Below are 57,671 nucleotides of genomic sequence, written 5' to 3' on the forward strand. Positions count from 1 at the left end.
CTCTATATTGAAAGACATTAAATCTACTTTAGGCTTCCCTGTTGTTATAAAACCTGCAAGCTTAGGTTCAAGTATAGGCGTAGGCATAGCTAAAGATGAAGCGGAGTTTAGAGAGCTAATTTCTAAAACTTTTCGAAAAGATAAAGTGGTTATTGTTGAACCGAAGGTAGAAAACCTGGTTGAATACAATATTTCTGTCGCTTGCAGGGATGAAGATGTTGTATTTTCTGCCATTGAAAGGCCTAAAACTAACCTTGAGTTGCTTGATTTTAAAGAAAAATACTTAACTGGTGGTGGAGGTACAAAAGGGGAATTCAAACCTTCAGAAGGAATGTTGTCTTTGACACGAGAAATTAATCCCAATATTCCGTCTAAAATAGCTGAGCCCTTGTATGAGTTTGCTAGAAATTCATTTCGTGCTTTAGGTATGCGAGGAGCTCCCAGAATAGACTTTCTTTGTGATGAAAAGAGGCAAGAAATTTGGTTTAATGAAATAAACACTATACCAGGTTCATATGGATATTTTTTATGGGAAGCTTCGCCTAAATCTCCGATGCTGTTTCCTGAATTAATCGAACACTTAATTGAAGAAGCTATTTATAGCAATTTTAAATCATTTGATGATCCCGTGCCTCAAGAAGCTCATTTACTTCCAAGATAGTTTGAGTGTTTTTTTATTATCAATCGTTACGATGAATATTTTTTAAGGTTTATTTTATGCATTATATTTCTATTGGGTGTAAGAGCGCGCCAACTGTAATATTTGCACATGGTTGGGGGCGAAGCTTAGAGGACTTTATTCCTATCGCTGAGACGTTAGGAGCTTCAGCCAATTGTATCTTGATTGATTTACCTGGATTTGGTCGCTCAGATAGGCCAAAAGATACTTGGAGCACTACTGATTATGCAATGCATATTGCTGAATTTATAAAAAAACAGAAATTAAAAGACGTTATTTTTGTTGGCCATTCCTTTGGTGGCAGAGTTGCGCTACGGCTTGGTGCAAAGTACGGGCATTTATTTTCAGGTATTGTTTTGGTCGCTAGTTCAGGAGTACCAAGGCCAAGAACATTTATCGAAACGTTTAAGTTTTATCTCAATAAGCGTTATTTCAAAATATTAAAGTTTTTCGCCAAGAATGAGCTACAACTATCTCTACTTGAAGAAAGGTTTGGAAGTATAGATTATATCGAAAGCAAAAAGCTTGGGCTTAGAGATATTTTTGTTAAAACAATATCTGAAAACCAAGAGTCTGAACTGCATAAAATCGTCACCCCAGTAAAATTATTATACGGAAAGAATGATTTTGAAACACCAATTGAACTTGGAAAGATTATAGCCAACCATATAGAAAATAGTGAGCTTATAGAATGTGATAACTTCGATCATTTGAGTATTTTAAGTCGAGGAAAGCACCAAGTGGCATTGGCTATTAAAGAATTGATTTTAGAAGGTGAAAATGATTGATTTTATAGCGTTAGCAATTATTTATGTCAGTCTTGCATATTTTATAAATTGCCGGATTAATACACTTTTAGCTTACTTTCAACAAGAGGAATACAATAATGCTAGGTTCATCAGTGCCTTTTTTAGAGTAAGGCTGTTTGATGTCAAGGCGACTTTATTGTTCTTAACAATTTACATATCTATAAGTATTACAAGTTTAAATAGTTTATCTGTTTTTCTTTTATCCTTACCGTTCATCATCTTTACTATTTTTGAAAATAAATATGTTTTCAAAAAGCCGCTGGTAAAAACTGAGCGAGTAAAACGGCTTCGAAATTTATCTTTATTCATCCTTTTATTAGCATCTCAATTAATTTTTCTAGATTACCTCTATGCTATTTTAATTTTGCACATCGCGCCAGTAGTTTTGATTATCTCGAATATCTTCTTGAGCCCTTTACAAGAAAAGATAAATAGCAAATTTATAATGGCAGCAACTAATAAATTAAATAGTAGTGATGTTATTAAGGTAGGAATTACAGGGTCGTTTGGTAAAACTACGGTTAAGCACATGCTTGGTGAATTAATGGAGGTTGACGCACCTACTTTTTATTCGAAAGGAAGCATAAATACAATTTTAGGTTTAACACGCCATATTAGAAAGAGGTTACAACCAATACATAAATACTTTTTAGCTGAAATGGGTGCATACAAGATTGGTTCAATCGAGAGCCTATGTAAGTTTATACAACCATCTTACGGTATAGTCACTGCTGTAGGACATGCTCACACTGAAAGGTTTGGGAGTATAGAATCAATAGCATCTGCTAAAAGTGAATTGGCACGATGGATATGTTATCACGGCAAAACTATTCTAATAACTGAAGCTGTTTTAGCGCATAAACCTTTTAAGGAGTTACGTAATCAGTTTAAAGAAAAGTTTTGCATAGTAGGTAGTACTGACGAGTGTGACATAAAAATTCTTCACTCTTATGTTGAAGGTACTGTACGTAAAATTAAGTTGTCCATAGATAAAGAAAATAGGCAAATTAAGGAATTTGAAATACCACTATTGGGAGAGCATAACGTTATCAATATCGCTCTTACTATTGGTTTAGTTTATTCAATAGAGCCAAGTTTGATAGATAAAATGGCTATTGCTACAAAAGAGCTTTCACAAGTTCCGCATCGATTGCAAAAGAAGTTAACCCTAGGGCAGCCTTTAATATTAGATGATGCATATAACTCAAATGAGCAAGGGTTTAGGAACGCCGTTCAAGTTATGAACCAAATAGCGTCGCAACAATCGGGTAAAGCTATTTTAGTTACACCTGGGATTGCTGAGCTAGGAGAATTGCATGAGCCTGTGCATTCATCTTTAGCCAATTATTGTAACGAGCTGTGCGATGTAATTTATGTTGTGAACTCAGATCGAATTGAGTCTTTTACTCAAAACTTAGATAACAGAAGGTTAACGGTAATAGAAGTAAAAAGTTTTAAAGACGCATATTCACATATCAGTAAAGCTGGTTATAGTGAAAATGACGTGATTTTATATGAAAACGATTTGCCAGACTTGTTAGAAGAAAGGCGGTTGCTTTAAAGGTATAGTTATGAATAATGAAAATGGAGTTTTTATAGATAAAATAAAAAGCCTTATAAAGAGTGAATTTGGGGCTTTTATAAATGAGGAAAGGCCTGAAATTTTCAAAGAATTTTTAAAAGATTATGAGTATGAAACAAAGTTTCAAATTCATAATGTTGAATCGGCTTTAAAAGTGTTTAACATCCTTCAAGGGTTTAATATTCAGTGCCTTGAAATTCGAAGTGAAGAGCATCACCTGTATTCGGATATGGCAGATCAAAGCGTATGCAAAATATTTTTGAAACCTGATGATTACCCTAAATGGATTAAACTAAAGTCCTCAAGATCTACATTGTTCACAGATAATTTAAAAATTCCTTTAATAAAGAGAAGGGGTGTTAAGACAACACTATCTAGACTTAAAGATACCGACCTGCTAAGTAAATTAACTAATCTTACTTTCATATCTACCTTTAAAAAGGAGACAATTAATCTCTTTTTCACATACAAAGACGCTGTTTTTTCGCTTTCTTTTTCGTTAGCTCATAATGATAGGGGCTTTACTCATAACCAAGCTGAGCTTGAATATGAAGGTGAATGTTCTAGTCGAAATGCTAGGAATGAGGAGGGTATTCTGTCACTTTATGATGATTTGATAACTAATAATTTTTATTCATTTGAGTTTAATGCAGAAGCAAAAGCCGATGTTCTAAATAAATATGATGCGTTTAGAGAAATACCAAGGTAGGTGAATGAGGAAATATATTGTTTTTTATAACCCTGATGGTGAAGAGAGCGAAGCGACCATTAAGTCTGCTTTTGATGTGTCTGAAGTTTTAGGGGCTGATAAAATAATTTTAAACTCAACGAAATGGAAACGGCAAATACTAGACTACCTTGAAAGTGGTAGGATATTAAAAGAATACACTTGCTTTTTAGCAACACATGGTGGCTTTGGTGAAAGTGGAGAGTTGACTAGATTTATCACATCTTTGAACATGAAATGTACTCATTCACCTGCTGAAGCATCAGCAACTATGTCGAATAAACACCAGATGAAAAAAGCTTATCAGTTATTAGGTATTAATACACCGAACTGGTTTTATAAAAAAAAATTCTTCCCAACAAACGAAAGGCCTATAGCTAAACGATGGCTATGTAAGCCCATAGCGGGTGGTAGCAAAAATGGTATTAGTTTTGTTAATGATATAGGCGGCAGCGGTGACTTAATCTATGAAGAGTACATAGAAGGGGTTAGAGAAATATCTGTCTGGACTTTAGGAAAAGAGAAAGTAATAGCATTGCCGCCATTGATGAGGAGGCGAAATCCAAACGAACTAGGTGTATTAAGAAACAATAATAAGAATCCTCCGAAAGAACTGTCAGAGTATTGCAAAGAGAAAGCGAAATATATCCATTACTTTTTGTCTGCAAAAGGAGTTGTTAAGACTGATTTTTTAATTGATCCTTCAAAAAACATATACGCCATAGAAACGGATGCACAACCAGCATTAGATTTGGAGTCAGGAGTTGTTAGACAAGCTGCTTTATTAAATATTTCGTATAAGAGGCTAATAAACATTATTGGAGAGCAAGTATGAAAGGGAATAGTAAATTAGCACTATTTGGGGGGAAGCCCATTGTAAGAGATCACAGTACCTTAAAGGTTAACTGGCCTATTATCGATGAAAGTGATAGGGACTCTGTCATTAGGGCTTTCGATTGTAGAGAATTTTCTGGCAGAGGGTCTGTTTTAATATCGCAACTCGAAACTGACTTTGCTAAGCACTTCGGGGTTAAGCATGCGACAGCATTGAATAGCGGTACTGCTGCGCTCCATGCAGCTTTATTTTCTCTTGATATAGCTCCAGGAGATGAAGTTATTGTTCCAAACCTAACATTCATTGCACCAGCAATGGCTGCTGTACATAACAGGTGTAGACCTAGGTTTGCGGATGTAGATAAAAGGACTTATAACATAACTGCGGACTCAATAGAAAAAGAAATCACGCCACGAACTAAAGCAGTAATAGTAGTTCATATGCATGGTACTCCCGTAGATCTTGACCCTGTATTGGAGCTACAAAAAAAGCACAATTTTAAATTAATAGAGGATGTTGCGCAGGCACCAGGTGCAAGGTACAAAGGTCGGCTAGTTGGAAGTTTTGGAGATGCAGCTATTTTTAGTTTGATGTCGCAGAAAAATCTTGCCACATGTGGAGAATGCGGAGTTTTATTAAATCACTCTTTAGAAGCTAAAAATAAAGCTGAAATGCTTAGAATATATGGGGAGGTATTAGACAATACAGGCGACAGGAAATACAATTCTTATACTCTAGGGTGGAATTATACCTTGAACCCAATTCAAGCTTCAATGGCTATAAATCAACTAACTAAATTTGACAGTTTGACGAAGGAATTGCAAAGAGCTGGAGAAAATTGGATAAAGAAACTAACTCAGTTTCACTGGATTGAAACACCTCTATATGATTCAGACTTTGAAGGGGTATTTCATTTCTTTAGAATTAGGATACGCAGTGACTATTTCAATCAACCTAATAATGGAAGACTTAGACTTGCTATTCAGAATGCACTTGCAGCGGAAGGGCTGAACACTAGGTTGTATCAAAATTGCCCTTTGTCAATGCAACCTTTCTTTCTCAATATGAATAACTCGACTAATCAGATAAAGCAGCAATTGGAAAGTTTTCCAAATACTATTGATATACTTAGAAATACATTGATTCTTGGTGCAAATGGCTCAAGTCCAGCCTATTTATTATCACCTGGAACAATAGATGCGTATGTAAAAGGATTAGTTAAAATCGAAAATCATATTGATGAGATTATAGATTACTCTAATAGTTTACATTACGAGGAGCCTTGGGAGGAAGCTCCGAAAATTACAGATAGTTTTGGAGTGACTTATACAGATAACTCACCTTCTTTACAGTATGAAGCGGCGTTGTTTCCTAAATCATTGAACTAATTTAGCGTTGTGTGATCAGACCTCAAAAGCAAACACTACCAGGATAACAGTATCACGTGTGGTGTTGATATCTAGTAAGTTTGTGGATAAGTAAATTGGATTAAACAACACAATATATCCATCGCATTGATTATCAAAGTAAATATCTTTGGTTCCTAGAAATCGGCGCAATGAACCAAAAAGGAGGTTCTAATGAGCAAAGATTGTCAGAAGTGTTTTTCCAAATGTGCTAACGAGGCATACATTTGTCATTCTTGTGGCTTCCAGTTTTCAAAGTCCAGGAGAGTTTGGAGCAAAGTTGTGAATATTGCTTCTGTTATATCTCTATTCTTTGGTTTACTGGTTATCATAATTAACCAAAGCACCCAGATTGCAGACAGGTTTAAGTCTACGGAGTTTACAGCTCTGGGAATGCAAACAGCGCAAGGTTCTAATCATCTACTTAGTGATAACTATGCATTAGCAATAGACAGTGGAACGGGAGTTATATTAGATAAATTAACGTTTTCAGGTAATGGTAATATTACAAGTAAGCTTGGTGTCTCATTTCTTCATGGAAGAGCATATAAATCCTCTGATATTGCAATTGTCCGTATGGATCCCACGGCCATACACCTCTCTTACAGGCCTGTTCCTATTGAAGCTGTAAACGCGGTTTTGGAAAGTGGGATTTCTGAGTCACAAATAGCTGATCTCTTTAAGGTGCGCCCGACTCATATAAAGAATAGATTATATAAAAGATACTCATGGGCTGTTATCCCAGGGAGGCTAGAGATTGAATACTTTGAACCACAGCGAAATTCTTCTGAGCGACTGACTCAAACAAAAGCAACAGAGTTATTGTTATGGGGCAGAAAAGAAGGCAACATGAGACAACGTTTACAACACAAACGATATGCTAATATAGATATCGATATTGTAGTTCAAAAATATATTGAGGCTTTGGAGTCACATGGAAATGACTCATCGCATACGCGTCAAGAAGAACCGTGACGCTCGCCAGTTACGGTGTCAAAGTCTGTTTCTTTGGTATTTGGTTTATTATTTAACCTTAATAGAAATGGATGTCATACAATACGTGGTGGATCCTCAATAGGTGCTTGATGAGCGAATACAAAAAGCTTGGCTGTACTCGCTCCTCGTAAATTTCAGCCAAGCATTTTGTGATGTATAAAAAACTGTTAGCTGCAAATATGGAAACGTTATTATCAATTATTGCTTTAATTGCTATCCCAACATTTTTAGCCATACGGCACCTTAAAGAATATGGCGCCTTTAATGAGCCAGAAACTTGGGGTGTTAGTGAGAAAGCTGCATTTGTATTATTTTTGCTGTATGTGGGTATGGTTTTGGTTTTAGGTAAAGATGGTGTTTACACGCTCCATAAGCCAGTGTCTCAGATACGCGAGGATAGTTTTATATTTTACTTTATATTACCAGGCTTAGGGCTCGGAATCGCTATGTTTCCTCGTGTAGCGGCCGAATTCAGCGAAAGCTATTTGTCAATGATGAAATTTGGCATGCTCAGATATTTTGGTATTTATGGCTGGACAATTGTTTTTGCCCTGGTATTCATAGTTATGCTTTAATGGCTATTAATTTAATCGGCCGTTCACCAACAAAAAATACGGGAATTCCACATTTAAACCGCCTTGTCAGGGCATAAAATTAAGGTGTATTTTTCGAGGAAGGTGATGACCCCAGAGCAAAATTAGAGTGGGTGTTCCAAGTTGATAAAAGTCGTAGTATTAAGGAAAAGCTTTTTGGAAAGAACAAAATGACGAAATCAGATCCTTGTTTTGTCTTTTTCAAAGATTTTTTTGAAAGTCACGCTAACATTCGCGAAGTAAACATTGCGTGAATTAATGAAAATCGGTTAAACACTGCAATTTTACTAAGTCGCGACTCGGAAAAGCCATCACGTCGACAAACTTCGGCTTTATGGTTGAGTCGCTTAGCAATGCAAACTTAACTAAAATTGCATACTCACCGATAGCATAAAACTGCGCTTTGGCTGAGGGATGAGTGAGTTGGCCCAGCCCTGTGAGCGCTGCTCAAAATCATCACCACTGGCTGCGGCTTCAGCGCCCGAGTGGTAATAGATTTCATCAAAGATATTTTTTACTTTCAATGCGACTTCGAACGATTCGAACCGGTAAATGATATTGGCGTCTACCGTTAAATAGGCGTCATTTTCTCTGTCTTTAGCACGCAAAGTGTTTCTCAAATACAAAGGTTTACTTGAGACCCAGTTGGCCCTGAGGTTAACATTAAGCGCCTCACTGACAGGCACATTGAACCCGGCGCTGATTTTGTGTGGCGCGATATCTCCAAGCTCGGCATTCATATCCTGACAGGGGTTGTAGGTGAGTGTGTTATTGTTTGCGATATCTCGGCAATTTTCGATCCCTTCACCGACCCACAGGCCCAGAGCGTGGTCGTAGCTGACGCTGCTTTTGGTTTTCGTGTGGGTGTAATACAAGTAACCGGAGATATTGGCTGCACCCGTTATAAAATTACTGAATTCAAACTTACCGCGATATTCCAGTCCATAGGTGCTGCGCTTTCCTGCATTTTCCGCTTCTTCTTTTACTACATCGTCGTATCTGGCCGTAAACAAAGACAAGTCATGCAGCCAGTTGTCTTGCTGATACATATAAATGAGTTCAACGTTTTCCGCCTTTTCAGGTTTTAGATCCGGATTGGCAGAGCGACCGCTCCAACCGCCCCAGAGTTGTATGGGAGCAGGTTCCTGAAAAGCCGTACCATAGAGCATCTTAATGGTTGTTTTATCTGAGAGAAAATAAATAGCGGAGGCCCTGGGGTTGGTGGTACTGCCATATAAGCTGTTTTTGTCGTACCTTATGCCAGCATTGATTCGCCAGTCATTGATATTCCAGATGGCCTGAATGTAGGCGCCCCGATCAGTCAGGCTAGCCAGGTTTTCGTCTGGCATCCGGCTGAGAGTGTCTGGCTGGATATTAATGGTTTCGTCTGTATTAAGTGCAACGCCATCTCCCGCGGTTTCGGGTGTATCTGAGGAGCAAAAAGTTTCGGCAAAGTAACCGCAGGCATCGTACGCCTTAGTCAACTCTTTGTCCTCAAATTTAATGCCACCGCTGATCTTTAGCTGCTCAGAGTAATCGAATTCATAATCTTGTTTAAACAGCCAGCTTTTATTGCTGGTTCGCCAGTGTGAAATGGTTAAGGTTGAGACCACATCCGGACCCGTCAGGGTAGTGGAGCCTGGGAAGGATTCAACCCAATAACCCCCATTGCCACTTTTTCTGCTCAGCAGCAGGGTATTTACCTGTACTTTATCTTTTAAAGTGCCTGCATGGCGCAGGTAATATTGCTCGGAGTTGCGATACCACTGCGCTGCAGGCTGCGCTCTGTCGTGAGGGTATTGCGGCCCCCAACCATGGCGCATGTCCCATTCAATAACCCCTAATGTCAGGTTTTTGAACCCGATATCGGCCAAAATACCCCATTCTCGTTGTGGGTCGTGGTAGGCACCAAAATCATTGTATTTTGAGCTATGAGGACAGCCATCGGCTTCACAATTGGCAGACAACGCGGTGTCATAAATAACAGGTCCCCAGATATCCCGGTTGCTCAATAATTCGTTGCTGACAAAGCCCCAGGGAGCCAGGTCGTCTATATCGGCTTCATCACTTGAGTAGTATTTAGCTGATAGGTTATAGGTCAGCTCGTTGTGGCTGCCACCCGCGGCGATATCAATGCTCTGCGTATCATAGCTGCCCGACTGAACATTCACTTTAAAAAAGTCATCACGCTGATGAGACTCTTTGGCGTCGGACGTAACCAGGTTAATGATCCCTAAGAATGCATTGGGGCCATATACCGCGCCAACGGGGCCATATAATACTTCGATCCGCGCTATATTCGACAGCGGGTAATTTTTTGACAAAGTAGCCTCATGATACCACAGGTGATTGTCGACTATGCCATTGACCAACATCAGTGTACGTTGGGTGAGGGGAGTACGATAGCCGCGCTGATAGGTGATTACACCACCATTGCCATTGGTGACTGTGCTATCAAACCCAGGCAGATCCAGGATCACTTCATCAATACTTGTATATCCGCGCTGCCTGATATCGGCTGCGGTAATGATCACCATAGCAGCAGGGGCGTCACGTAATGTTTCTTCGATGCCGGAGGCCGATGATACAGTCAGGTCGAGCAAGTCTTCCAGACTAAGTTCCATCAAGGTGTCGAGTTCATCTCCTAGTGCAACCCCAGATGAACCGAATAGAAGCACGGAAGAAAACAAGAGGACCGCTGAAGTGTGGCCAGGTTGTTTCTTAGTCATAAGTTTGCCCTAGCCCTACAAGCTGTAGCGCACCAACGACCTGTTACCCGAGCAAAACGCTGAATTACCATAGCCAATGTAAAACTTATTCTAATCTTTGGAGGTTAGAATAAACTCCTTGTTTGTCAAGGCGGCTGGATCTGATGTGGGAACATTATGTGCTTCTGGATCAGTTAGCGCTATCTAAGCTGGTGCAGTTAAGTAAGCGCTTTCAAGATACCCGGGTTGTCGATGATATTCTGAGCTTGATGATGACAATGCCCGGCTAAGCGACTCCGGGCAGAGACTCAAGCTTTAAAAATAAGCTGAATAGGATAGGGATAGAAAGTCCAGGCCGGGGTTAGGGCTCTTAAATCCGGCGTTTGAGTAATGCATGTAGCGAATCGCGATATTGGCGTTGTCCATCTGATAAACCAACCCGATACGATCTTCAAACTGATAGTGTGTACTGACATTTTTCCCCGCAAATTGAGTGTCATCAAGCAAAGCGAGCCCGATTCCAAACTCCACAGCAACCGGATGACCCTGGTAGGTGGTGAATGGGTATCGGATCACAGGCGATACTGCTAGCACAAAATTACCGTCGTGATGATTCTCTTCTCCATAACGCCAAAAGTTGATACTGCTTTCAAAGTGTACATCAAAGTGACGCCAGGCTCGGGGCAAGTCTAGCTCGGGGTGATATTGATAGGCCAGTTTAATGCCGTCGACACTGCCTTCGCCGTGAATGTAGTGGATAGCGTAGCCATGTTGTTGTGCTTGTGCTGCCAGGGAAATAAGACACCCCAGTACGAATAGGGTTGCTCTGATCATAATGAAAACCAATCCAGTATAAGTGAATACTGGTATTGTCGGGATATGTGTTGCCGATAAAAAGCCATCAAATGACACAGCATTGATGTTGAAATGGCACCAAAAGGTTAGGCCTTTGATTTTTATTAAAAAAACTATTGGTGCTATTGTGGCACTAATATGGTGCTAATTTGTGTATTTTTCATCTGCAAAGTTAGCGCTAAACTTGCCTCATTAACATATACCGGAGCAGATCATGAAAAGACTAATGCAACTTATGCTGGTGGTACTACTGGCGTTTAGCAGTTTACACAGCTTTGCTGCAACTGATACACAAAATAACCCTTATGGCTTGATCAAATCTGTGGGCGATCAGTTGTTTGTGGATATCAGTAAGCTGAATACGCTGGAAGAGGCTCATAAGAAAGCTGAGCTCAAAAAGCTGGTGCGCGCACAATTAATGCCGCATATCGACATTAAATACGTGTCTTTTAAGTTGCTTGGTAAACATGTCCGTGAGATCAAACGAGAGCAGGCCGTGACCTTTATTGGAGCGGTGGAACAGTATCTGGCAAACACTTATGCGAATGCGCTGATGAGTTATAAAGGTCAGCAGGTTAATTTTATTGAGCCGGTGGTAAGTAGTGACAGTAAATTTGCATCGGTCAAATCTGAAATCGTTGAGCCCAACGCACCAACTATCGACATCGTATTCAAGTTTCGTAAAAACAAATCCGGTGAGTGGCAGGTATATGATCTGGTTGCCGAAAGTATTTCATTACTCAGTGCAAAGCAAAAGGAGATCACAGCGCGGATCAGCGAAGTAGGGATAGATCAGGTAAGCAAAGAGCTGGTCGCTAAGAGTTAACCAACACATATTGAATTTAAGACACAATTTGCGTCCTTCAGGCGGGTATTCACTCTTACCCATGAGATCCAATCTTCTCCGATTGCCCGCCTTTTTTCTCTCAGCAGTATCCGGTTTATCTAGTATCTTTGGCTTGTCGCTGTCGTGTCAGCCATAGTAAGATGGCGACCATTAAACGAATTAGGACAGTGTAATATGCGGCAACTGGTTCACCACCAGGGTTTAAGCTTGCTTTATCGATACACTGTCAAAAATTAAGAACGCTATACTATGCAATTATCACCTTCACTTTCAGCTTTGGTTGAGTCTCTGCGTTGTTTACCTGGTATTGGACCTAAGTCGGCTCAGCGAATTGCCTTTCATTTACTCGAAAGAGACCGCAGTGGTGGCACTGCACTTGGGCAGAGTCTGCTGCAGGCTATGGATAAAATTGGCCATTGCGAATCCTGCCGGACGTTTTCAGAAACGCCGGTGTGTGATATCTGTAGCAACGTAAAACGTCAGGATACCGGGCTATTGTGTGTGGTTGAATCACCGAGTGATGTGCTGGCTATCGAGCAAACCGGTCAGTATCAGGGGGTATATTTTGTATTGATGGGCCACTTGTCACCCCTTGACGGTATAGGCCCGAACGAAATCGGCATGGATGTGCTGGAAAAAACGCTGGCCAATGGCAACATCAATGAAGTGATCCTGGCAACGAATCCAACGGTGGAAGGGGAGGCGACCGCACACTTTATTGGCGAGATGTGCCACCAACATAACGTGACCGCTTCGCGGATAGCTCATGGTATGCCGGTTGGCGGTGAACTGGAGCTGGTCGATGGCATGACCCTAATGCATGCGTTTAGCGGCCGAAAAGCGATTTAATGAAAGCCCGGCAGGGCTTTTTAGGTTTTTTGACCGAGAAATATACTATCTATCACTTTTTTCACTTTTTCCCCTTGAAAAATTCCTACCCAGCACAATATACCTGAGCATAACGCAAGTTAACTGATTAACTATGTACTAATATTGTGTACCAAATAAGTTAGGGTGTACCAAATGACTACAGAAAATACTAAAGAAAATCATTCATTTAGTGCCAATACGAAGCAGTTGCTTCAACTAATGATCCACAGTTTGTATTCAAACAAAGAAATCTTTTTACGTGAGCTGGTATCCAATGCGTCGGATGCCGCTGACAAGTTGCGCTTCTTAGCGCTGCAAAATGGTGATTTGTATGAAGGTGATGCTGAATTGCGTGTACGTATCAGCGCCGATAAAGACGCGAAGACGGTAACCATTTCTGATAATGGTATCGGTATGACCCGTGACGAAGTGATCAGCTCTTTAGGCACTATCGCTAAGTCAGGTACGGCAGAGTTCTTTAAAAACCTGACAGGCGATGAAGCGAAAGATTCTCAGCTAATTGGTCAATTTGGTGTAGGTTTCTATTCTGCCTTTATCGTTGCTGATGAAGTGACTGTACGTACGCGTAAAGCGGGCGAGACTCAGGCAGTTGAATGGCAGTCAAAAGGCGAGGGTGAATATACCCTGGCGGACATTGAAAAAGCCGAGCGCGGTACTGAGATCATTCTTCACCTGCGTGAAGAAGAGCTGGAATTTGCCGATGACTTCCGCCTTCGTTCAATCGTGACTAAGTACTCAGACCATATCTCTATCCCGGTAGAAATGTTCAAAGCGCCAGTACCTGAATCAGAAGGTCCGGATGGCGAGAAAATTGAAGCTCAGCCTGGCGAGTGGGAAGGTATTAACCGTGCCACTGCACTGTGGACTCGCGATAAGTCTGAGATCAGTGACGAAGAGTATAAAGAATTCTACAAGCACGTGGGTCATGACTGGGAAGAGCCACTGACCTGGGCACACAACAAAGTCGAGGGTAAAACGGAATACACCAGCTTACTGTATATTCCAAAGAAAGCGCCATTCGACATGTGGAACCGTGACCGCCAGACAGGTCTGAAGTTGTACGTACAGCGCGTATTTATTATGGATGATGCAGAGCAGTTTATGCCAAGCTACCTGCGTTTTGTAAAAGGTTTGTTGGATTCAAACGACCTGCCGTTGAATGTATCGCGTGAGATTTTACAAGACAACAAAGTAACTCAGGCTATCCGCAAAGGGTGTACGTCTCGTATCCTTAAAATGCTGGATCGCATGGGTAAGAACAAACCAGAAGACTATCAGACTTTCTGGAACGAGTTTGGCCAGGTGATCAAAGAAGGTCCGGCTGAAGACGCCGCCAATAAAGAAGCGATTGCTAAGTTACTGCGTTTCAGCTCTACCCACACTGACGAGAGCGTCCAAAATGTATCGCTTGAGCAGTATATCGAGCGTATGGCTGAAGGTCAGGACAAGATTTACTACGTGGTTGCTGACAGCTTTGAAGCTGCGAAGAGTTCACCACACCTGGAGATCTTCCGCAAGAAAGGCATCGAAGTACTGTTATTGTCAGACCGTGTCGATGAGTGGATGATGAGCCATCTGACAGAATTTGCAGAGAAGCAGTTCCAGTCTATTACCCGTGGTGACCTTGACCTGGGCGATATGGAAGATGAGGAAAGCAAAAAAGCGCAGGAAGAGAGCGAAAAGCAAGTCGAAGGCCTGGTAGAGCGTATCAAAGAAGCACTGGGTGATAAAGTCAAAGAAGTGCGCTTTACGCACCGTCTGACTGATTCTCCGGCTTGTGTTGTGGTAGATGACCACGATATGAGTTCACAGATGCAAAAGCTGATGGAATCTATTGGTCAGTCTGCACCAGAGTCTAAGCCAATTTTTGAGCTGAATCCTGAACACCAGTTGGTTAAACACCTGAATGTTGAACAGGACGAAGATAAGTTTGCACAGTGGTCAGAAGTTTTACTGGATCAGGCCCTACTTGCAGAACGTGGCAGCCTGAAAGATCCTGCTGGCTTTGTCGCTCGTCTGAATAAGCTGATGCTTGATTTGAGTAAATAAGCGCAACGCAGATTTCAATGTATTGGAAAAGCCCGGCGGGTTATTCGGCCGGGCTTTTTTGTACCTGATTACTGTTGAGGCGCGATAGGACAATAACGGCCGCTATTTGGAACCCAGACAGAACGGGTTTCCCACCGACAATTATAAGCTACACGCTGCTCTTCCTGTTGGGTGAAGTAGGTATTGTGCTGGTGTACATACACACCACCCGGAGCGTAGTAATCTGGTCCTGGAATGGTCCAGTTTGCCGGGCAGCTTTTATTAGACAGAACTGTCCGCGTGTCCCAGGCCGGTGCAGAGACGGCACTGTGTTTAGCCGTTAGCTTATAATGACATGTTTTATAAGACACATTGACCAGCTGAGTACGGTAGTCGCATACCCATACGCGGCGCTCATCCCAGTATCCACCACAATTGGCGTTGTTAACCTGAGTGTCGTAAAAGGTGTTATAGTCTGTAACCTGCATACTTTCGGCAGGCTGAGCCTGAGCTGTAGCCGCAGCACATACCAGTGCAGCTCCAATGATTGTTTTGATATTACGTATCATAAGTTAGTCCTTTTCTAAGTTGTTAGTAGATACCTGACTAGACAGCTCCTTCAACTAATCGAAAACGTTTAGTGTTTTACCAATCAGGCTGCCATAGTGAAACACAGGCAAGATCTCAATGTAAGACAGGAGCGTGTGATAAATTTTCATCCCTTAAAAAGGCTATTATCTGTTTGTTTTACCTCGGACTAATGGTGTTTTGTCATATAACTAAAGGCCTGCTCATGAATTTGTCACATAAATTCACTAGACAAACCAAACATGAAAAAGATAAAATGACAGCGTTGTCATTGAGATCTATTATCACCTTGAATACGCTTCTGCCCGAACGTTTAATGGAATAATCAGATAGCACAGCTCGCCAACATTAGATTAGTTTATTAATTAGGTCCAAATCTTCTACATAACTCATCGCAATCACTGTAAAAAAGTGCATAGCTTGTGATATATTCACCTCGTTTGTAACAAACTATAACCAAATAATTATTTATTCTTTCTATATCAGTGGGTTAGATTTTTGTTGAAAAAATCTTATGTTAGCCACACAAAAAGATGTAGCGAATCTGTAATTTTGGGTGTATGGTTTGTTATTAGATGACAGCGTTGTCATCATCACTGGGCAGAAGTGATTTAAAAACCAACAAAATGATTCAAGGGGAATCCTGTGTTAGCTAATAATTTTAAGAAAAGCTTACTTGCAGCAAAGGTTGGCCTAATCCTGGGTACGGGTGTGACAGGTGTGGCGTTTGCTGAAGAAAACCAGACTGGCGTTAAAGAAGATGTTGAAGTTATTGAAGTGCGCGGTATTCGCCGCTCTCTGGAAGCTTCACTGAATACGAAGCGTTTTGCAAACGCCGTTGTAGATTCTGTATCAGCTGAAGATATCGGTAAAATGCCGGACAAAAATATCGCAGAATCACTACAACGTATTCCGGGTGTATCAATTACACGTAACTTTGCTGGTGAGGGTGGCTCGGTTTCTATCCGGGGTACAAACCCTGAGCTGACAGCAATTTCTTTGAACGGTAATTACGTTGCTTCAACAGGCTGGTTTTCTCAACAAGCTATGTCTCGCTCATTTGACATGGATTTAATGCCAACAGAAATGGTTGCTGGCGTTGATGTATACAAATCACCGACCGCGACACTAGATGAGGGTGGTGTTGGTGGTACAGTTGTTATGCGTACACGTAAACCATTAGAACTGGATGCAATGACAGTATTCGGCTCTCTGGAAGTACAAGATAACAGCATTGCCGACGATAATGGTTATGGTGGCACAGGTCTTGTCAGCTGGAAGAATGATGATGAAACATGGGGTGTGTTAGGTGCCTTATCTACCCTTGAAACAGTAGGTCGAGCTCACAAAGCCGAAAACTATATGGACGACGGTTGGGCAGGTGCGGGTATCGCCGAGTTTGCTCAAACACGTCAGCGTGATGCTCTGAATTTTGTTGTCCAATATGCGCCAAATGATCAGTTAGACATGTCTTTTAATTATTTTGGTGTAGATCTGGATGCAGGTAACTCGAACCAAAACTACCTGATCATTGCTGGTACTGATGCCGATGCATTCAATGGGAATGTAACGGGTGCAACGGGTTTAGGCCCTGTAAATGGATTTGCGCTTAACGGTACTTTTGCTGGTGGTCCATTGGATGATCAGAATACCCGTAATGCAGAAGTAGACACTAAGGTTTACTCATTCGAAACCAACTATAAAGCAGACGCTTACAATGTTAAGTTCATCCTGGGTCACACAGAAGCAGGTGGTGGTGACGGTGGTAACTATAACATAGGCTGGACATCACCTAATGCGGGTCAATCTATTGTTTTCGATATGACTCGAGTTGATGACATGGTGTTGTTGCCGCAGGGAACTAATGCAGGTGACCACTCAGAGTATGTGATGGGCGCACCATCTGTCACTGAGGGTGTCCGCTCTGATGAAGAAACCTTCGTACAACTAGATTTTGATTTTTTTGTTGATTTCGGCGCGATTACCAACATTAAAACGGGTTTGAAGCTGCGTGATCATGAGTTTTTGAGCTATTCAAACAAATGGACATTCAAAGACGGTGTAAACCTGGATAGTAATGGCAATCAACTTACCAAAGCTAACTTTGCCGATGGTCACTTTGATCACTCCGGTGTTGGCCTGAGCGGTGGGTCTCCAACTAATATTGCACGTACTGACGGTGATGCGCTGCGCAGTCATATCAATGGCTTTAAAGACGGCTCTGATTTACAAAAGGCTGGCTGGGGTAAAGTATCAGAAGATATTGCCGCGGCTTATGTTCAGGCAGATTATTCTGGAGATGGTTTCCGAGGCAACATCGGTCTGCGTTATGTACAGACTGATACTTCTGCGGACTACTATGATTTTGTTACTTTGGCAGACATAAAAACAGATAAGAAAGATTATTCTGATTGGTTGCCAAGCTTTAACCTTGCATTAGATCTAACAGAGGATTTGATCCTACGTATTTCTGCTGCAAAAGTAATGAGTCGTCCAAATTATACCTTCATGAACCCAGCTTCATCGTACAATGAAACGACCAGAACATATACGCGTGGCTCTGTTGACATTGACCCATATCGTGCAAGCCAGGCCGATATCGGCATTGAGTGGTACTTCAATGAGTCTTCTTTAATCTCAGCAACATTGTTTAATAAAGATATCAAGTCCTTTATTGTTCAGGGCGGTAATGTAAGTACAATCACTGTTGGTGATGATACTGCACCTCGCTTTGTGAGTGAACCAGCTCAGGGCTTGGGTGGTCAGATTGAAGGGGTTGAATTCCAGTATCAACAGACATTTGGTGAGTTTGGTGTTCTTGCGAACGTGACCTATGCAGACGGCCATGGTTTACGCCAGATTAATGATAAAATTGAGAAAGAAGATTTGCCAGGCTTGTCTCAGTGGTCAATGAACTTAACAGGTTACTACGAGACTGATCTGTACTCAGTACGCTTGGCTTACAACTACCGTGATCAATACCTTGCTGAAAGTACTGGTATCGGTGGCACTACGTTGTGGGATGAGCATAGCTATGTAGATGCGTCTGCAACTTGGCATATCAACGACCAGTTAGACCTGAGTATCGAAATGACTAACATTTTCGAAGAGACAACGACTCAGCGTCTTAGCTCTGCATACTCTGCAATGCGTTTGGCGGCAGAAAATGGACGTAATACATACCTGAAGCTGTCTTATCGCTTCTAATCTCGTATTTTGTTTGAAGGAAGGCGTCTGCCTTCCTTTTTCTATTTTATGTACTTCTAAAATCAATTTTACGATAGAGTGATTTTATCAGTACATAGCCTCGAGGTAGTCATGTCAAAACCAGTCAATAACCTAGTTATCGTAGGTGGCGGTACAGCTGGATGGTTGACAGCCGCTGTATTAGCCAGTCAGCTCAATTCAAAAAAGAACAATGCTGTTCAGGTCACACTCGTTGAATCTCCAGAAGTACCAATATTAGGAGTTGGAGAGGGGACGTGGCCAAATCTTAGGGCGACATTGAGAAAGATTGGCGTATCAGAAGCTGATTTTATGCGTGAGTGTGACGCGACATTTAAACAGGGCGCTTTGTTTGTCAACTGGATGACCGCTGACAATGGTGAGCAGCATCAATACTATCACCCTCTAAATACTGTGTACCATTCATCATATGAATTCAGCTTGGCACCATACTGGCTGCTTGGTCACGGACAAAAGCAACGTTATGACCACGCCGTTGCTACTCAAAGCCAGGTGTGTGATGCCGGCTTAGGTCCCAAGGAAAAAACCACACCTGAATATCAGGCTATTCAGGAATACTCATATCACTTAAATGCCAATAAGTTTGCTGATTTCCTGACCCGCCACTGCACCGAAAAGCTGGGTGTTAAGCATCTGCTTGCACATATTAAAAGCGCTCAGCAAGATGCAGAGGGTTTTGTGACGGCATTAGAAACAGATAATGAACAACATCCATTAGTAGAAGGGGACCTGTTCGTTGATTGTAGCGGGTCGAAGCCTATTTTGTTTGAAAAAACCTTTAATATTCCATGGAAAGACATTAGTGATGTCATTTTTAATGATATGGCTATTGCGATGCAGGTGCCATACAGTGACCCTGACAGGCCCATTGCAAGTCACACTATCATGACTGCTCAGGACAACGGCTGGATATGGGACATAGGTTTATACAATCGCCGGGGAGTTGGGCATGTGTTTAGTAGCCGTTATACGACTGCTGAAAAAGCTGAGCAGCAACTGCGGGATTATATTGGCAAAGAAGCTGAGCAACTTGACGCCAGAGTGATCCCGCTCAAGTTAGGATACAGAGAAAAGTTTTGGCATAAAAACTGTGTTGCAATAGGTATGTCAGCCGGCTTTGTCGAGCCTTTAGAAGCATCTGCGATTTATCTATATGATGGCGCAGCTAATATGCTGGCTGATCAGTTCCCACGCACGTTTGAAGCTATGGCTTATGTTGAAGAAAAATTTAACCGTTCCTTCACGATGCGAATGGAAAAAACAATCGATTTTATAAAGCTGCACTACTGTATTTCGGATAGGCTTGATTCGCAGTACTGGCGCGATAATTGTGCACCAGAATCCATACCGAAGTCATTACAATCTAAGCTGGCTCACTGGTCAGAGCACCCGCCAACTCGCTATGATTTTGAGAATGCATGGGAACCTTTTAATCTGGATAGCTATTTGTATGTGCTTTATGGCATGAACTTTAACACTGATCTGTCTCACAACAGTGATAGTTTCAATAATGTAAATTTGGCATCAGCTAAATTTACTGAGGTAAGCAAAATGGCTGACAGGCTGACGACGCACCTACCCAAGCATCGCGAACTGTTAGACAAAGTTTATCGCTTCGGCTTTACAAAAATTTAGGGGGAGCTATGGAGCAGGTTAAAAGTGTAGTTGTGGTGGGCGGCGGTACTGCTGGCTGGATCACAGCCGCGAAATTGGCAAAAGAATTGGGAGCCAACGACCCGCAAGGTGTTCAGGTGACCTTGCTGGAGTCTTCTGATATCCCAACCATTGGCGTTGGAGAGGGTACGTGGCCAACAATGCGAAAAACGTTAGCAAGTCTTGGCATTGATGAGCAAGACTTCATCAAAGCCACAGATGCTTCCTTCAAGCAGGGTACTCGGTTTATAAACTGGCATCACGAACAAGAGAAAGGCAGCAATTACTACTATCATTTGTTCAGCTCAGTTGTTGATAGCGCATCTTTCAATCTGTCTCCTTATTGGTTGCTAGGCGAAAGAGAGACGACCTATGCACAGAGCGTGAGTGCTCAGGATATCCTATGCGACCGAGGTCTTGCGCCAAAACTCATAACCAATGCTCCATATGAAGGTATTCAGAATTACGCTTATCACCTCGATGCTGGCAAGTTCGCGACTTTTTTAAAAGCGCATTGTGTTAATACTCTGGGTGTACGTCATTTAGTTGGTAATGTGGTTGATGTTCAACGTGACGTCGACGGTAATATAGGCTCTTTGTTTACAGATCAGCACGGCGAGCTCAAAGCTGGGTTGTATGTAGATTGTACTGGATTTTCTTGTTTGTTATTAGGCAAGACGTTAGGAGTTCAGTACAAGAGTATTCGGGACCAGCTCTTTGTTGACAGTGCAATCGCGATTCAAATGCCATATGAAAATGAACAGGAGCCGATAGCCAGTGCAACACATTCTACCGCACAAGAAGCAGGGTGGATCTGGGATATAGGGTTGCAAAGCCGACGTGGGACAGGACATGTGTACTGCTCCGAGTTTATGAGCGCGGACGAGGCAGAAAAAGTTCTGCGAGATTATTTAGGGCCTCGCAGCATAGAACTTAGTGCCAAGCACATTAAGATGAACTGTGGTTACAGGGAAAAATTCTGGCACAAGAACTGTGTGGCGATTGGTTTGTCAGCAGCCTTTGTTGAACCTCTTGAAGCATCCGCAATATTCTTGATTGAAGCTGCCGTCAATATGCTGTCTGAGCTATTTCCACATCATCGCTCACAGATGGAAACGAGTGCCGAACACTATAATCGTTCGTTTGAATTGCGGTGGCAAAAAACCATTGATTTTATCAAGCTACATTATGTTTTATCGCAGCGAACAACCCCCTTTTGGTTGTCCAACAAGGCACCTGAGTCGACCCCTGAGTCAGTAAAACATATGCTAGAAGTGTGGCGGCATAGGCCGATAAGTAAATACGATTTTGACAACGTATTTGAACCATTTCCACAGGATAGCTACCAGTATGTTTTATATGGCATGGGTTTTGAGCCCAAACTACAAAACGCAAAAGCCAGCTATGTGAATCGAGCTATGGCACAGAAGTTTATTACTCAGGCAGAAGCGCTCCGTCGCCAGTTCGGTGACAATTTACCCAATAACAGAGAGTTGCTTGAGAAAGTCCACAAATACGGTTTTCAGAAATGTTAAATTTATACTAAATAGGCCTAAAACATGCTTCCAATTTGCTGTTAAAACTATTAGCCTATGTCTCAATAAGTAATAATTACATTCAATTAACGGAGCAGTATTATGGCGGAGCAACAAGTGCAGCCTTTACACAACGAGAAACATGCCAACATCAAAGTAAAAAATGGCATTAACGTAGAATTTTTGAAATCTCAGCACTTGATCCCGGTTGTTGCACACGAGTTTGCACGTGTTGCGACTGAATTCCCGATGGCATTTGTTAAGAACACTGAAAGCGGCCAGTTCCAGGCTGTTGCCCTGTTTGGTCTTGAGCCAGGTGAAAACCTGTTTGTACAAGATGGTGAGTGGACTGCGGGTATCGCACCACTGGCAGCATCTCGTTACCCGTTTGGTCTGGTTAAGCACCCAGAGCAGGACCAATACGGCATCGTAATCGACGAAGCAAGTTCACTGGTTGGTGAAGAAGAAGGTAACGCTTTGTTCGAAGACGGTAAAGAGACTGAGTACCTGGAGCGTCGCAAAGAAGCTCTGGTTAACTTCATCGAGTTTTCTCGTGTAACTGAAGCTTTCACTCAGTACCTGGCTGAAAAAGAGCTACTTGTACAACAAACTCTGACTGTTGAAATCTCTGGTGAGAAGAAAGACATCAACGGTATCTACCTGGTAGACGAGCGTAAGCTGAACGAGCTGAGCGATGAAGCATATCTGGAACTGCGTAAGCGTGGTTACCTGGCACCTATCTTCTCTTTCCTGACTTCTACACATCAGGTTGGCCGTCTGGCTCGTCTGAAAGCAAAGCGTCAGGCAAGCTAAGTCAGTAATGACTATTTATTGTTAAAAAGCGCCTAAGGGCGCTTTTTTTATCGCGTTTTTTTGTATTCGAAATTCAGTTCCGGCAATTTAGTTCCAAAGTAAAAGAACAACAGGAACTCAACATGCGCCCTATACTTATTACCTCATCTTTATTCGCCGCTCTGAGCTTGGCACATCCTGCTTTTGCAGCCAAACCCGAGGCACCCATCGCCATTGCGATTCATGGTGGGGCTGGCACGATTGAAAAGTCTCGCTTTACACCCGATCAGGAAAAAGCCTATCGACAGACGCTTAAAGAGGCTGTTGAGCAAGGCTACACGGTCTTAGAGCAAGGTGGTGAAAGCCTGGATGCAATTACTGCCGCAATTAAAGTGCTGGAAAACTCGCCGTTTTTTAATGCTGGTAAGGGAGCTGTGTATACTTATGAGGGCACTCATGAACTGGACGCATCAATTATGGATGGCCGGGGCCGACAGGCAGGTGCGGTTGCCGGGGTGAAGCATGTGAAAAACCCTATCGAGCTGGCCAGAGCGGTCATGGAAAAATCGGTGCATGTGATGCTCAGTGGTGCCGGGGCGGAAGAATTTGCTAAGCGAGAGGGTATGTCATTCGTGGATAACGATTATTTTGATACACCTCACCGTTATGAAGCCTGGCAAAAAGCGCGAAAGAAACTGGAGCAAGCTGAGCAGGGCACAAAAGACTATCAGGCACAGCATCAGCAGTTGCCGCAGCAATATAAGATGGGCACCGTGGGGGCCGTCGCCCTGGACAAAAATGGCAATCTTGCTGCGGGCACGTCTACCGGAGGGATGACCGCAAAACGATTTGGTCGTGTTGGTGACTCTCCGATTATTGGCGCAGGCACCTTTGCAGACAATGATTCTTGTGCGGTGTCAGCCACGGGGCATGGTGAGTATTTTATTCGCTATAATGTTGCCGCTGATATCTGTGCACGGGTGCAGTATCAGGACAAATCCGTGGTACAAGCCGGCCAGGAGGTTATTTTTGGCCCTATGTTTGAGGCTGGTGGAACCGGTGGGGTGATCATTTTAGACGCTCAGGGCAACTTAAGCATGCCATTTAATACTAAGGGCATGTATCGTGCCAGTAAATCCAACACTCAGCCTACTTACGTGGGTATTTTCAAAGCGACAGATTAACCCGAATCAGTCTGCTTAACGTCTGCAAATTTAGGCAATTTTTGTAACGCCAGCTACTATTTAATATGAAGCTGGTGTTTTCTTAGGGGAATGAAATATGCAATCTGTCAAAGTAGCAGACTATCTTAATCATCGTCCGGTAACCTTTAAAGCGGACATGCGCATCGAGTCGGCCGTGGAAAAACTACTGCAAAGTGGTCAGGCCGGAGGACCTGTGATCGATGATATGCAGCGCGTAGTGGGCTTTTTATCAGAGCAGGATTGTATCCGAACTATGCTGGAAGCTACTTATCAGAACGAATCTCATAGCATAGTGGCCGATGTGATGAATGCTGAACCTTTGTGTGTCAGCCCGGACGATAGCATCCTAAAGCTGGCAGACAGAATGACCGCCGATAAACCAAAAATCTATCCGGTGTGTGACAGTGACTGTCGGCTGGTTGGGGTGATCAGCCGTACGCATGTATTGTATGCTATCGATAAGCATCTGCATGATACCTACGAGTCGGGACATCGTTTTGTCTGAGTTCTGAAGTAAGCTTCCTGAGGACATACTTCTAGTCCTGATGAATGTGGTGTCAGCGATAATTGGCTCCACCCTGTGCGATAGCTACTCAACTCTATTTTTAAGGTTCCGGTCCTTGTCAAAGGGACTGGGCTGTACTCGTGCTTTTTGTTAGACTACGCGACGATTTTCTCAGTAACAAGGTGTCGTGTAGTGGATTTGCAGTCGTTGTATTCGAACATAGCGGATTGCCTCAAAAAGGATCAGTTTCTCTTTAAAAAACGTCTTCAGGGCGTCAAAAAAATAAAAGATGAAGCGAAACAACAAAAGGTACTTACTCAGATAACGCGTGATATAGAGCACAGTAAAACGCTCAGAGTGAAGCGTCTGGCTGAATTGCCGACGGTGCAATATCCCGAGTCGCTGCCGGTTAGCCAGAAAAAAGACGACATCAAAAAAGCCATTGCCGAGAACCAGGTGGTGATAGTTGCGGGTGAAACCGGCTCGGGGAAAACCACTCAGCTACCTAAAATCTGTCTGGAACTGGGCCGCGGTGTTGATGGCTATATTGGTCACACTCAGCCACGACGTCTGGCAGCACGCAGCGTGTCAAACCGGATTGCCGAAGAGCTTAATTGTGAGCTTGGCCAGGAAGTGGGATTTAAGATCCGCTTCAGTGATCAGGTGTCTGACAAAAGTTATATCAAGCTGATGACCGACGGTATTTTGCTGGCAGAGATCCAGCAAGACAGATACCTGAATCAGTACGATACTATCATCATAGATGAAGCCCACGAGCGCAGCCTGAATATCGACTTTATTCTTGGCTATCTGAAAAACCTGCTCCCGAAGCGCCCGGATCTCAAAGTGATCATTACCTCAGCGACAATCGATCCGGAACGTTTTTCCAGGCACTTTAATAACGCGCCCATCATTGAAGTATCGGGCCGTACCTATCCGGTGGAAGTGCGCTATCGACCTGTTATAGATGCCAGTGGTGATGAAAGCGAAGCCGAAAATGACCAGTTACAGGGGATTTTCGATGCTGTAGACGAACTGTGTGCAGAAGGCCCCGGAGACATCCTGATCTTTATGAATGGCGAACGGGAAATTCGCGATACGGCAGATGCGCTGAGTAAGCGCAACCTCAAAGGCGTTGAGATTTTGCCTTTGTATGCCCGTTTGTCGAATGCCGAGCAAAATCGCATTTTTGCCGCCCACAGTCATCGTCGTATTGTACTGTCAACCAACGTGGCCGAAACCTCACTGACGGTACCTGGGATCCGCTATGTTATCGACCCGGGCACGGCGCGGATCAGCCGCTACAGTGCTCGTACTAAGGTTCAGCGATTGCCGATTGAGGCCGTTTCTCAGGCCAGTGCCAATCAGCGTATGGGACGTTGTGGCCGGGTTGCTGCGGGTATCTGTATCCGTTTGTACTCAGAAGAAGATTTCCTTGGCCGACCTGAATTTACCGATCCGGAAATTCTGCGCACCAACCTGGCATCGGTTATTTTGCAAATGCTGGCGCTGGGCCTGGGCGACATCAAGCGGTTTCCGTTTGTGCAAGCACCCGATAACCGCAATATCACAGATGGTGTCACCCTGCTTGAGGAGTTGGGTGCCGTTAAACCTGCCGCCAGACGTGAGCAAACCACGCTGACCCAGACCGGACGCAAGCTCAGCCGCTTACCGATAGATCCGCGCCTGGCCCGTATGGTACTGGCATCAGCCCCCGTGGGTGCATTGCGTGAGGTGATCATTATCGCAGCGGCACTGTCGATTCAGGACCCCAGAGAAAGACCGCAGGAAAAACGCGGTGCTGCGGATGAAAAGCATGGTCGGTTTGAAGATCCGGACTCGGATTTTATGGCGTTTCTGAACCTCTGGCAGTATCTGGAAGAGCAGCAGGAAGCGCTCAGTCGCAGTCAGTTCAGAAAGCAATGCCAGAAAGACTTTTTAGCCTACATGCGGGTCAGAGAGTGGCAGGATATTGTTTATCAGCTCACCACAGTGTGCACGGAAATGGGCCTCAAAGCCTCAGGCAATGATGCCAGCTTCGAAGCCATTCACCAGGCGCTGCTCAGCGGGATGCTGAGCCACATAGGTCAAAAAGACGAGAAAAAGTTCTATAAAGGGGCGCGCAACAGTCAGTTCCATATTTTCCCTGGCTCTGGCCTGTTTAAGAAAAGCCCTAAGTGGGTGATGGCGGCTGAACTGGTAGAAACCAGTAAGCTCTACGCCCGAATTAATGCCAGGATAGATGTTAACTGGGTTGCCCCGTTGGCGGAGCACCTGGTTAAGCGTAGTTACAGTGAACCACACTGGGAAAAGAAGCTGGGCTGTGTCATCGCCTTTGAACAGCAAACCCTGTACGGCCTGATCATTGTTGGCAAAAAGCGTACGGTTTACAGTCAGATTGAACCAGCCCTGTGTCGTGAACTCTTTATAAAAGAAGCACTGATAGCTCAGCAGTTAGGGCAAAACGAGGCCTTTTTAAAGCACAATCAGGCCCTGATTGAAGATATTCAGGATCTGGAAAACAAAGCGCGTCGCCGGGATATTCTGGTCGATGAGCATATGATGCAGGCGTTTTACGAGCAGCGGATCCCGGCCGATGTCAATAACCGGGCTGCGTTCAATCACTGGTGGAAAGACAAGAAAAAAACCGACAAACGCTTTTTGCATATGGATCGGGATGCCCTGATGCAACACGAGGCGTCACACATTACGGCACTGGATTATCCTGACGTGTGGCAGCAGGGAAATCTGATGTTGCCATTGAGCTATCATTTTGAACCCGGTCAACCTGTTGATGGGGTGACCGTAAACATCCCCCTGCCGCTCCTCAATCAGGTTGCGAATGAAGGTTTTGACTGGCATATACCAGCACTGCGTCATGAATTGATTTGTTCCTTGATTAAGAGCTTACCCAAGAGCCTGAGACGTAACTTTGTGCCGGCACCAAACTACGCCGATGCGGTGCTTGCTGCTATAGAGCCGATGCAAGGGGGCTTCCTGGAGGCGCTGGCAAATCGCTTACTGCGTATGACTGGTGTGAAAGTTGACGCTGAGGCGTTCGATCTCGGGGCACTGGAATCGCACTTAAAAATGCAGTTTCAGGTATTGGATGAAAACAAAAAGGTGATTGCGCATGGCTATGACCTGGATGCACTCAAAGCTAAATTACAAGGCAAGGTCACGCAAACGCTGTCCAAAGTGGCAGAAGAGGGCATAGAGCAGGAGGGGCTGACGCAGTGGTCGTTTGGTGACCTGCCTGAGGAATACACCAAAAAGCAGGGCGGTTACGAGATCAAAGCGTTTCCGGCGCTGGTGGACGATAAGCAAACTACCTCAATCAGCTTGTTTGATCATCCGCTCAAGGCCAAACAGGCACATCGACTCGGTCTACGTCGACTGGTGATGCTCAACGTGCCCTCACCGGTGAAATATTTACAACAGCATTTGCCGAATAAAGCAAAGCTGGGGCTGTATTTTAATCCGTTTGGTAAAATTAACGACCTGATTGACGATTGTACTGCTGCGGGTGTGGACGCTTTACTTGGCGACTATACCTCAATCCGCTCTGAGCAGGACTTTGAAAAAGCCAAAGAGCATGTCCGAGCTGAGTTGGGAGATAAAGTCGTTGACATTGCCTCAGCAGTTGAACAGGTGCTGAGCATTGCACATAGCGTGAATAAGCGTATGAAAGGTCGCGTTGACCTGACCATGATCACTGCCCATGGGGATATCAAGTCTCAGTTAGAGAGTCTGATCTTTAAAGGCTTTGTTAGCCAGCATGGTGCACACAAGTTATCTGACCTATTGCGTTATATGAAAGCGATTGAAAAACGTCTTGAGAAGTTGCCGGTCGATCCAAATCGTGATCGTTTGTGTGTGCTGGAACTCGAAAAAGTAGCAACTGCATACACTGATAAGTGTAATAAGCAGCCAAAAGGGCTGCCAATGCCAGAAGCCCTAGAGGAAGTTTTTTGGATGCAGCAGGAACTTCGGGTGTCTTTATTTGCTCAAACACTAGGCACACCTTATCCGATTTCAGCAAAGCGGATCACTAATGCGCTAAATGAGATCGAATAGTGTGTTTTGACTTGCAATTTGCATTAGGGCAATTACCTTATTAAGAGGAAACTATTTTTGGATTGTGAAAAGGAAGCGGCATTGACTATGTCCACACAGGGGAGCAGGATGAAAACGCCGCATGTTTTAGTGGTTGATGATGAGTATTTCAATTTTGAAATGCTCTCTATGGCTTTGTCGGACGCATTTAAATTTAGCTACGCTGAATCAGGTAAGAGCTGCCTGTCTAATGCGATTGCTGATCCACCGGATGTGATACTGCTCGACGTATGCATGCCTGGGTTGGATGGATACGATACGTGTCGAATGCTGAAAAACACGCCTGAAACCCGAGATATTCCCGTACTGATGGTGTCGGGTCTGGAATCGGAGCAGGAGAAGCAAGCTGGTTTTGATGCGGGCTGTGATGCTTACGTGGTTAAACCCTTTTCAATGCAGTCCTTATCGGAAAAAATAAAAAATATGGTGCAAATTATTCCCAGGTAATTTTTTGCAGGCAAGCAATGATAATAATGAGTGGAGCACGCCATGATACATGAGGATAAGCGGCGCTTTATGCGCATGATGGTCAACACCCAGGCACAATTAACGGTCTTGTCCACGGGTCATAAACTGCAAGGCACTTGCCACGACTTAAGTGCTACAGGTTTGTCGATCATTGTTGAGGAGCCGATTGAAATCAATGAAATGTTAGACGTATTTATCGACAGTCACGGTGGCTCCATTCCACCTCTCAATGCTCATGTCAAAGTCATCCGCTGCGGCAACAACACTGAAGGCGAAGGCTATATGCTGGGCCTCGAGATTGTGCAGTTTAATTAACTACCCTTATGTAGCCCAACTATCGGCCCGTGTTGCATGTGACGGGCCGCCTATACAAAGCGGGCGCACAGGTGTGTCCCTGCTTTGGTAAATTTTGTCACCACTTCCACACTATTTGCACATTGACCTTACATACTGATTAGCATCTGGTCTTACAAGTTTTGAATTCTGCTCACAGGGGTAACTACACCATGAAACTGACAATACGGCACAAGCTGCTGGCTATTTTGCTGTTGGTCAACACCGTATTGATCATGGCGATTTACTTTGCTAATCAGGCGGCTTTTGAAAAGAGTTTTCGTGATTATATTCAGCAAAATAGCCGCGCACGACTCGTTGCGCTAATGCCGACTATTCGCGAAAATTACGACCGTTACGGTGAGGAGTGGGTGTATCATCGGCATCCGGCGTGGCATCAGCTGGTACAAGAAGTACGGGGAAATGCCGTTAGAACGACATCGGACGGTGCTAATCCCTCTTATGACAGTTACGACAGCCCGTCTATGCGACAGCCTCGCAGACGACCAGAACATTCTAACAGAGGCCCGACAGAGGAGCGCATAGGTCGGGAGAGGGGTGATGAGCTTCGCCCTCAGACACAGTATCAATCTGACAGACGTCCGCAACCTGGTGCTGAGCGTCCACCCAGAGGAGAACGAAGTGCATACCCGCCAAAAAAACGCAGGCCGCCTCCCAGAGGGTATGGAGACAATGGAAGTGGTCGTTTAGTGTATAAAAACGCAGCCGGTGAGCAGGTTATTGGCTCACTGACGACAACTAGAACGACCTTGTGGGAGCCTGTTCACCAGTCCGATTCTCCTGCGTCGCCCCTACTGGGGTACGTTGGCCTTGAAGATGGCCTGGTTATGAGTAATCGTTTTGACAGTTTATTTGCCGAGCGACAAAAAAATTGGTTTATGTATATCGCCATTGTAGCCCTGATCGCATCGAGCTTACTGGCTATACCATTCAGTCACTTTCTGGTTGCGCCTGTACTGGCGCTGCGTCGGGCGGCACAGAGCCTGGCAAGAGGGGACTATCAGAGTAACCTGAGCACGGATAGCAACGACGAGTTGGGTATGCTGGCTCGGGATTTGAATACCCTGTCAGAAACCCTGCGGGAAAACCAGCAGGCAAGACAGCAGTGGATCGCCGACATTTCTCACGAGCTGCGTACACCTATCGCTGTGTTTAAAGCTGAACTGGAAGGGATGATTGATGGGGTCATAGAAACTAACCCTGAGCAGCTTCACTCTTTACATGAAGAGATAAGTCGTTTGACTCAGCTGGTTGATGATTTGCATCAGTTATCTATGTCGGACAGAGGATCTCTGAGCTATCAGATGTCACCACATTGTTTGGGCGATATCGTTGAACAGACATTCGGTAATCATCAGGCTCAGTTGACGAATCAACATTTTAAGTGGCAGCTGGACGGAGATAAGTCGTTGCTGATGGAGTGTGATGACAGGCGGATGACTCAGTTATTTAGCAATCTGATGCAAAATACATTGCGTTACACCGATTCTGCGCAACACAGTCCCGGTCAGATCCTGGTGACGATTAAGAAACAGGGAGAGCAAACTGAAATCGTCTGGCAAGACAGCTCACCCGCAGTAGAGCCCGAGTTGTTAGATAAACTCTTTGACCGCTTGTATCGGGTCAAACAGGCAAGAGATCGTGTGTCAGGTGGTTCGGGCCTTGGGCTGGCGATTTGTACCAGCATAGTTCAGGCGCATAACGGTACAATCTCGGCCCAACAAAGTGAACTTGGCGGTCTGGCTGTGGTGATGCGCTTTTCCTAAAAGGGTTGTAAATTCAAGCCATTTCACTTAGTTTTGGGAAGTAGAAGACCCAAGGTGAAAGTGAACGCTGAAAATGCATAAAGTACTAATCATTGAAGACGAAAAAAAGCTTGCAACCATTTTAGGTAAGTATGTCACTCAGGCTGGCTATGAGTTGCATATGGTTCATGATGGCGCCGAGGCTCTGAATGCCGTTGACACCTTTAAACCAGATATTATTCTGCTTGATCTTATGCTACCTAATGTTGATGGTATCGTGATTTGTCGTGAGGTGAGGCGCCATTCTATGGTTCCCATTATTATGACTACCGCTAAGGTGGAAGAAATCGATCGGTTACTGGGACTTGAAGTGGGTGCGGACGATTATGTTTGCAAACCTTATAGTCCACGTGAGGTGGTTGCTCGCGTTAAAGCAATTTTGCGCCGGGTAGGGGCAAATCCCCTCCAGACTGAGCAACTGGCACTGGATGAAAACACGCTATTTGTCACCTATCAGAACAGCTCTGTAGAGCTCACTCAGGTGGAGTTTGTTTTACTGCAAACCTTAGTCGCACATCCCGGGCGCATTTACAATCGCTCAAGACTGATGGATTGTATCTATGACGATGATCGGATCGTCAGCGATCGTACGATTGACAGCCATATTAAAAAAATTCGCAAGAAGCTCTCCCAACTCTCACCGGATAGCGAATTCATTCACTCTATATATGGTGCTGGCTATAAGTATGAGCTGAACACCTAGCCCGACAGGTATGGCAGAGTCTTTTGTAATGGCGCCCTGGCAGCGTCGGTTTTGTGAGGCGCACAAGCTTGATGCGCAGTATGTTCAGTTACTTGGCCCCGTTTCTAAGTGGCTGGCGGAGCAAGCTAAGCAAAATTCACCTTTATGCCTGGGGATCAGCGGCTCACAGGGGAGTGGTAAATCGACACTGGCTGGCTACTTAAAAGCCGCGCTTGCTCAAAAGAGATTGCGCGTTGATTGTGTGTCACTGGACGATTTCTATCTGAGCCAGGCCGAGCGGGCAAAACGCGCTGATGATATACACCCGTTGTTTCAGACCCGGGGTGTACCGGGGACTCACGACACCGCCCTGGCAGCTGAGGTACTAGCGCGGTTTCGGGGGCAACAGCCTTTGACATTGCCCCGGTTTGATAAATCTATGGACGAGCCATTTTCGTCTGTGCACTGGCAACACTGCGATAGCCTGGACGTGCTGATTTTTGAAGGCTGGTGTCTGGGCATAAAAGAGCAGCCGGAACAAAGCCTGACTTGCCCGATTAATCAGCTGGAGCAGGAACAGGATCCTGATGGCCGTTATCGCCATTCTGTGAACCACTTTCTTAAAGCAGATTACCAGCCCTTGTTTGCACAGCTTGATAAACTCATATTTCTCAATGCCGGGGACTTTTCGCATGTTGCCCGCTGGCGCTTTGAGCAAGAACAAAAATTGCGTCTGTCAGGCACGCAGTCACGCCGTATGTCAAAGCAAGAGGTTACACACTTTGTGCAGTTTTTTCAGCGTCTGACTCAATGGGGGCTGAAGACGTTACCCGATCAGTGTGACGTTGAACTACGCTTGTCTGCGCAGCGTGATATTTTGACGATGACAGGGCTCCACTAATACCAATTTCATTTAATACCTGTTCAATTTGAAGGAGCAAATATGCCGCTAACTGTGTTAGAAATTTATCATTTAGAACAACTAAATAGCAAAATTTCTGCCTCGCCTACATGGATGTAGGTGCCTCAGCGATAGCAGGACGCGAGAGCGGTGTTATCGACGATATTTTCTTGCCTCAAAATAGAACACTTAATTAAGCAAATTGGTATAATTCACATTGTCGTATTAGGATACAAAAAACTTATAAGGATAAACCAACATGCACATCACTCTTTTTACTTTTCCCGCTTTTTTACTGTTGAGTTTTGCGAGTATCAGTGCAGAAAAAGCGCATAGCACCGAGCAGATAAAAGTAGAAACTCTGACAAAACAGCAACAGAGCTGGAACGGCGCAACCCTGCCTGCCTACCCAAAAGGCCAGCCAGAAGTACGGATCATGCGCTTTACCATTCCTGCCGGACAGACCTTGCCTATCCACAAGCACCCTTATATTAATGCTGGTTTGATGATACAAGGTGAGCTAATGGTTGAGACAGAAACCGGTGAGACCTTACATATCAAGGCCGGCGATACCATAGTCGAAGTACTCAATACCTGGCACTGGGGCAAAAATGTTGGTAAAGAGGCAGCACAGATAGTGGTTTTTTACGCGGGTGTTAAAGATCAGGCCGTCACGCTTAAGCCTGATTAAATGGTATTTTACCGCGATTAACCTGGATCGCGGTAACCCTTATCTAGCTGACACAAATGCCATATCTGGGCAGAATATCCACTATGATGCTCTGGCGGTGCTTCTTCGCGGCATCATGAAAATGTTTCCAGTCAGAATCAAGAAAGCCCGGGTGATACTGGTAGCAGTGCTCATCTCCCGTTTCCAATGTCGTTCCAAGTGCTTGATGCTTCCATGAGCCATGGCCTTTTGCTATATAGCTGAGTTGGTGGGCACCCAGACCAAAGCGGTCGTTTGCAATAGCATCCAGCCACTGGTGATGACGCGTTTCTCCATTATCGCTGACAAACTGGTCAAAACACTGTGCAATTTCGTTTCGTACTTGTGGTGAGAGCCCGGTGATAGGCTTTACCAGATAAGTTTGAAAAACTTTACACAGCTCGTCTGCCGCCTGCAAAAAGTCACTGGGGTTGTTGCGTTCAATGTGTTCACCCAGACCGTTTATATAAGACCAGTGCTGATGGGGCAGGTCGGGATGTGAGAGCGCCTGACCATGACCAAGGCTTGGAATATTGTCTTGCAAAATATTGGCGAAATACTTGGTGACCTTATCTATCAGGCTGTGGTGCTCCTGACCATTGTGATCTGTGATATTGCGCACATGGTTTACCGGATGGTCGACGCCCGCAAAGCCCCGATGTCCCCAGGTATCAATAAACACATGGGCAGTGATCCCCAGTCGGTGTAATGAATAAGGGCGGTCTTTTTCTGCCAGTACCTCTGCAACCATGTCCTTTGCTACGTGAGAGTGTGGACGGCATACCAGTTTCTGAATAAAGCTGCCGCTCGGGTTTTCGCCTGCCGGTAAGCCGCCATTACCCGGCAAAAAATGAAATGGTACCCAGACTTTCATATTTTTAAGGCTGTCCAGATTACGATACTCAAGCATTTTGTGTGCAGTTGCTATCCGCTCATAAGCGGCGCCATTGTCAAACTCAATATGACCATAGTTAGTGGCGTCGTCTACATACTGCGCGGCGTGCGCTATGGTGGTGGCCTGAGCCGGGGAGAAGCCAGCATCTCGTGCCACAACCCAGGTCATGGCGTGATGAAGATCAATTTGCATCATTTTTCCTTGCGAAAATCGATTAATGCAGTAAACGGTACACTATTCAACGAATTAATCCTACTGATGATGACGTGAAACGGATATAATAGCGCTCATTTTCAGATAATTGTATTCGGTATTCAGTGGTGCCGCAGAGAGTGTGTATGAATAAAGGTTTTATGTTGGTTTGTGATGGCAGCAATGGAGCAGGCAAAACAACCGTGATTCAGGGCATTGCCGATTATCTTGAGCAACAGGGTTTTGACGTTGTACTGACTCGTGAGCCGGGCGGAACGCCGATAGGTGAGAAGATCCGTACTGTTATTTTAGATCCCAGTACACCCGAAATGGGTTCTGTCACTGAGCTTATGCTGTTTGGTGCGGCACGGGCACAGCATGTCGAAGAAAAGATCCTACCGGCATTAGCTGCGGGGAAGGTTGTGATCTCCGATCGTTTTGACGCCGCGACATTCAGTTTTCAACATTATGCGCGAGGCATCGACCTTGAGACAATCTCGACGATTAACGAATTGGCGCTGGGCGGCTTTAAACCCGATATGAATATCATTCTGGATTTAGATCCTGAGCTTGGTTTAACACGCGTAAATCAACGTGGCGAAGGGCTAGATCGCATGGAAGATGAGAAAATGGAGTTTTTACACCGGGCACGGCAAGGTTATCTGGCCCAGGCACAGGCTGAGCCAGCGCGGTTTAGTGTTATTGATGCATCACAAGATAAACAAACAGTGCTGAGCGCCTGTTTAAATGTCGTAGATTCGTTGGTAGCGGCCAATCGTCAACAAGACGAAAACAGTTAACTGGTGCGACGATATGTACCCTTGGTTAGAACCGGTTTTATCTCAATTACAGACGAGCTACCAACAACAGCGCTTTCATCATGCTCAGTTGCTTTATGGCATGAGCGGCGTTGGAAAGCTAGAGCTGGCTCAGTCGCTTGCGGCAGCGTTGCTGTGTAAACAGGCTGGCAGGTCGCTGTATGCTTGTGGGCAATGTAAAAGCTGCCTGCTCTTGGAGGCAGACAATCACCCGGACAAACTATTGATAACGGCGGAAACACAAAGTATTAGTGTTGATGCGATCCGCGGCCTGAATGAGTTTATATTTCACTCAGCTCAACAAGGGGGTAACAAAGTCGTTGTGATAGATGGCATTGAAAAGCTCACCGAGTCGGCTGCCAATGCGCTACTGAAAACGCTTGAGGAGCCCGCCAAAGGCAGATACCTGTTGCTATTGTGTAATGACAGTGCACGCGTGGCTGCAACGGTGCTGAGTCGCTGCAACAAGTTGAATGTGGGTGTGTTCGATGGAAATGCGGTAGAAGCGTGGCTCGCACAGCAAGGGATCCACACCAGTCAATTCCCCTGGATCAGCAATTTTATGTCGCAACCGCTATTATTACAGAAGTGGTCCCAGACGCAGCAACTCAATGACATAGACTACTTGTGGCAACTCGCACAACATCTGAACGAGGGCATTGATAGCGATGCACTGGCAAAAGCACTACAAGCTGATACCAGCCTGATAAAGGTGTTTTGCAGCTTTGTGCTGGCTGCTATCAACAACCGGCTCATGACGGGGCAGCTGGATTTTAGCAAAGCACAGGCTGCCATTGCAGCAGTGAGGCGGTTTTCAGTAGACCAGCATACTGTGTTAGGCTTAAACTTGTCCCTGAGTCTGTCACGATTATGCTATCAGTTGCAGCAAACCTTAAGATAGGAGTCAAGGTGCAAGAATTACTAGTGGATTTTGAAGACAACGACGAACTATATCGCAGCTACATGCCATACCAAAAAAGCGGCGGCTTGTTCGTGCAAACCAATAGTCGTTATGAAATGGGCCAGACGTTAACGCTACGTATTACTTTGCCCGATGCGCTTGAAGAAGATGTGGTGACCGGTAAGGTCGTCTGGATCACACCACAAGGTGCGCAAAACTCTAACCCGCCAGGTATAGGTGTTGGGTTTGAAGCAGAAGATGAATTACTGAACGATAAAATAGTAAAAATGCTGGGCACTATGCTGAATTCCGGTAAGCCCACCTACACCATGTAAGAGTAGTTATGATTGTAGATTCTCATTGTCACCTTGACAGACTGGACTTTGATAAACTGGGTAAAGCCTTACCCGAGATCCTCACGGATGCCAGAGCAAAGCAGGTTGAACACTTTTTATGTGTGAGCGTTACCCTGGCTCAGTTTCCGGCTATGCTGGAAAAAATTCTCCCCTTTGAGGATGTGTCAGCATCTTGCGGTGTGCACCCGTTAAACCAGGACGATGCGCTAGACCCGGCGCTACTGAAAGAACTGGCTCAGCACCCTAAGGTCGTGGCAATCGGCGAGACTGGGTTAGATTATTATTACTCAAAAGACACACACCAGGTGCAAAGAGACAGCTTTGCACAGCACATTGATATTGCTAATGAGCTCAACAAGCCACTGATAATTCATACGCGTGATGCCAGACAGGATACCCTGGATATTATGCGTGCGCATCAGGCGCAGCAGTGCGGCGGTGTATTGCATTGCTTTACGGAAAACTGGGATATGGCAAAGCAGGCCATTGATATGGGATTCTATATTTCTATCTCTGGGATTGTTACTTTTAAAAATGCCACAGAGCTGCAAGATGTTGTTAGGCGTTTGCCTCTGGACAGGCTGTTAATTGAGACCGATTCTCCTTATCTGGCGCCTGTGCCACATCGTGGTAAAACCAATCAACCTGCCTATGTGCAGGATGTTGCTTATTTTATCGCAGATTTAAAAGGGATAAGTTACAAGGAGTTAGCTAGCGCCACAACGGAGAATTTCTACCGTTTGTTTGGCCTGGCTCAGCGCGGTAATGCCAGCTAACGATTCTGATTTACCTTACCTGTTGCTCGGCCCTATGGTGCGCCGGGCAGAGCCTAAACAAATTTGCCTGCAGTTTGTTACCACGGCAGCACCACAATTCGAGCTAGAAATAGACTGGGTTGAGGTAGCGGTTGAGCAAAGCGAAATCAGGTTGGGTACCTATTTATATCTGTGTTATTTACGGATCACTCCGAACCACGGCCATTTTAAATGCGATACCAACCTGGGTTATCGCATCAAAGCGGGTGGGCGTTGGCTGGATCTAAGTGCGCTTAGCTACACTGACTCCCCTCAGCTTGTGGTGCCCGAAACCATTCATAGCGTGCTTCACGGCTCGTGCCGCAATCCTCATCACCACAGCCAGGACAGCTTGGCAACTGCCGATGATTATCTACGCCAGACGTTACATGACAAGGCAAAACGTCCCTCGCTGTTACTGATGTCCGGAGATCAGATTTACGCGGATGATGTGGCGGGCCCGATGCTTATGGCTGCACACAGGTTAATCTCGTTACTCGACATTTACCCCGAGGACAATGTTGCGCTGACTTTGCCAGAGTCCTTGCAGCAGCAGCTCTATCAGCGCCATCATTGGTTACCGAAAACGCCCTGGCAGGAACGCAGTAAGTGGACGATAGGCCACTGGCTTAAAAAAGATGAGGTACATTTCTCGAGTGTTAAGGCTGGTAATCACCTGATCACGCTTGAGGAGTTTATTGCCTGCTACTTGCTTAACTTTAGTTATCAGGCCTGGCAATTGGTCGATTTATCGCAGCTACATGGACACGATCTGAGCCATGCCCAGGCACTTGAATTTGCCGCGGATAAGCGCGCTTTACAGGGCTTTATTGAAACTTTGCCGGCGGCCCAGCGGCTGTTTGCTAACGTCTCCACATTAATGATGTTTGACGATCATGATGTGACAGACGACTGGAACCTGACTGCGAGATGGGAGCAAAATATTGCCAATTCTCCGGCAAGTCGACGGATCATAGCCAATGGCCTGATAGCATATTGGTTGTTCCAGGGATTGGGTAATGATGCCTTTTGCGCGACGGGTAAGTTGATCGATGGGTTTACCCAATGTCTTACAGCCCATAACAAATGGGCGCTAACCAGCTTCGACAAGGCCCTGCACCGTTTTACACAGTGGCATTATTGCCTCGACACACAGCCAAAAGTTGTGGTGTTGGATACGCGTACCCATCGCTGGCGCAATGAACAGGATTTCAATGAACCCAGTGGCCTCATGGACTGGGAAACCCTCATGGAATTGCAGGAGCAAATGCTGAACCAGGATTCTGTTTTGTTGGTGAGCCCTGCACCGGTATTTGGCGTCAAGGCGATAGAAACGATACAGGCAGTCTTCAACGCATGTGGTCATCCTCTGGTGGTGGATGTTGAGAACTGGATGGCGCATGAGGGCGCTGCGAAAAAACTGATCGATATTTTCAAGCGTGAAGATACACCTAGTGAGACCATTATTCTATCTGGTGATGTGCATTACTCATTCTGCTTTTCAGTCGCGGCCCGTTTTGGCCGGCACGATAACCGGATCTGGCAACTTACCTCTTCAGGCATAAAAAATGAATTCCCAAAGCGCCTGCTGCACATACTAGAAAAACTGGATACCTGGCTTTTTGCCCCCTGGAGCCCGTTTAACCTGTTTACTAAGCGCTGGCAGTTGTCGGTACGAAAACATCACAGTAACAGTGTTGGCAAACGTTACTTAGTGAGTGCATCTGCTATCAGTCTGGTTGAGTTACAACAGGGCAGACTGAGCCGCTATCGTTTACTGCGCTCAGATGGAGAGGTTACTGAGTTTGCGTTATCTGAACACGATGACGCGCGCTGTTAACCCAATACCCGACATCTCAGCTGGATTGTAAAGTTTTGCTATAGTTACAACAAAGAGCCTGCGCAAAAGGTGATAGGGTTGTATCAGCAACAGCATATAAAACACACAAAACTTGGCGTGAGTTTCCTGATCCTGGTGGTGAGCTGGTTATATTCTGCTCCTGTACTGGCCGTTCCCATATTTTCTGATACGGCGCAGGTGATGCGTCACTATGATTATGAATCAGGTCTCAGTCAGGTCAGTATTACTGCGATTGAAGAAGACCAACTTGGTTATATCTGGATTGGTACACAAGCGGGCCTCAACCGCTTTGATGGCCATTCATTTAAGCAGTTTACTAGCCGTCAGCAGGATCCATTTTCATTGGCCGGGGCCTTTATCACTGCGCTGTGCCATAGCGGCGAGTCACTATGGATTGGTACCAGCACTGGACTCAGCGTTTATCATACCGTCACGGGTCGGTTTCAGAGCTTTTTAAGTGATTTCAGTCCTTTGATCCCTTCTGATCGGGTGCAGTCTATTGGTTGTCAGGGCAGCGCAATTTCTGTCACTACAGAAGACGGTTTTTACTATGTAATAGATAAAGCAACGCTGTTACCGCAAGAGTTGGCACTGAAAGGCGACTTTATTCGATATGTAACGGTATACAAAAATTTGGTTTATTATCTGTCTGATGAGGGGCTGGTGGTTAACAATCGCCAGACAGATATGACGACACTATTGTTAGCGGGTGATTTTAAGTCGCTGATGATCAGTGGTGAGCGGGCATTTTTAATTGGCAAAGATAATAAGTTAACAGTTTATGACACTCTGTTTGAGCGCGCCTTGTGGCAAAGCGCCATTGCATCGGATTTAAAGCTGGTATTACATTCAGTTTTTGCGTCAGCAGGGGAGTTATTTGTTGCCACCAGCCACGGCGTATATCTGCTTAACATGAAAGGTGAGATAAAAAAGCGCTGGTATAAACGGGGCAATAATAAGTCAGGGTTACAGGACAGCAGCATCCTCTCGGTTTTCAGGGACAGCAATAGCGATTTGTGGATTGGGACAGAAACCCGGGGCCTGCACTTCATCAGTCAGCTCAGTGAAACTTTTGGCCATGTGGGGGAATACAATTACCCAAGTGCACCGCTGGCAAATTCGGATGTCCGCAGCTTTGCTTTGGATGCATCAGATCGCTTGTGGGTTGCGACGTCCAGCGGGGTTTATATTTTCCAACAGCAACAGTTTATTAAAGCGGAGCAGATTTACCCTAAGCTTGCCACCTTTTCCAATAGCTTTATTACTAAAGTGCTGGTTGTAAATGAACACGTGTGGCTGACTTCACGCGGTGCTGGTGTGGCCAGGCTCAACCTCACCAATGGCGAGGTGATGCACTTTACACCTGATTTCGGTAATGGTCCGGAATTGAGTTTTAATGACATCACAGTATTTAAGCAGCAGGTTTTATTGAGCTCCCGCACATTGGGCCTGCTTTATTATGATGAACACCAGAACAAACTCTTGCCATTTTTTGCCTCATCGGTTGCAGCACCAAATCATGTGTCGTCGGTTCTGGTTGATGGTGATGGCTTTTACTTTGGTAGCGTGGGCGATGGTCTGTTCCATTATGACGGACTGACTATTAAATCGCTGACCACAAATAATGGTTTGGCATCAGATATTGTCTTTATGCTGGCGCGCGACACACTTGGCGCAATCTGGGTCGCCAGTGAATCAGGCGTCAGTATCCTGAACAAGCAGTTTGAAGTCGAAAAGGTGTTAAAGATAGCCGACGGGCTCGCCAACGAAGCAATCTGGGCCATGGTATTTGATCAGCAACAACATGTCTGGCTTGGCACCAGTGGTGGCCTGAGTCGGGTCAATATACATGACCACAATATCGATAACTTTCTGGTTGTCGATGGCGTGCAGGATAACGAATTCAATTATAATGCTGCCTGGCTGGCACCCGATGGCAGGGTCTTTATTGGCGGAGCAAAGGGGTTCAATCAATTTTACCCGGAGCAAATCCGTATCGCGTTTGGGATCCGACCCCTGTTAATCTCTAATATCGAGTTGCTTGGAGAGGTATTGCACCCTGAGGCCAGCAGTGAGCTGACTTTGGCACCCGAACTCACAGAGAAACTGTCTCTGAATTATGATCAGGACATCATCTCTTTGCACTATTCCAGTCTGGACTACGGCTCCGAACGCTTGAACTTCTTTTATCGTATCGTTGGCCTGAGCGATCAGTGGCTGAAACTGGCTGATGGGGTCAGGCAAATCAACCTGCTGAAACTGGAGCCTGGGAACTATCAGGTACAAACATACACAGTCAATCGTTTTAATCAAAAATCGCCTGTACATCGCTTCACCATAAGTATTAAAGCGCCCTGGTGGTGGGACTGGTATTCCAAGACGTTTTACGTTGTTGCACTGACGTTGAGTTTTGCCTTATGGCTGAGGCAGCGGCAGGCGCGCTTTCGCCAGGTGGTGAATGACAACCGGGTGATGAATGAGCTGCAACAACGCCTTGAACTGAGTTTATGGGCCAGCGGTGATGAGTTATGGGACTGGCACCTTGAGAACAAAAAAGTTTACCGCTACTGCGTTAAGCCACGTATTGACTATGGCAGGGATCAGACGACTATGTCCGTCGAAGACATAGACCAATTTGTCCATCCAAAAGACTGCATTGCCTGGGAAGAGAAAATAGAAGCCTGTCTTGAGGGTGAGCAGGACACCTATGAAATCGCGATGCGGGTAAAAACACTAAAAGACCAATGGAGCTGGGTATTAGAGCGAGGAAAAGTGGTTAGTCGCGACCATCATGGTAGACCACAACGCATTGTAGGCGCGTTGAAAGACATAGCAGAGCTGAAGGCGCACCAGAATGCATTGCAGACGCTCAATGAACAACTGGAAATTAAAGTAGCAATGCGAACAGACGAACTATACAAAAAGAATCAAAAGCTTGAACAGGCTATGATGGAGCTTAAACGTACCCAGCAGGAACTGATTGAAAGTGAGAAAATGGCGTCGCTGGGCAATGTGGTGGCAGGGATTGCACATGAGATTAATACGCCGCTTGGCGTGGCAATTACCGCGTTGACTTACAATCAGGAATGCTTACACAACATCAATGAAAAGCTTCAGAAAAAGCAATTACGTCAGGCCGATCTGGAGCGCTCTAATTCAGAGCAGGAGGAAGGATACAGGCTGATCCTACGGAATCTCGATAGAGCTCAAATGCTGATCAGCAACTTTAAGCAGGTCGCCGTTGATCAGTCTAGCGAAGTGGAGCGGGATATTAACGTCAAAGATTATATCGAAGACGTTTTTAGCTCTCTTTTGCCGCTGAGTAAAGGTAAAGAGATTACCTTGTCTATTACGGGTGATGCCGACATGTTGGTCAATACCTACCCAGGCGCCATTTATCAGATAATGACAAACTTATTTAACAACTCAATGATCCATGGCTTTGAAAAACAACAAAAGGGTAAGGTCGATGTATCAACCAGTATGCTTGGAGAGCACTGGTTACTCGTATACCGCGATGATGGGGTTGGGATGTCAAAAGAGGGATTAAAGACCCTGTTCGATCCGTTTGTAACGACAAAAAGAAGCCAGGGAGGCTGCGGTCTGGGCATGCATATAGTGTATAACCTGGTGACACAACTGCTCAAAGGTGAAATCACCGCAAAATCAACCCCAGGGCAAGGCATTGAAGTCAGCATCAAAGTCCCATACAGCCCCGCCAAAGGCGAAGAAATGGTTGGGTGAGGCGAGACCGAAGCAACGCTTCGCAGCTCGCCGAACGCTTTTCATGGATGAAAAGCCGGGAGCCCTCCATAGGGATATGTGTCCACCCGTACTTTTCTGAGACCGAAGCAACGCTTCGCAGCTCGCCGAACGCTTTGTCGTGCAAAGTCGAGCTTTAGCTCGGTCTTTGCGCAAGGTGAAATGAGCCATTTTAGCTGGATATGGCTTGAGCCGCGGTTGCTGATACCGGACCGGGAGCCCTCCATAGGGACATGTGTCCACTCGTACTTTTCTGAGACCGAAGCAACGCTTCGCAGCTCGCCGAACGCTTTGTCGTGCAAAGTCGAGCTATAGCTCGGTCTTTGCGCAAGGTGAAATGAGCCATTTTAGCTGTATTTAAATTGGTGGCATCGCTCAAAGTTCCACTTCGAGGAAAACCTGTTAGACTATTGAAAATTAAAATTAAAACGACTTTTTGAGATCAGGGATATGTTGAATACAAGACTAACAATTAATACCAAGCTAATTAGGAGTGGCATTGCTCTTATTTTTATCCTTTTTATTGGTGCATGTTCAACCACTAAAAGTATTAAGAAAGACTATATGCTAAGTAATAGTGAAAACAAGGGCGTGTTTTTGACCTCCATTAGTTACAGAGGAGGATATTCTGGATATTCCGTTCAATTTAGAGGCCTGTTTTCGACTAAACAAAAGTCTATTCAGTTTGGCGAAGGAATGGCACTCATACCTATACCACCGAAGGGAGATTACAGTCACCTTGGAAGAAAAGGAGAGCTGTTTGCAGTTGAGGTGCCGGCTGGAGAGTATTACATTGTAGGCTGGATGGTATTCAGCGGATATGCGTCAGTCAGCCCTGCTAAACCTATTTCGATTCATTTCAAAGTTGAACCGGGTAAAGCTACATACATTGGTAATTTTGACTTTATCCAGACGGATAGTTTTGGGCTAACAGTAACGGGAGTTAAAGTGAATTACTCGGACCAATCGGTGATAGATTTCGAGGTGTTATCCGGTAAATACCCAAATATCAAAAAGCAGGATATCATTATGGGAATTGAGCCTTCTTCATCTAGAAATGGATTAGGGGGTGACAACAACACGTCCTGGGATATACCAATTGTTATAATGTAAGCCTAAATAACCGAAACAAAAACGGGCCTGATGGCCCGTTTATTCAATCTAGTTTAATAGCAGCACAGATCACATCACGCGCATACCTGGCTGTGAGCCTTCGTCTGGATTGAGGATATAGATTTCTTTACCGCCAGGGCCAGCAGCCAGCACCATACCTTCTGACATACCAAAGCGCATTTTACGAGGCTTCAGATTGGCAACCATGACTGTCAGTTTGCCGATCAGATCTTCCGGAGCATAGGCCGATTTGATACCGGCAAAGACCTGGCGGGTCTCTCCACCTAAGTCCAGTGTCAACTTCAGGAGCTTGTCTGCGCCTTCAACGTGCTCTGCATTAGCAATTTTAGCCACACGCAGGTCAACTTTAGCAAAATCATCGAACTCGATTTCGTCAGCAATCGGCTCTTTAGCCAAAGGGCTGTCAGCTGCAGGTTTTGCACTTTGCCCGCCGACTTTTTTCTCCAGGCTTTCTTTTGACGCGTCTACCATTGCATTGACTTTGTCCAGTTCAACACGTTGCATCAGGGCTTTAAACTTGTTGATTTCATGGTCGATAAGCGCCGTTTCCAGGCCTTCCCAGCTCAATTCAGTGTTCAAGAAGGTTTCTACATTCTTTGCCATACCAGGCAGGATAGGCTTAAGGTAAGTCAACAATACACGGAACAGGTTCAGACCCATTGAGCATACCTGGTGTGCACGTTCCAGTGTGTCTTCATTCTTAGCAAGTACCCAGGGGGCTTCCGCGTCGATGAACTGGTTAGCCTTGTCGGCAAGTGTCATGATCTCACGCACAGCACGGCTGTATTCGCGGTTTTCATAGTGACCGGCAATGCTGTCTTTGGCAGCCACAAAGCTGCTCAACAGTGCTTCATCCATCACCGTATTGCTTAGCTTACCGCCGAACTTTTTAGTAATGAAGCCCGCACAGCGGCTGGCGATATTGACAACCTTACCGACCAGATCTGAGTTCACGCGTTGCGCGAAATCTTCCAGATTTAGATCCAGGTCTGTTACACCGCTGTTCAGTTTAGCAGCATAATAGTAACGCAGATATTCAGGGTCCAAATGTTCCAGGTAAGTACGTGCTTTAACGAAAGTCCCCTTAGACTTAGACATTTTCGCGCCGTTTACAGTGACAAAACCGTGCGCAAATACATTATTTGGCTTTCTGAAGTTAGCGCCGTCGAGCATTGCTGGCCAGAACAGACTGTGGAAGTAGATGATGTCTTTACCAATGAAATGATATAGCTCGGCATCAGACCCCTCAGCCCAGAACTCGTCAAAGTTCAGGCCCTGTTTGTCACAGAGGTTTTTGAAGCTGGCCATGTAACCAATAGGTGCATCCAGCCATACGTAAAAGTATTTTCCTGGTGCGCCCGGGATTTCAAAGCCAAAGTAAGGTGCATCACGACTGATATCCCACTGTTGCAGACCATCTGCAAACCATTCATCCAGTTTATTGGCCATCTCAGCTTGCAAACTGCCAGAGCGAAGCCAGGTTTTTAGCATGTCTTCAAAAGCAGGCAAGTCAAAGAAAAAGTGTTCAGAATCTTTGAGAACAGGTGTTGCCCCAGACATTGCTGACTTTGGTTCAATCAGCTCGGTTGGGCTGTACGTTGCGCCACAGGCGTCACAGCTGTCTCCGTTTTGTTCTTCGGCTTTACAGTTTGGGCAAGTACCGGTAACAAATCGATCGGGCAGGAAAATACTTTTTTCAGGGTCAAACAGTTGAGAGATGGTACGCTTCTTAATGTGCCCTTTGTCATTCAGGCGAGTATAAATCAACTCACTCAGCTCACGGTTCTCGTCACTGTGGGTGCTGTGATAGTTGTCAAACTCAATATTAAAGTCGGCAAAGTCACGCTGTCTTTCAATGCTAACTTGCTGAACCATTTCTTCTGGCGTGATGCCCTGTTTTTGGGCGTTCAGCATTATAGGTGTGCCGTGAGCGTCATCTGCACAGACATAATAGGCCTCATGGCCTTGCTGCTTCTGGAAACGAGCCCAGATGTCGGTTTGAATGTACTCCAACAGATGACCCAGGTGAGTCGGTCCGTTAGCATAAGGCAGTGCACTTGTTATGAGAATTTTTCTCTTTGTCATAGTTATTCCGTGAAAATAGAGCGGCTCAGTTTGGCTCTGTAGATCTGGCGCCTGGCATCATGCACGGTGCTTATCGATACAGAGAGCAAAAACTTCGGCCCGGTCAGCCAGTCTGTTGTGATAAAAGACTGACCAGAACGGCTGGGGAAATCCCAGCAGACGCGAATTTGACTGGTTTTAATGAAGTGAATGTTACATAATTCCTGCGCCCATTTCATCACCTCAAGGCGTTTTATTTGTATGTTTGGTATTGAAAAACTATTTACCAGGAAGGACCCCATAAAAGAACAGATTAAAACTCATCTGCAACACTATCGTAGCGCGATTTTTCCTATGGGCATTGATACACAGTGGATTGCGGATATTTCACCCGATAAAGCGGAAAAAGTGTCCTGGCAAGTTACACTCACATTGCCTTTTGCCGCATCAGGGCAGGGAGCTGTGCTCTCTTCTCACCTGAGTGAATCTTTGAATGCGGATGTCCGCGTGAAATGCCAAAGTGAAATCGCCGGTGTGGCTCAGTTCAAACAAATTAAACACATTGTTTTGGTCGCATCAGGAAAAGGCGGCGTTGGCAAATCGACCACGGCCGTAAATCTGGCAGCAGGACTTGCTTCTCAAGGGGCACAGGTGGGCATTCTGGATGCGGATATTTATGGTCCCTCCATCCCTTCTTTGCTGGGGTTGAGTGGGCAACAGCCAGAGGCACTGGACGAAAATACGCTAAAACCATTTGAAAAAGATGGCATAAAAGCCATGTCCATTGGTTTTTTAGTGGCTGAGGACGATGCGACGGTCTGGCGTGGTCCAATGGCATCACAGGCATTAACTCAATTGTTAAATGAAACGGCCTGGGGAGAGTTGGATTATCTGGTTGTCGATATGCCACCTGGTACAGGTGATATCCAATTGACGATGACCCAAAAAGTACCCGCCAGCGGTGCAATTGTGGTGACAACGCCTCAGGACCTGGCATTGGCAGATGCGCAAAAGGGCATTGCAATGTTCAATAAAGTCAACCTGCCTATTATTGGCCTGGTAGAAAATATGAGTTATTTTTCATGCCAGCATTGTGATGGCAAAAACGCCATTTTTGGCAGTGAAGGGGGCGCTAAACTGGCCGCGCGTCATGGTGTTCCGCTGCTTGCAGAAATACCACTGGATACCGGGATCCGAGAAAACTCAGAGCTCGGCGCCAATATCACAGCTCAATCACTGCCGATCAAAGACCATTATATTTATTGTGCTCAGCTGGTAAGCAGCATGTTGTATTTACAATCACAATCGACTCAAGGGGTCGAAATTCTAATAACGGATGACTAAGTAATGAGACTCTCTGACAGAGATATAAAAGAAGCTATCAAAAACCAACACATTCAAATTGAGCCAACGCCGGCCGATGAGATGATCTCAGGAGTGACCGTTGATTTGCGTCTGGGCAATAAATTTCGTGTGTTTCAGGATCACGCTGCACCCTATGTTGATCTGAGCGGGCCCAAAGAGCAGATCAACGCAGCGATGGAATCCATTATGAGTGATGAAATTGTACTCGAAGATGGCCAGGCTTTTTTCCTGCATCCAGGTGAACTGGCTTTGGCTATGACTTATGAATCTGTGACCTTACCTGCTGATCTTGTCGGTTGGCTTGATGGTCGCTCATCTTTGGCTAGATTAGGCTTAATGGTGCACGTAACCGCACATCGTATCGATCCGGGCTGGTCAGGAAACATTGTTCTGGAGTTTTATAACTCTGGTAAATTGCCTCTGGCATTGCGACCTAAGATGAAGATTGGCGCACTGAGTTTTGAAACCCTGAGTAGCCCGGCAGAGGCACCTTACAACATGCGCAAAGATGCCAAATATAAAGGTCAAAATAGCGCGATTGCCAGTCGGATAAGTGACGATAATCGTTGATAACTAAATAAATATTTTTCATATCGGATAGTGTGTGATTGAGCATTGCGCGTGTCACACACGACCTGACCCAGCCCCCACCAGCCGGTGCTAGTTGCGGAATTTTTATATTGGCACTGGCAATTCAAACTTCAGCTTCCATACTTAACATTAATGCTACAAGGTAATGTGAAAAGCAGCACGTGTCTGCCGAGTTGATTGCAAATACCTGAAGCCAGCTAAACCGGGCTTAGCCTCAGCAGGCCTGTTAATTGAACGAACTCTGCCACTTGCTCAAGGAGGTTGGGATGTGGTTAAGCGTGATACGCGTAATAGCCGTTTTGTTGACTGCCATGGCTGTTCTGATGTTGGATAGCGCAGCGCAATCCAATGAGCCCTCAGAGGGCTCGTTGGCACCGATGTCACTTAGAGTATACAGCGATGCGACCAATCAACTTGGACTTGCAGAAATTCGTCAGATGGCCGAGAGTATGACCTCGGCTGGACAGAGTATTCGGCTGCAGCGGGGTATAGCGACCTGGGTAAGGATTGATATACCTGCAAACCCAAACAATGAACAGGTCATCTACACCCAGCCTGTACAGGGTGTACTCAAGTTTTATCTGGAGCGCTCAGGAAAGCTGATTCAATACACGCTGATAGCGCCAACTAAAGAGCTTGTATCGTCTGCACAGTCGGTATTGCCCCACGTAAAAGTACCCAGAGGTATGCAATCTGCACAGCTTTATATACAGGCTCAGGGGGCTTACCCACAATGGTTATCAATGGTAGCAGTACACGAAGCTGAATTTGTGCAGTTGCTTAGTCGCAAGGTATTTTTGTTTGGTGTTGAAACGGGCAGCATCTATTTTGTTGCCTTGTTTCTTATGCTCATGGCCGTGTCTCAATTCCGTCCCGGGTTATTGGCTCTGGGGGGATACGTATTACTGGTCGCGGTTATCAGCGGCGCGGAAAGTGGCGTGAATATGTTATTATTCCCCACGACTATCAGTAGCGCTATGGCAACTTATAGCAGTCAGCTGTTTTTGCTTTGCCTTGCCTGCGTGCTGTGTTTTTTCCACTACTTTGCGGTGGAGAAAAGATTAAACGAACAGCATAGGTATTATTTGTGGCGGCTGTTATGGTGCTTGTTACTGGTGGTCTGTATCAGTGCGCCATTACATACTGGCTATCAACTGCTGTTCCAGGTGATGGCCGGATTGGTTGTCACGGCTTATGTATCTTATTTACTTTGTATGCAACCTTCACAGTATCAACATGAAGCACGCATATTAGCCATTGCTTTTCTGCCCGCACTGGCGTTGCTGGTGATTCTGATGTTGGGGCAACTGGGTGTGCTTGCATTGTCTCATTACTTTTTAGTCAATCATTCCTTACTGACTGGCCATATATTGTTGCTGGCCTATTACGTTTACTGGCACGAACGGCAAAAGAAGCTGCTGTTACTTAAGTATGCAAACCATGACAAAGAAACCGGGCTGCCCAACCGTCACATGCTGCAAAAAGCGCTGGACGGGTTGCAAAGTACTCATCAGCATCACACATTAGTGATGTTTCGGCCTAAAGTGTTGAGCGTAATCCGGTTAAATATGGGGTGGGATTATGCAGCGATACAGTTGAAGTCGTTGCTAAAAAAAGTCCAAATCCAACTCGACACTTATGGTCGAGTGACGGTTGCCGCAGAGCCTAACAGTCGCACAGAGATATATCGGCTGGATGATACGCTGTTTGCCATTGTCTTACGTGGTAAGTTGGAGTTGAGTCAGGTTGAGCAGTATGCATGCTTGTTGGCGTCCATTTTTGAAGAAGGGGTCAGTTTTAAGGGGGAATTGTTGGTTGATCAGTTGGAAATTGGTGTTGCCAGCAACCCCGTCCATGCTCAAACGACAGAGGCTTTGATGCAACGCGCATTACAGGCGATATCGACACGCCCCCTCGGGACACAAAAGTGGCAATTATTCGATCATAACGACTCTTTGTATCTGGAGCGGCGAATCAAAGTCGCCTCTTCATTAAAATATGCCGTAGCACAGAACCAGTTTTCTCTCTATTTTCAGCCTCAGGTTAAGCTGCAACAGGGTGAAGTGTTTGGGGCTGAAGTCTTGCTACGTTGGCATCACCCAGAGCTAGGTGTGATCCCACCAGATGAGTTTATTCCTATTGCTGAATCGTCGGGCATGATCCCCGAAATCACAGACTGGGTAGTTGAGCAGGCGTTGATTGCACAAGCAGAGCTGTGTTGTGTTTATCCGCAGCATGTCCTGTCACTGAATGTCTCCGGAAAAGACATTGGCAGAAAGGATCTTGCCGTGCAATTGATCACTTTGATCAGCCAGCTGAACCTGGCTCCTTCACAGCTGATGCTGGAAATTACAGAATCTGTCACTTTGGCAAATGAGGTTGACCTTAACGAAATCATAGATGGCTTCAAAAGGCTGGGTGTCAAAATGGCCATTGACGATTTTGGCACGGGTTATTCATCGCTGGCATACTTAAGCCAGTTGGGGGTTGACGAAATCAAAATTGACAAGAGTTTCGTCATGAACATAGCCTGCTCGGCGACCAACCAGACGATTTGTAAGGCTACCTGTGATATGGCACATAACCTGGGCTCTCAAGTTGTTGCTGAGGGGGTTGAGAGTGTGCAAAGCTATCAGATGCTGCAAGCTTTTGGCTGTGATATTGGTCAGGGGTTTTACATTTCCCGACCCCTCCCGTTTGCAGAGTACCGCAGCTGGTTGACGGAATTTATTGCATTTGACGATATAACGCAGCACCTAGCATCCGAAAGTAACTAGAGGTGGCAAGGCATGTTTCAGCCGCAATGGTTTCGTCTGGAAAGCCTCCTTGACGTGCCAGTTCAGAGCCAAGCACATCGTCTACCAAAAAGGCATTGCGGATATGAGTATCATTGGCTATGACCCATTCAAAAGCCCGAGCTGTTAACTCTTGTGGTCGTGCGTAGTATTGGGTGCCGCGTGCTTTGTCTAGTAACGCAGCATGCTTAAAGTAGTCGCTGGGCTCTAGGCCGTGGCTATCCAACAGCAGGAGACGAAATAGCGCATCAAGCTGCTGATTAAGCGGGTGTGACAGATTCGGCGTATGAGTAAGCCAAAGTGCCGATGCAAAGTCATGTGCGCTTACTTTGTCGAACATATGCTTAGCAATATAGTGATCAAACGCGTGCCACCATTCATGCGCCAGCGCGCCGCCACCGGCGTTTTTCGCCAGCGCCAGCGTCCGCTGACTGCTGTCGTAATGCGCCTGAACGCCAGCCTGCCCACCGCTGCCAAATGCGAGATTTAATGTACCTCGCAGACCAATTGCGACAGGGGGAATTGACAAAATCTGGGTCAGATCGGCCAGAGCATCGTAAACTAGGTTAGCGGCAATATGTTGTTCTTGTTTGTCGACCCAGGCGCCTAATGTTATAGTTTTAAAGCCAAAGGTTGTCTTAATTTCGTCAAAACTGGCTTGATCGCCGAAGCGATAATCTGGTCCACGACGGTAAAAGCGGCGCTTCAAACGATTACGAGAGGTATTCATCGAGCGATTATTCGGCCGGTTATTCGTCACGCAAATACCGTTGCTTGACATGAGCTGGCATGAACCGGGTTTGTTGCTCTATCATCCCTGCCAAAGCGTAATACAAAGGCTCAGGTGAAATTGCTTCATACAAGTGCAAAAAGTGGGCTGTCGCCTCAAGTGTTGACAGGCTAAATGCCTGTTCGGCTTTGCGAATGTGATACTGATTTTTTGGCAAGTCGGCGAATGAGACATGAGGAAGGCTCATCAACCAAGGGTTGAGCATAAGCATTTTGTGGACTTTTTTCCAGGTTCCATCCAAAACCACTAAGGTTTCTATGGCTGGCAGAGTTTCTTTTTCCGCGGGCGCTGGCAGTGTTGTGGCACGTTCAGAAGGGTAGAGCAGCGCACATTGGCTTGAGCAAAGCTGCTCGCGCACTTGCGCGAAATCTGTTTCAGATTCACCAATGACGAGCTCAAGGTTACTCAGCTGCAATGATAATAAGCGAACCGTATTCTTAGCTACTTTGACTTCACTGGGGTGTTGTAACACCAGTATCTTACAGTGATTTTTGAGAGGCTTGCCCAGGAACTTGCAGACGCAGGTCTGCTCAGGGAAGTGGCAGTGATTGCAAAGTGTTCGTTTCATCGCATTATTTTACTGTTTTTTCTGCTGTAGATCATATCATAGTTTGCAGTTTAGGGCCCTCTTAGCTAGCATTAACCTTAAGAGAGGCTGTTGGTGGGTTTGTTAGCCAGATAGTGAAAGGACTAATATGAACGTAATAATAGATGAAGCTTGCCTGGATACGATGCAGTCCCTGTTAGGTGAGCAATTTTCAGATACCTTAGTGTTTTGCATCAGTGAATTCGAACGATTAGAGCGTGAAGTCAGAGAGTCACTACCTGTTGATCTTGAAGCTGCTACACGTAACGCACATAGCTTAAAATCCAACGCTGCGCAGTTTGGAGCAATGAGTCTATCTGATAGTGCTCGTGAAGTAGAAATGCTGCTTTTGCAGGGGGATGTGAACTCGGCCAAAGAGGCACTTGGCAGTTTGTCACAGCAAGTTATTGGCTCTACTACTAAGCTACAACAGTGGTTGATGGCTAACGCATAAGCGTAGCAAGTATCTGCATCTCAAAAACTGACAGCTCAAGGGCGTAATTGAGCTGTTTTCTCTTTGTTATCTCCCCCTGAACAAGTGGCTGCGAGCACGGTTCGCTCGTCGTCCTATTCCCCTTTTAAAACTCTGTGCTGAATGTGCTTTTCTTCCTGTCAGCAGGGCGCTATTCTAGGAGCCTGAATGGGGAGAAACAATGATAAAAATTACTAAAAGCAGCAAACTCAATGGGGTATGCTACGACATTCGCGGGCCCGTATTGTCACAGGCAAAAAAAATGGAAGACGAGGGCACTAAAGTCCTCAAACTGAACATCGGCAATCCGGCTGCGTTTGGGTTTGATATGCCCGAAGATATGCACCGTGACATCATTCGCAATTTGTCAGATGCTCAGGGTTATTGTGATTCCAAAGGGCTGTATTCCGCCCGGGTTGCAGTTTATCAGCACTACCAGCAGAAAAGCCTGCCAAACATCAGTGTCGACAACATATTCATCGGCAATGGGGTGAGTGAGCTTATCCAGATGGTAACTCAGGCACTGTTAAACGACGGCGATGAGGTACTGATACCTGCACCTGATTATCCTTTGTGGACTGCGTCTGTAAAGCTGTCGGGCGGTAAACCCGTGCACTATTTGTGTGATGAAGCCGCCGACTGGTTTCCTGATTTGGCTGATATCAGAGCCAAAATCACACCTAAAACACGCGCTCTGGTATTGATCAATCCAAACAATCCAACTGGTGCTGTCTATAGTAAAGCGCTTCTTGAGGGGCTTATTGATATTGCCAGAGAGCATAACCTGTTGCTGCTCAGCGATGAAATCTATGAAAAAATCCTCTACGACGGAGCCGTGCACTGGTCAATTGCATCTTTGTGTGATGATTTACCTGTGATCACCTTCAATGGGTTGGCGAAGACTTATCGGGCAGCCGGTTTACGGATGGGCTGGATGGTACTGAGTGGAAAAGTGTCAGCGATGAAGGACTTGATAGATGGTCTCAATATGCTGGCATCGATGCGTTTGTGTGCCAATGTGCCCGCACAATTTGCGATCCAACAGGCACTCGGAGGAGTACAGTCGATAGACGCATTGATCCAACCAGGCGGGCGTTTGTATGAGCAGCGTCAGATTGCGTGGCAAGGGTTGAATGATATTCAGGGAGTGTCCTGTGTTAAGCCTATGGGTGCTCTGTATGCTTTCGCTAAAATAGATACGCAACATTTCAATGTGAAAAATGATGAACGAATGATGCTTGATTTGTTGCGTGAGGAGAAGATATTGCTGGTACATGGCAGGGCATTTAACTGGCCTCAGCCAGATCATTTCCGGTTGGTGTTCTTACCACATATGGATGAGCTAGAGCCCGCCATGGGCAGGATGCAGCGATTCTTTACACATTATCGCCAGCAATAGCGGCCCCGACACTGAGCTATTCACAAATGTTGTCGATGTACTGGGTGTATAGCGTCGGCAACATCTCCAAAATGGTGGGTCTGGCTGCAACTTCATGACTGCGGATCACTGTTGCCAGTGTCTCCACACTTAACGCCTCCATCATACCTGCAGCGCTCAGCCTGTGACTGATGTGCCACGGCTCGGCAGCAACGCCACCCTGATAACGCTGATAGGGCCGAAAGAAACCGAATTCAGCCAGATGTTCGCTCATCCAGCCATTAAATTCAGCAAATGGTCCACCCTGTTCATACTCCCAGGGCTCCAGCTGCAACTTTTGATCTGCGGGCAGGCAATTGCTGGCGTACACATCCAGATCGGTACCGAAGTGGTGGCGGCTGGCACCGGGGAGAGCGGAGTAGAGCATAATGGCGTGTACACGGGCTTGTGGTGTCAACAAAGACAGGTCGACCGGCTCATTTTGACTGTTTAACACAGGGCGCAACCCCTGAGCCTTGTTATTCCAGATCAGGCACTGCCGATGAAAGTCGCGATGAGCCGAAGCAATACAAAACGTAAATCCGGCTTGCTTTGCTGCTTCATTCAGTGCCAACAGATCACGTTGGATGGCACTGTGAATGAACACATTGGCATACGAGATCAGGTGGCTGGTGGACAGGCCACATGCCTGAGACGCAAGTGTGCTGAGGTGGTTCATGTGAGCAGCTTTTCCAGGATCAGCTCATAGATTTCAGCAAGCTGGTCGAGTGACTTCACACTCACACGCTCGTTAACCTGATGAATGGTTGCATTGACAGGGCCCAGTTCGATGACTTTACAGCCGGTTTGCGCAATAAATCGCCCATCGGAAGTACCACCCGTTGTTTCCGGGTTTGCATCAATGCCGGTCACCATTTTAATGGCATCCAGTGTGACATTTAACAGTGGACCCGGCTCGGTTAAAAAGGGCAGGCCATTCAGTGTCCAGTGAAGTTCATAGTCCAGATCATGCTTGTCGAGTATCTCACACACTCGGGCCTTGAGCTGCTCTGCTGTCACTTCTGTACTGAAGCGAAAATTAAACTGTACATCCAGGCTGCCGGGGATCACATTACCGGCGCCGGTGCCACCGTGGATGTTTGAGATTTGGAAGCTGGTGGCCGGGAAAAACGCGTTTCCCTGATCCCATTGTATGGTGCTGAGCTCAGTCAGCGCCGGTGTAGCCTGGTGGATTGGGTTTTTGGCAAGGTGAGGGTAGGCAACATGACCTTGCACGCCCTTGATGGTGAGGTGTCCGGTCAGTGAGCCTCGGCGTCCGTTTTTAACCACGTCACCCAATTGTTCTCTGGACGACGGCTCGCCAACCAGGCACATGTCTATTTTTTCGTTTCTGGCTTCGAGCAAATCAACCACTTTAGTCGTGCCATTAATAAATGGACCCTCTTCATCTGAGGTGATCAAAAAACTGATCGACCCGTTATGATCAGGAAAACGCGCGACAAAACGCTCTGTCGCCACCACCATAGCCGCCAGTGAACCTTTCATATCGGCGGCACCACGGCCATGCAACATACCGTCGTGTATCTCTCCTGAAAACGGTGGATAACGCCAGTCTCGCTCATTACCTACAGGTACAACATCGGTGTGCCCTGCAAAGCAAAAATGCGGCCCCTGTGTGCCTTTACGTGCCCAGGTATTGAGCGTATCAACAAAAAAGTGCTCTTCGACTTTAAATCCCAGTGCACTGAGACGCTCGTTGATCATGGCCTGACACCCGGCGTCCTCTGGGGTCACAGAAGGGCGCTGGATTAGGGCTTTCGCAAGCGCGACTACCTCACTGTGTGTCTCACTCATAGCGAGAAAATGTCCTGATATTGTGGTGCTTTAAAGCCAAGGTGATACTGGCCAGCGTGAAGCAGAATAGGGCGCTTGATCATCGCAGGTGCTGCCAGCATATGTTTTTGGGCACTATCTGCATCAAGGTTTTGCTTGTCCTCATCACTGAGAGCACGATAAGTGGTGCCACGTTTATTGAGTACATTTTCCCAGCCCAGTGCGTCAACAAACTCTGCCAGCATCTGCGCGTCCAGACCGTCTTTGCGATAATCATGAAAGGTATAGCTGATGTCGTTTTGTTCAAGGAATTTTTTGGCTTTTTTAATGGTATCGCAGTTGCTGATACCGTACATAATGGTAGTCATAAATTACATGCCCTGGCTAATGTGATTAGCGGATCTTTGCCCGCAGTGACTTGATTTAAAGGATAATAACATGGTCCCAGCTTGTCTGCATTGAGCAGTATTAAAGTGCCCAGAATGTCGACATCGCTCGGTACATCGAAATAACACAAAATATCACCCATCGTGACCCGTTTTTTGCCATAGCTGTGTTGAATAAGGTGCTCTGTTTTTCGATATTCTATCGGCAGCAACAGGTGCAGGAGTATCAGCAAACCAGTCTTTGTCCTGAGTATAAACTCGCAGCCCTGTTGACTGATTTTTTCAACTTTTGCCGGGCAGGGGGCTAACATCATCGCTGAGTTGAGTTTGACACATACGCCCGGACCCAGCATACCGCTGGCAAATAAAGGCTCTGGGTGATGACTGAGTGGATGTACTTTGCCGGTAAAGGGACTAGCAATGTGCATGATCGGATTGGCAATTTGCGCAATGGGCGCATAATTAATCTGCTGTGATAAATGCATCAGACAAACAGGTATCCGTCTTTTTTGAGTGCTTTAATGGCGTCAGGAAGTTGTGCTTCTTTGACCAAAATATAATCTGTGTCGTAGGTCGAAATCGAAAAAATAGAGACATTGGCGCTGGCCAAAACGCCTGAAATGTTGGCCATGATACCGGTCAGAGAAAAACCCAGCGGACCAATGACTTCCAGTGCTCGCCAATTTGGTTCAGTTGCAAAGCTGTCAAATTGGAGTGTGCTTGGACAAACAATGGAAAGCTCTTCGGAGGTTTTTGCTATGAAGAATATTTCCGCGGACATCACCTCTGCGGGCACAGCCTGCTCACTATCCAGACTATGGATGGTAAAATTGTGTGGCAATACCTGCAATGTTTGCTTCGACATATCCGAGTCCTGACACCTGTGACTCTTTCATAGTATAGCCAAGCATGGCCAAAAGAAACCTTTTTCCGTTGACTACACACCTTGTTAAGTTGTAATTCGGAAAGCCTGTGTGCTTCCCGAATTAGGTGACGAACCAGGTTGAGGTGTTACTGATCGTTTTGTCCCGCCTGAATAGCGGTCAGAGCAATCGTGTAAACAATATCATCAACCAGCGCGCCGCGGCTAAGGTCGTTAACGGGCTTGCGCATACCTTGCAGCATAGGCCCTATGCTGATCAGGTCGGCACTTCGCTGTACGGCTTTGTAAGTGGTGTTTCCA

Annotated in this window: 50 protein-coding genes (2 of these 50 cut by a window edge); 37 read left to right on the forward strand and 13 right to left on the reverse strand. The window is 45.6% G+C overall.

Going from position 1 to position 57,671, the window contains the following annotated elements:
• From ACXAH1_RS13790 to ACXAH1_RS13825, 8 genes are all read left to right on the forward strand, one after another.
• Positions 1 to 661, forward strand: the 3' portion of a protein-coding gene (locus ACXAH1_RS13790) for an ATP-binding protein (protein ID WP_475197446.1). 494 nt of this gene lie to the left of the window's left edge; only the last 661 of its 1,155 coding nucleotides appear in the window; the start codon falls outside the window, past its left edge; it ends in the stop codon at positions 659 to 661.
• Between the two features lie 56 nt (positions 662 to 717).
• Positions 718 to 1,467, forward strand: coding sequence for an alpha/beta fold hydrolase (locus ACXAH1_RS13795; protein WP_475197448.1), 750 nt, complete (start codon positions 718 to 720; stop codon positions 1,465 to 1,467).
• Positions 1,460 to 3,049, forward strand: a complete 1,590-nt coding sequence (locus tag ACXAH1_RS13800; RefSeq protein WP_475197450.1) for a Mur ligase family protein — start codon at positions 1,460 to 1,462, stop codon at positions 3,047 to 3,049. Before ACXAH1_RS13795 ends, ACXAH1_RS13800 begins: the two co-directional genes overlap by 8 nt.
• A 10-nt stretch (positions 3,050 to 3,059) precedes the next feature.
• The gene (locus ACXAH1_RS13805) at positions 3,060 to 3,779 is read left to right on the forward strand and encodes a hypothetical protein (protein ID WP_475197451.1); all 720 of its coding nucleotides are present in this window, start codon (positions 3,060 to 3,062) and stop codon (positions 3,777 to 3,779) included.
• A 4-nt stretch (positions 3,780 to 3,783) separates the two neighbouring features.
• The gene (locus tag ACXAH1_RS13810) at positions 3,784 to 4,632 is read left to right on the forward strand and encodes a D-alanine--D-alanine ligase family protein (RefSeq protein ID WP_475197453.1); all 849 of its coding nucleotides are present in this window, start codon (positions 3,784 to 3,786) and stop codon (positions 4,630 to 4,632) included.
• Positions 4,629 to 6,020 (forward strand): DegT/DnrJ/EryC1/StrS family aminotransferase, encoded by a 1,392-nt coding sequence (locus ACXAH1_RS13815; protein ID WP_475197454.1) that lies wholly within the window; start codon positions 4,629 to 4,631, stop codon positions 6,018 to 6,020. Before ACXAH1_RS13810 ends, ACXAH1_RS13815 begins: the two co-directional genes overlap by 4 nt.
• A 192-nt stretch (positions 6,021 to 6,212) precedes the next feature.
• Positions 6,213 to 7,013: a hypothetical protein gene (locus ACXAH1_RS13820; protein ID WP_475197456.1), complete on the forward strand. Its 801-nt coding sequence runs from the start codon at positions 6,213 to 6,215 to the stop codon at positions 7,011 to 7,013.
• 173 nt (positions 7,014 to 7,186) lie between these two features.
• Complete coding sequence (locus ACXAH1_RS13825) at positions 7,187 to 7,609, forward strand: hypothetical protein (protein WP_475197457.1); 423 nt, start codon at positions 7,187 to 7,189, stop codon at positions 7,607 to 7,609.
• Positions 7,610 to 7,992: 383 nt separating this feature from the next.
• Here ACXAH1_RS13825 and ACXAH1_RS13830 read toward each other — a convergent pair whose 3' ends face one another.
• Positions 7,993 to 10,356 (reverse strand): TonB-dependent receptor plug domain-containing protein, encoded by a 2,364-nt coding sequence (locus ACXAH1_RS13830; protein WP_475197458.1) that lies wholly within the window; start codon positions 10,354 to 10,356, stop codon positions 7,993 to 7,995.
• Positions 10,357 to 10,499: 143 nt separating this feature from the next.
• Here ACXAH1_RS13830 and ACXAH1_RS13835 point away from each other — a divergent pair, with 143 nt between their 5' ends.
• Positions 10,500 to 10,625 (forward strand): hypothetical protein, encoded by a 126-nt coding sequence (locus ACXAH1_RS13835; protein ID WP_475197459.1) that lies wholly within the window; start codon positions 10,500 to 10,502, stop codon positions 10,623 to 10,625.
• A 25-nt stretch (positions 10,626 to 10,650) separates the two neighbouring features.
• Here the strand turns inward: ACXAH1_RS13835 and ACXAH1_RS13840 are convergent, their stop codons facing one another.
• The gene (locus ACXAH1_RS13840) at positions 10,651 to 11,169 is read right to left on the reverse strand and encodes an acyloxyacyl hydrolase (protein WP_475197461.1); all 519 of its coding nucleotides are present in this window, start codon (positions 11,167 to 11,169) and stop codon (positions 10,651 to 10,653) included.
• Positions 11,170 to 11,416: 247 nt separating this feature from the next.
• Between ACXAH1_RS13840 and ACXAH1_RS13845 the strand changes: the two genes are divergently transcribed.
• The 3 genes from ACXAH1_RS13845 to htpG all read left to right on the forward strand — a co-directional run bounded on the left by ACXAH1_RS13845 (position 11,417) and on the right by htpG (position 14,977).
• Positions 11,417 to 12,016, forward strand: coding sequence for an MlaC/ttg2D family ABC transporter substrate-binding protein (locus ACXAH1_RS13845; protein WP_475197630.1), 600 nt, complete (start codon positions 11,417 to 11,419; stop codon positions 12,014 to 12,016).
• Between the two features lie 270 nt (positions 12,017 to 12,286).
• Positions 12,287 to 12,886 carry a recombination mediator RecR gene (gene recR / locus ACXAH1_RS13850; RefSeq protein ID WP_475197462.1) on the forward strand — a complete coding sequence of 200 codons (600 nt, stop codon included), beginning with the start codon at positions 12,287 to 12,289 and terminating at the stop codon, positions 12,884 to 12,886.
• A gap of 174 nt (positions 12,887 to 13,060) precedes the next feature.
• Positions 13,061 to 14,977 carry a molecular chaperone HtpG gene (htpG, locus tag ACXAH1_RS13855; RefSeq protein ID WP_475197464.1) on the forward strand — a complete coding sequence of 639 codons (1,917 nt, stop codon included), beginning with the start codon at positions 13,061 to 13,063 and terminating at the stop codon, positions 14,975 to 14,977.
• A gap of 68 nt (positions 14,978 to 15,045) precedes the next feature.
• On the opposite strand, the gene ACXAH1_RS13860 is transcribed toward htpG, so the two are convergent.
• Positions 15,046 to 15,525: a hypothetical protein gene (locus tag ACXAH1_RS13860; protein ID WP_475197465.1), complete on the reverse strand. Its 480-nt coding sequence runs from the start codon at positions 15,523 to 15,525 to the stop codon at positions 15,046 to 15,048.
• A gap of 664 nt (positions 15,526 to 16,189) precedes the next feature.
• On the opposite strand from ACXAH1_RS13860, the gene ACXAH1_RS13865 reads away from it, so the two are divergent.
• The 13 genes from ACXAH1_RS13865 to ACXAH1_RS13925 all read left to right on the forward strand — a co-directional run bounded on the left by ACXAH1_RS13865 (position 16,190) and on the right by ACXAH1_RS13925 (position 33,497).
• Positions 16,190 to 18,751 (forward strand): TonB-dependent receptor, encoded by a 2,562-nt coding sequence (locus tag ACXAH1_RS13865; protein WP_253046238.1) that lies wholly within the window; start codon positions 16,190 to 16,192, stop codon positions 18,749 to 18,751.
• 111 nt (positions 18,752 to 18,862) lie between these two features.
• Entirely contained in the window at positions 18,863 to 20,425 is a 1,563-nt protein-coding gene (locus ACXAH1_RS13870) for a tryptophan halogenase family protein (protein ID WP_475197469.1), read from the forward strand.
• A gap of 8 nt (positions 20,426 to 20,433) precedes the next feature.
• Positions 20,434 to 21,978: a tryptophan halogenase family protein gene (locus ACXAH1_RS13875; protein ID WP_475197470.1), complete on the forward strand. Its 1,545-nt coding sequence runs from the start codon at positions 20,434 to 20,436 to the stop codon at positions 21,976 to 21,978.
• Between the two features lie 102 nt (positions 21,979 to 22,080).
• Complete coding sequence (locus ACXAH1_RS13880) at positions 22,081 to 22,791, forward strand: SapC family protein (RefSeq protein ID WP_253046241.1); 711 nt, start codon at positions 22,081 to 22,083, stop codon at positions 22,789 to 22,791.
• A 122-nt stretch (positions 22,792 to 22,913) separates the two neighbouring features.
• Positions 22,914 to 23,954 carry an isoaspartyl peptidase/L-asparaginase family protein gene (locus ACXAH1_RS13885; RefSeq protein WP_475197472.1) on the forward strand — a complete coding sequence of 347 codons (1,041 nt, stop codon included), beginning with the start codon at positions 22,914 to 22,916 and terminating at the stop codon, positions 23,952 to 23,954.
• A gap of 97 nt (positions 23,955 to 24,051) precedes the next feature.
• Positions 24,052 to 24,480, forward strand: coding sequence for a CBS domain-containing protein (locus ACXAH1_RS13890; protein ID WP_054016805.1), 429 nt, complete (start codon positions 24,052 to 24,054; stop codon positions 24,478 to 24,480).
• A gap of 192 nt (positions 24,481 to 24,672) precedes the next feature.
• Positions 24,673 to 28,557, forward strand: coding sequence for an ATP-dependent RNA helicase HrpA (hrpA, locus tag ACXAH1_RS13895; RefSeq protein WP_475197473.1), 3,885 nt, complete (start codon positions 24,673 to 24,675; stop codon positions 28,555 to 28,557).
• Between the two features lie 87 nt (positions 28,558 to 28,644).
• A complete protein-coding gene (locus ACXAH1_RS13900; protein ID WP_010381687.1) occupies positions 28,645 to 29,043 on the forward strand; it encodes a response regulator in 399 nt (132 codons plus the stop codon).
• A 42-nt stretch (positions 29,044 to 29,085) separates the two neighbouring features.
• Positions 29,086 to 29,379, forward strand: coding sequence for a PilZ domain-containing protein (locus tag ACXAH1_RS13905; RefSeq protein WP_138552886.1), 294 nt, complete (start codon positions 29,086 to 29,088; stop codon positions 29,377 to 29,379).
• A gap of 191 nt (positions 29,380 to 29,570) precedes the next feature.
• A complete protein-coding gene (locus ACXAH1_RS13910) occupies positions 29,571 to 31,184 on the forward strand; it encodes an ATP-binding protein (protein WP_475197475.1) in 1,614 nt (537 codons plus the stop codon).
• A 73-nt stretch (positions 31,185 to 31,257) separates the two neighbouring features.
• Complete coding sequence (locus tag ACXAH1_RS13915) at positions 31,258 to 31,926, forward strand: response regulator (protein ID WP_253046245.1); 669 nt, start codon at positions 31,258 to 31,260, stop codon at positions 31,924 to 31,926.
• A 10-nt stretch (positions 31,927 to 31,936) separates the two neighbouring features.
• The gene (locus tag ACXAH1_RS13920) at positions 31,937 to 32,806 is read left to right on the forward strand and encodes a kinase (RefSeq protein WP_475197477.1); all 870 of its coding nucleotides are present in this window, start codon (positions 31,937 to 31,939) and stop codon (positions 32,804 to 32,806) included.
• Positions 32,807 to 33,065: 259 nt separating this feature from the next.
• Positions 33,066 to 33,497: a cupin domain-containing protein gene (locus tag ACXAH1_RS13925; RefSeq protein ID WP_475197479.1), complete on the forward strand. Its 432-nt coding sequence runs from the start codon at positions 33,066 to 33,068 to the stop codon at positions 33,495 to 33,497.
• 43 nt (positions 33,498 to 33,540) lie between these two features.
• On the opposite strand, the gene ACXAH1_RS13930 is transcribed toward ACXAH1_RS13925, so the two are convergent.
• Entirely contained in the window at positions 33,541 to 34,605 is a 1,065-nt protein-coding gene (locus tag ACXAH1_RS13930; RefSeq protein ID WP_475197480.1) for a DUF6765 family protein, read from the reverse strand.
• 143 nt (positions 34,606 to 34,748) lie between these two features.
• On the opposite strand from ACXAH1_RS13930, the gene tmk reads away from it, so the two are divergent.
• The 7 genes from tmk to ACXAH1_RS13965 all read left to right on the forward strand — a co-directional run bounded on the left by tmk (position 34,749) and on the right by ACXAH1_RS13965 (position 44,207).
• A complete protein-coding gene (gene tmk, locus ACXAH1_RS13935) occupies positions 34,749 to 35,402 on the forward strand; it encodes a dTMP kinase (RefSeq protein WP_475197481.1) in 654 nt (217 codons plus the stop codon).
• 13 nt (positions 35,403 to 35,415) lie between these two features.
• Positions 35,416 to 36,321 (forward strand): DNA polymerase III subunit delta', encoded by a 906-nt coding sequence (holB, locus tag ACXAH1_RS13940; protein ID WP_475197482.1) that lies wholly within the window; start codon positions 35,416 to 35,418, stop codon positions 36,319 to 36,321.
• A gap of 8 nt (positions 36,322 to 36,329) precedes the next feature.
• Positions 36,330 to 36,656: a PilZ domain-containing protein gene (locus ACXAH1_RS13945; RefSeq protein WP_475197484.1), complete on the forward strand. Its 327-nt coding sequence runs from the start codon at positions 36,330 to 36,332 to the stop codon at positions 36,654 to 36,656.
• Positions 36,657 to 36,664: 8 nt separating this feature from the next.
• On the forward strand, positions 36,665 to 37,453 hold the full coding sequence (locus ACXAH1_RS13950; protein ID WP_475197485.1) for a TatD family hydrolase: 789 nt from the start codon (positions 36,665 to 36,667) through the stop codon (positions 37,451 to 37,453).
• Positions 37,443 to 39,311 (forward strand): alkaline phosphatase D family protein, encoded by a 1,869-nt coding sequence (locus ACXAH1_RS13955; RefSeq protein WP_475197486.1) that lies wholly within the window; start codon positions 37,443 to 37,445, stop codon positions 39,309 to 39,311. Before ACXAH1_RS13950 ends, ACXAH1_RS13955 begins: the two co-directional genes overlap by 11 nt.
• Before the next feature lie 69 nt (positions 39,312 to 39,380).
• Positions 39,381 to 43,076, forward strand: coding sequence for a two-component regulator propeller domain-containing protein (locus ACXAH1_RS13960; RefSeq protein ID WP_475197487.1), 3,696 nt, complete (start codon positions 39,381 to 39,383; stop codon positions 43,074 to 43,076).
• 468 nt (positions 43,077 to 43,544) lie between these two features.
• Positions 43,545 to 44,207 carry a hypothetical protein gene (locus ACXAH1_RS13965; RefSeq protein WP_475197488.1) on the forward strand — a complete coding sequence of 221 codons (663 nt, stop codon included), beginning with the start codon at positions 43,545 to 43,547 and terminating at the stop codon, positions 44,205 to 44,207.
• 69 nt (positions 44,208 to 44,276) lie between these two features.
• Here the strand turns inward: ACXAH1_RS13965 and metG are convergent, their stop codons facing one another.
• Entirely contained in the window at positions 44,277 to 46,313 is a 2,037-nt protein-coding gene (gene metG, locus ACXAH1_RS13970; RefSeq protein WP_475197490.1) for a methionine--tRNA ligase, read from the reverse strand.
• 240 nt (positions 46,314 to 46,553) lie between these two features.
• Here metG and ACXAH1_RS13975 point away from each other — a divergent pair, with 240 nt between their 5' ends.
• The 3 genes from ACXAH1_RS13975 to ACXAH1_RS13985 all read left to right on the forward strand — a co-directional run bounded on the left by ACXAH1_RS13975 (position 46,554) and on the right by ACXAH1_RS13985 (position 51,025).
• Entirely contained in the window at positions 46,554 to 47,636 is a 1,083-nt protein-coding gene (locus ACXAH1_RS13975) for an Mrp/NBP35 family ATP-binding protein (RefSeq protein WP_475197491.1), read from the forward strand.
• A gap of 3 nt (positions 47,637 to 47,639) precedes the next feature.
• The gene (gene dcd / locus ACXAH1_RS13980; RefSeq protein ID WP_138551343.1) at positions 47,640 to 48,227 is read left to right on the forward strand and encodes a dCTP deaminase; all 588 of its coding nucleotides are present in this window, start codon (positions 47,640 to 47,642) and stop codon (positions 48,225 to 48,227) included.
• A gap of 287 nt (positions 48,228 to 48,514) precedes the next feature.
• Entirely contained in the window at positions 48,515 to 51,025 is a 2,511-nt protein-coding gene (locus ACXAH1_RS13985) for a putative bifunctional diguanylate cyclase/phosphodiesterase (protein WP_475197494.1), read from the forward strand.
• Here the strand turns inward: ACXAH1_RS13985 and ACXAH1_RS13990 are convergent.
• Both ACXAH1_RS13990 and ACXAH1_RS13995 read right to left on the reverse strand, forming a co-directional pair.
• Positions 50,976 to 51,773 carry a CLCA_X family protein gene (locus ACXAH1_RS13990; protein ID WP_475197631.1) on the reverse strand — a complete coding sequence of 266 codons (798 nt, stop codon included), beginning with the start codon at positions 51,771 to 51,773 and terminating at the stop codon, positions 50,976 to 50,978. The two genes, ACXAH1_RS13985 and ACXAH1_RS13990, sit on opposite strands and share 50 nt — an antisense overlap.
• A gap of 19 nt (positions 51,774 to 51,792) precedes the next feature.
• The gene (locus ACXAH1_RS13995; protein ID WP_475197496.1) at positions 51,793 to 52,401 is read right to left on the reverse strand and encodes a tRNA-uridine aminocarboxypropyltransferase; all 609 of its coding nucleotides are present in this window, start codon (positions 52,399 to 52,401) and stop codon (positions 51,793 to 51,795) included.
• A 127-nt stretch (positions 52,402 to 52,528) separates the two neighbouring features.
• Between ACXAH1_RS13995 and ACXAH1_RS14000 the strand changes: the two genes are divergently transcribed.
• Together ACXAH1_RS14000 and ACXAH1_RS14005 are read left to right on the forward strand one after the other, a co-directional pair.
• Positions 52,529 to 52,873 (forward strand): Hpt domain-containing protein, encoded by a 345-nt coding sequence (locus ACXAH1_RS14000; protein ID WP_138551339.1) that lies wholly within the window; start codon positions 52,529 to 52,531, stop codon positions 52,871 to 52,873.
• A 199-nt stretch (positions 52,874 to 53,072) separates the two neighbouring features.
• The gene (locus tag ACXAH1_RS14005; RefSeq protein ID WP_475197497.1) at positions 53,073 to 54,290 is read left to right on the forward strand and encodes a pyridoxal phosphate-dependent aminotransferase; all 1,218 of its coding nucleotides are present in this window, start codon (positions 53,073 to 53,075) and stop codon (positions 54,288 to 54,290) included.
• Positions 54,291 to 54,306: 16 nt separating this feature from the next.
• On the opposite strand, the gene ACXAH1_RS14010 is transcribed toward ACXAH1_RS14005, so the two are convergent.
• The 6 genes from ACXAH1_RS14010 to pta form a co-directional block, all read right to left on the reverse strand.
• On the reverse strand, positions 54,307 to 54,987 hold the full coding sequence (locus tag ACXAH1_RS14010; protein ID WP_475197499.1) for a M15 family metallopeptidase: 681 nt from the start codon (positions 54,985 to 54,987) through the stop codon (positions 54,307 to 54,309).
• Positions 54,984 to 56,123 carry a succinyl-diaminopimelate desuccinylase gene (gene dapE, locus ACXAH1_RS14015; RefSeq protein WP_475197500.1) on the reverse strand — a complete coding sequence of 380 codons (1,140 nt, stop codon included), beginning with the start codon at positions 56,121 to 56,123 and terminating at the stop codon, positions 54,984 to 54,986. Before dapE ends, ACXAH1_RS14010 begins: the two co-directional genes overlap by 4 nt.
• Positions 56,120 to 56,470, reverse strand: coding sequence for an ArsC family reductase (locus ACXAH1_RS14020; protein ID WP_054016830.1), 351 nt, complete (start codon positions 56,468 to 56,470; stop codon positions 56,120 to 56,122). Before ACXAH1_RS14020 ends, dapE begins: the two co-directional genes overlap by 4 nt.
• The gene (locus tag ACXAH1_RS14025) at positions 56,467 to 56,973 is read right to left on the reverse strand and encodes a PTS glucose transporter subunit IIA (RefSeq protein ID WP_475197501.1); all 507 of its coding nucleotides are present in this window, start codon (positions 56,971 to 56,973) and stop codon (positions 56,467 to 56,469) included. Before ACXAH1_RS14025 ends, ACXAH1_RS14020 begins: the two co-directional genes overlap by 4 nt.
• Entirely contained in the window at positions 56,973 to 57,353 is a 381-nt protein-coding gene (locus ACXAH1_RS14030; protein ID WP_138546801.1) for an ACT domain-containing protein, read from the reverse strand. The genes ACXAH1_RS14025 and ACXAH1_RS14030 overlap by 1 nt, the downstream gene beginning before the upstream one ends.
• A 146-nt stretch (positions 57,354 to 57,499) precedes the next feature.
• A protein-coding gene (pta, locus tag ACXAH1_RS14035; RefSeq protein ID WP_475197503.1) for a phosphate acetyltransferase crosses the window boundary here: on the reverse strand, positions 57,500 to 57,671 show its 3' end. Its footprint extends 1,976 nt past the window's final position; only the last 172 of its 2,148 coding nucleotides appear in the window; its start codon lies off the right edge, out of view — the gene reads right to left on this strand; its stop codon occupies positions 57,500 to 57,502.

The sequence above is a fragment of the Pseudoalteromonas sp. AWH4_217 genome (genome assembly GCF_056161105.1).

Bases quoted from the DNA above. Each gene is read 5' to 3' on its own strand.
- ACXAH1_RS14020 (WP_054016830.1), bottom strand. From the start codon at position 56,470: ATGACTACCATTATGTACGGTATCAGCAACTGCGATACCATTAAAAAA.
- metG (WP_475197490.1), bottom strand. From the start codon at position 46,313: ATGACAAAGAGAAAAATTCTCATAACAAGTGCACTGCCTTATGCTAAC.
- ACXAH1_RS13900 (WP_010381687.1), top strand. From the start codon at position 28,645: ATGTCCACACAGGGGAGCAGGATGAAAACGCCGCATGTTTTAGTGGTT.
- ACXAH1_RS13975 (WP_475197491.1), top strand. From the start codon at position 46,554: ATGTTTGGTATTGAAAAACTATTTACCAGGAAGGACCCCATAAAAGAA.
- recR (WP_475197462.1), top strand. From the start codon at position 12,287: ATGCAATTATCACCTTCACTTTCAGCTTTGGTTGAGTCTCTGCGTTGT.
- ACXAH1_RS13885 (WP_475197472.1), top strand. From the start codon at position 22,914: ATGCGCCCTATACTTATTACCTCATCTTTATTCGCCGCTCTGAGCTTG.
- ACXAH1_RS13915 (WP_253046245.1), top strand. From the start codon at position 31,258: ATGCATAAAGTACTAATCATTGAAGACGAAAAAAAGCTTGCAACCATT.
- ACXAH1_RS13795 (WP_475197448.1), top strand. From the start codon at position 718: ATGCATTATATTTCTATTGGGTGTAAGAGCGCGCCAACTGTAATATTT.
- dcd (WP_138551343.1), top strand. From the start codon at position 47,640: ATGAGACTCTCTGACAGAGATATAAAAGAAGCTATCAAAAACCAACAC.
- ACXAH1_RS13985 (WP_475197494.1), top strand. From the start codon at position 48,515: ATGTGGTTAAGCGTGATACGCGTAATAGCCGTTTTGTTGACTGCCATG.
- ACXAH1_RS13810 (WP_475197453.1), top strand. From the start codon at position 3,784: ATGAGGAAATATATTGTTTTTTATAACCCTGATGGTGAAGAGAGCGAA.
- ACXAH1_RS14010 (WP_475197499.1), bottom strand. From the start codon at position 54,987: ATGAACCACCTCAGCACACTTGCGTCTCAGGCATGTGGCCTGTCCACC.
- ACXAH1_RS13955 (WP_475197486.1), top strand. From the start codon at position 37,443: ATGCCAGCTAACGATTCTGATTTACCTTACCTGTTGCTCGGCCCTATG.
- htpG (WP_475197464.1), top strand. From the start codon at position 13,061: ATGACTACAGAAAATACTAAAGAAAATCATTCATTTAGTGCCAATACG.
- ACXAH1_RS13990 (WP_475197631.1), bottom strand. From the start codon at position 51,773: ATGAATACCTCTCGTAATCGTTTGAAGCGCCGCTTTTACCGTCGTGGA.
- ACXAH1_RS13965 (WP_475197488.1), top strand. From the start codon at position 43,545: ATGTTGAATACAAGACTAACAATTAATACCAAGCTAATTAGGAGTGGC.
- ACXAH1_RS13925 (WP_475197479.1), top strand. From the start codon at position 33,066: ATGCACATCACTCTTTTTACTTTTCCCGCTTTTTTACTGTTGAGTTTT.
- ACXAH1_RS13890 (WP_054016805.1), top strand. From the start codon at position 24,052: ATGCAATCTGTCAAAGTAGCAGACTATCTTAATCATCGTCCGGTAACC.
- ACXAH1_RS13880 (WP_253046241.1), top strand. From the start codon at position 22,081: ATGGCGGAGCAACAAGTGCAGCCTTTACACAACGAGAAACATGCCAAC.
- ACXAH1_RS13815 (WP_475197454.1), top strand. From the start codon at position 4,629: ATGAAAGGGAATAGTAAATTAGCACTATTTGGGGGGAAGCCCATTGTA.
- ACXAH1_RS13805 (WP_475197451.1), top strand. From the start codon at position 3,060: ATGAATAATGAAAATGGAGTTTTTATAGATAAAATAAAAAGCCTTATA.
- ACXAH1_RS14005 (WP_475197497.1), top strand. From the start codon at position 53,073: ATGATAAAAATTACTAAAAGCAGCAAACTCAATGGGGTATGCTACGAC.
- ACXAH1_RS13840 (WP_475197461.1), bottom strand. From the start codon at position 11,169: ATGATCAGAGCAACCCTATTCGTACTGGGGTGTCTTATTTCCCTGGCA.
- ACXAH1_RS14025 (WP_475197501.1), bottom strand. From the start codon at position 56,973: ATGCATTTATCACAGCAGATTAATTATGCGCCCATTGCGCAAATTGCC.
- ACXAH1_RS13845 (WP_475197630.1), top strand. From the start codon at position 11,417: ATGCAACTTATGCTGGTGGTACTACTGGCGTTTAGCAGTTTACACAGC.
- ACXAH1_RS13835 (WP_475197459.1), top strand. From the start codon at position 10,500: ATGTGGGAACATTATGTGCTTCTGGATCAGTTAGCGCTATCTAAGCTG.
- ACXAH1_RS13875 (WP_475197470.1), top strand. From the start codon at position 20,434: ATGGAGCAGGTTAAAAGTGTAGTTGTGGTGGGCGGCGGTACTGCTGGC.
- ACXAH1_RS13800 (WP_475197450.1), top strand. From the start codon at position 1,460: ATGATTGATTTTATAGCGTTAGCAATTATTTATGTCAGTCTTGCATAT.
- ACXAH1_RS13820 (WP_475197456.1), top strand. From the start codon at position 6,213: ATGAGCAAAGATTGTCAGAAGTGTTTTTCCAAATGTGCTAACGAGGCA.
- ACXAH1_RS13870 (WP_475197469.1), top strand. From the start codon at position 18,863: ATGTCAAAACCAGTCAATAACCTAGTTATCGTAGGTGGCGGTACAGCT.
- ACXAH1_RS13825 (WP_475197457.1), top strand. From the start codon at position 7,187: ATGTATAAAAAACTGTTAGCTGCAAATATGGAAACGTTATTATCAATT.
- ACXAH1_RS13930 (WP_475197480.1), bottom strand. From the start codon at position 34,605: ATGATGCAAATTGATCTTCATCACGCCATGACCTGGGTTGTGGCACGA.
- ACXAH1_RS13950 (WP_475197485.1), top strand. From the start codon at position 36,665: ATGATTGTAGATTCTCATTGTCACCTTGACAGACTGGACTTTGATAAA.
- tmk (WP_475197481.1), top strand. From the start codon at position 34,749: ATGAATAAAGGTTTTATGTTGGTTTGTGATGGCAGCAATGGAGCAGGC.
- ACXAH1_RS14000 (WP_138551339.1), top strand. From the start codon at position 52,529: ATGAACGTAATAATAGATGAAGCTTGCCTGGATACGATGCAGTCCCTG.
- ACXAH1_RS13920 (WP_475197477.1), top strand. From the start codon at position 31,937: ATGGCAGAGTCTTTTGTAATGGCGCCCTGGCAGCGTCGGTTTTGTGAG.
- holB (WP_475197482.1), top strand. From the start codon at position 35,416: ATGTACCCTTGGTTAGAACCGGTTTTATCTCAATTACAGACGAGCTAC.
- ACXAH1_RS13995 (WP_475197496.1), bottom strand. From the start codon at position 52,401: ATGAAACGAACACTTTGCAATCACTGCCACTTCCCTGAGCAGACCTGC.
- ACXAH1_RS13905 (WP_138552886.1), top strand. From the start codon at position 29,086: ATGATACATGAGGATAAGCGGCGCTTTATGCGCATGATGGTCAACACC.
- ACXAH1_RS14030 (WP_138546801.1), bottom strand. From the start codon at position 57,353: ATGTCGAAGCAAACATTGCAGGTATTGCCACACAATTTTACCATCCAT.
- ACXAH1_RS13910 (WP_475197475.1), top strand. From the start codon at position 29,571: ATGAAACTGACAATACGGCACAAGCTGCTGGCTATTTTGCTGTTGGTC.
- ACXAH1_RS13860 (WP_475197465.1), bottom strand. From the start codon at position 15,525: ATGATACGTAATATCAAAACAATCATTGGAGCTGCACTGGTATGTGCT.
- dapE (WP_475197500.1), bottom strand. From the start codon at position 56,123: ATGAGTGAGACACACAGTGAGGTAGTCGCGCTTGCGAAAGCCCTAATC.
- ACXAH1_RS13830 (WP_475197458.1), bottom strand. From the start codon at position 10,356: ATGACTAAGAAACAACCTGGCCACACTTCAGCGGTCCTCTTGTTTTCT.